The 57,671-nt window shown below is 71.5% G+C and carries 48 protein-coding genes and 1 pseudogene (2 of these 49 running past the window's edge); 21 read left to right on the plus strand and 28 right to left on the minus strand.

Features of this window, described 5'->3' with window-relative positions; genetic code table 11:
- A pseudogene (locus tag PV734_RS04450) lies at positions 1 to 1,214 on the plus strand (IS200/IS605 family accessory protein TnpB-related protein); it begins 418 nt to the left of the window's first position.
- Positions 1,215 to 1,295: 81 nt separating this feature from the next.
- On the opposite strand, the gene PV734_RS04455 reads toward PV734_RS04450, so the two are convergent.
- The 3 genes from PV734_RS04455 to hmgA form a co-directional block, all read right to left on the minus strand.
- Positions 1,296 to 2,471: a type ISP restriction/modification enzyme gene (locus PV734_RS04455; protein ID WP_319288810.1), complete on the minus strand. Its 1,176-nt coding sequence runs from the start codon at positions 2,469 to 2,471 to the stop codon at positions 1,296 to 1,298.
- Between the two features lie 98 nt (positions 2,472 to 2,569).
- On the minus strand, positions 2,570 to 3,319 hold the full coding sequence (locus tag PV734_RS04460; RefSeq protein ID WP_319094215.1) for a GntR family transcriptional regulator: 750 nt from the start codon (positions 3,317 to 3,319) through the stop codon (positions 2,570 to 2,572).
- 27 nt (positions 3,320 to 3,346) lie between these two features.
- Positions 3,347 to 4,699 (minus strand): homogentisate 1,2-dioxygenase, encoded by a 1,353-nt coding sequence (gene hmgA / locus PV734_RS04465; RefSeq protein ID WP_415924155.1) that lies wholly within the window; start codon positions 4,697 to 4,699, stop codon positions 3,347 to 3,349.
- 170 nt (positions 4,700 to 4,869) lie between these two features.
- On the opposite strand from hmgA, the gene PV734_RS04470 reads away from it, so the two are divergent.
- The 6 genes from PV734_RS04470 to PV734_RS04495 all read left to right on the plus strand — a co-directional run bounded on the left by PV734_RS04470 (position 4,870) and on the right by PV734_RS04495 (position 12,420).
- Entirely contained in the window at positions 4,870 to 5,487 is a 618-nt protein-coding gene (locus PV734_RS04470; RefSeq protein WP_319094254.1) for a TetR/AcrR family transcriptional regulator, read from the plus strand.
- 126 nt (positions 5,488 to 5,613) lie between these two features.
- A complete protein-coding gene (locus PV734_RS04475; protein WP_319288811.1) occupies positions 5,614 to 7,881 on the plus strand; it encodes a molybdopterin oxidoreductase family protein in 2,268 nt (755 codons plus the stop codon).
- 122 nt (positions 7,882 to 8,003) lie between these two features.
- Complete coding sequence (locus PV734_RS04480; RefSeq protein ID WP_319094212.1) at positions 8,004 to 9,461, plus strand: citrate:proton symporter; 1,458 nt, start codon at positions 8,004 to 8,006, stop codon at positions 9,459 to 9,461.
- Positions 9,462 to 9,529: 68 nt separating this feature from the next.
- Positions 9,530 to 10,783, plus strand: a complete 1,254-nt coding sequence (locus PV734_RS04485; RefSeq protein ID WP_319094211.1) for an MFS transporter — start codon at positions 9,530 to 9,532, stop codon at positions 10,781 to 10,783.
- A gap of 109 nt (positions 10,784 to 10,892) precedes the next feature.
- The gene (locus PV734_RS04490) at positions 10,893 to 11,537 is read left to right on the plus strand and encodes a hypothetical protein (protein ID WP_319288812.1); all 645 of its coding nucleotides are present in this window, start codon (positions 10,893 to 10,895) and stop codon (positions 11,535 to 11,537) included.
- Entirely contained in the window at positions 11,524 to 12,420 is an 897-nt protein-coding gene (locus PV734_RS04495) for a class F sortase (protein WP_319288813.1), read from the plus strand. Before PV734_RS04490 ends, PV734_RS04495 begins: the two co-directional genes overlap by 14 nt.
- Here PV734_RS04495 and PV734_RS04500 read toward each other — a convergent pair.
- From PV734_RS04500 to PV734_RS04510, 3 genes are all read right to left on the minus strand, one after another.
- Positions 12,412 to 13,398, minus strand: a complete 987-nt coding sequence (locus tag PV734_RS04500) for a DMT family transporter (RefSeq protein ID WP_319094208.1) — start codon at positions 13,396 to 13,398, stop codon at positions 12,412 to 12,414. The two genes, PV734_RS04495 and PV734_RS04500, sit on opposite strands and share 9 nt — an antisense overlap.
- Before the next feature lie 94 nt (positions 13,399 to 13,492).
- Positions 13,493 to 14,227, minus strand: coding sequence for a winged helix-turn-helix domain-containing protein (locus PV734_RS04505; protein WP_319094207.1), 735 nt, complete (start codon positions 14,225 to 14,227; stop codon positions 13,493 to 13,495).
- 58 nt (positions 14,228 to 14,285) lie between these two features.
- Positions 14,286 to 14,945 (minus strand): TetR/AcrR family transcriptional regulator, encoded by a 660-nt coding sequence (locus PV734_RS04510; protein WP_319094206.1) that lies wholly within the window; start codon positions 14,943 to 14,945, stop codon positions 14,286 to 14,288.
- Positions 14,946 to 15,009: 64 nt separating this feature from the next.
- Between PV734_RS04510 and PV734_RS04515 the strand changes: the two genes are divergently transcribed.
- The 3 genes from PV734_RS04515 to PV734_RS04525 all read left to right on the plus strand — a co-directional run bounded on the left by PV734_RS04515 (position 15,010) and on the right by PV734_RS04525 (position 17,263).
- Entirely contained in the window at positions 15,010 to 16,161 is a 1,152-nt protein-coding gene (locus PV734_RS04515) for an acyl-CoA dehydrogenase family protein (protein ID WP_319094205.1), read from the plus strand.
- An 85-nt stretch (positions 16,162 to 16,246) separates the two neighbouring features.
- On the plus strand, positions 16,247 to 16,534 hold the full coding sequence (locus tag PV734_RS04520; protein ID WP_189146418.1) for a YiaA/YiaB family inner membrane protein: 288 nt from the start codon (positions 16,247 to 16,249) through the stop codon (positions 16,532 to 16,534).
- Between the two features lie 105 nt (positions 16,535 to 16,639).
- Positions 16,640 to 17,263, plus strand: a complete 624-nt coding sequence (locus PV734_RS04525) for a TetR/AcrR family transcriptional regulator (RefSeq protein ID WP_319094204.1) — start codon at positions 16,640 to 16,642, stop codon at positions 17,261 to 17,263.
- Between the two features lie 15 nt (positions 17,264 to 17,278).
- Here the strand turns inward: PV734_RS04525 and PV734_RS04530 are convergent, their stop codons facing one another.
- Complete coding sequence (locus tag PV734_RS04530; protein WP_319094203.1) at positions 17,279 to 17,740, minus strand: MaoC family dehydratase; 462 nt, start codon at positions 17,738 to 17,740, stop codon at positions 17,279 to 17,281.
- 104 nt (positions 17,741 to 17,844) lie between these two features.
- Between PV734_RS04530 and soxR the strand changes: the two genes are divergently transcribed.
- Positions 17,845 to 18,360, plus strand: a complete 516-nt coding sequence (gene soxR / locus PV734_RS04535; RefSeq protein WP_319094202.1) for a redox-sensitive transcriptional activator SoxR — start codon at positions 17,845 to 17,847, stop codon at positions 18,358 to 18,360.
- Here soxR and PV734_RS04540 read toward each other — a convergent pair.
- The 3 genes from PV734_RS04540 to PV734_RS04550 form a co-directional block, all read right to left on the minus strand.
- Complete coding sequence (locus PV734_RS04540) at positions 18,314 to 19,381, minus strand: RNA ligase (ATP) (protein WP_319288814.1); 1,068 nt, start codon at positions 19,379 to 19,381, stop codon at positions 18,314 to 18,316. The two genes, soxR and PV734_RS04540, sit on opposite strands and share 47 nt — an antisense overlap.
- A 152-nt stretch (positions 19,382 to 19,533) precedes the next feature.
- Entirely contained in the window at positions 19,534 to 20,232 is a 699-nt protein-coding gene (locus tag PV734_RS04545; RefSeq protein WP_319288815.1) for a 3-keto-5-aminohexanoate cleavage protein, read from the minus strand.
- Between the two features lie 114 nt (positions 20,233 to 20,346).
- Positions 20,347 to 20,952, minus strand: coding sequence for a hypothetical protein (locus PV734_RS04550; RefSeq protein WP_006382008.1), 606 nt, complete (start codon positions 20,950 to 20,952; stop codon positions 20,347 to 20,349).
- A 415-nt stretch (positions 20,953 to 21,367) separates the two neighbouring features.
- Between PV734_RS04550 and PV734_RS04555 the strand changes: the two genes are divergently transcribed.
- Positions 21,368 to 24,175 (plus strand): penicillin acylase family protein, encoded by a 2,808-nt coding sequence (locus tag PV734_RS04555; protein WP_319094199.1) that lies wholly within the window; start codon positions 21,368 to 21,370, stop codon positions 24,173 to 24,175.
- A 64-nt stretch (positions 24,176 to 24,239) separates the two neighbouring features.
- Here PV734_RS04555 and PV734_RS04560 read toward each other — a convergent pair whose 3' ends face one another.
- Positions 24,240 to 25,598, minus strand: coding sequence for a serine-threonine protein kinase (locus PV734_RS04560; RefSeq protein ID WP_319288816.1), 1,359 nt, complete (start codon positions 25,596 to 25,598; stop codon positions 24,240 to 24,242).
- Positions 25,599 to 25,676: 78 nt separating this feature from the next.
- Positions 25,677 to 26,915, minus strand: a complete 1,239-nt coding sequence (locus PV734_RS04565; RefSeq protein WP_319094197.1) for a DUF1343 domain-containing protein — start codon at positions 26,913 to 26,915, stop codon at positions 25,677 to 25,679.
- A 220-nt stretch (positions 26,916 to 27,135) separates the two neighbouring features.
- Here PV734_RS04565 and PV734_RS04570 point away from each other — a divergent pair, with 220 nt between their 5' ends.
- Genes PV734_RS04570 through PV734_RS04580 form a run of 3 tightly spaced genes read left to right on the plus strand, consistent with a single transcriptional unit; the run spans position 27,136 to position 30,222 of the window.
- Positions 27,136 to 27,900 carry an SDR family oxidoreductase gene (locus tag PV734_RS04570; RefSeq protein ID WP_319094196.1) on the plus strand — a complete coding sequence of 255 codons (765 nt, stop codon included), beginning with the start codon at positions 27,136 to 27,138 and terminating at the stop codon, positions 27,898 to 27,900.
- A complete protein-coding gene (locus PV734_RS04575) occupies positions 27,897 to 29,588 on the plus strand; it encodes a class I adenylate-forming enzyme family protein (RefSeq protein ID WP_319094195.1) in 1,692 nt (563 codons plus the stop codon). Before PV734_RS04570 ends, PV734_RS04575 begins: the two co-directional genes overlap by 4 nt.
- Before the next feature lie 40 nt (positions 29,589 to 29,628).
- Positions 29,629 to 30,222: a TetR/AcrR family transcriptional regulator gene (locus tag PV734_RS04580; protein ID WP_164408821.1), complete on the plus strand. Its 594-nt coding sequence runs from the start codon at positions 29,629 to 29,631 to the stop codon at positions 30,220 to 30,222.
- Between the two features lie 174 nt (positions 30,223 to 30,396).
- Here PV734_RS04580 and PV734_RS04585 read toward each other — a convergent pair whose 3' ends face one another.
- The 3 genes from PV734_RS04585 to PV734_RS04595 form a co-directional block, all read right to left on the minus strand.
- Positions 30,397 to 31,611, minus strand: coding sequence for an acyl-CoA dehydrogenase family protein (locus tag PV734_RS04585; RefSeq protein ID WP_319094194.1), 1,215 nt, complete (start codon positions 31,609 to 31,611; stop codon positions 30,397 to 30,399).
- Positions 31,612 to 31,617: 6 nt separating this feature from the next.
- Complete coding sequence (locus PV734_RS04590; protein ID WP_415924156.1) at positions 31,618 to 32,652, minus strand: phosphotransferase family protein; 1,035 nt, start codon at positions 32,650 to 32,652, stop codon at positions 31,618 to 31,620.
- Positions 32,653 to 32,813: 161 nt separating this feature from the next.
- Entirely contained in the window at positions 32,814 to 33,116 is a 303-nt protein-coding gene (locus PV734_RS04595; RefSeq protein ID WP_319094192.1) for a hypothetical protein, read from the minus strand.
- Positions 33,117 to 33,276: 160 nt separating this feature from the next.
- Here PV734_RS04595 and PV734_RS04600 point away from each other — a divergent pair, with 160 nt between their 5' ends.
- Positions 33,277 to 34,227 (plus strand): NADP-dependent oxidoreductase, encoded by a 951-nt coding sequence (locus tag PV734_RS04600; RefSeq protein ID WP_319094191.1) that lies wholly within the window; start codon positions 33,277 to 33,279, stop codon positions 34,225 to 34,227.
- Positions 34,228 to 34,260: 33 nt separating this feature from the next.
- Here the strand turns inward: PV734_RS04600 and PV734_RS04605 are convergent, their stop codons facing one another.
- Genes PV734_RS04605 through PV734_RS04620 form a run of 4 tightly spaced genes read right to left on the minus strand, consistent with a single transcriptional unit; the run spans position 34,261 to position 36,518 of the window.
- Complete coding sequence (locus PV734_RS04605) at positions 34,261 to 34,599, minus strand: DUF202 domain-containing protein (RefSeq protein WP_319094190.1); 339 nt, start codon at positions 34,597 to 34,599, stop codon at positions 34,261 to 34,263.
- Positions 34,596 to 34,988: a YidH family protein gene (locus PV734_RS04610; protein WP_319094189.1), complete on the minus strand. Its 393-nt coding sequence runs from the start codon at positions 34,986 to 34,988 to the stop codon at positions 34,596 to 34,598. The genes PV734_RS04605 and PV734_RS04610 overlap by 4 nt, the downstream gene beginning before the upstream one ends.
- An 11-nt stretch (positions 34,989 to 34,999) precedes the next feature.
- Positions 35,000 to 35,641 (minus strand): NUDIX hydrolase, encoded by a 642-nt coding sequence (locus PV734_RS04615; protein WP_319288818.1) that lies wholly within the window; start codon positions 35,639 to 35,641, stop codon positions 35,000 to 35,002.
- Complete coding sequence (locus PV734_RS04620; protein WP_319288819.1) at positions 35,598 to 36,518, minus strand: DMT family transporter; 921 nt, start codon at positions 36,516 to 36,518, stop codon at positions 35,598 to 35,600. Before PV734_RS04620 ends, PV734_RS04615 begins: the two co-directional genes overlap by 44 nt.
- A 352-nt stretch (positions 36,519 to 36,870) precedes the next feature.
- Here PV734_RS04620 and PV734_RS04625 point away from each other — a divergent pair, with 352 nt between their 5' ends.
- The 4 genes from PV734_RS04625 to PV734_RS04640 all read left to right on the plus strand — a co-directional run bounded on the left by PV734_RS04625 (position 36,871) and on the right by PV734_RS04640 (position 41,026).
- Positions 36,871 to 37,821, plus strand: coding sequence for a hypothetical protein (locus PV734_RS04625; protein WP_319094186.1), 951 nt, complete (start codon positions 36,871 to 36,873; stop codon positions 37,819 to 37,821).
- A gap of 144 nt (positions 37,822 to 37,965) precedes the next feature.
- Positions 37,966 to 39,531, plus strand: coding sequence for an APC family permease (locus tag PV734_RS04630; RefSeq protein WP_319094185.1), 1,566 nt, complete (start codon positions 37,966 to 37,968; stop codon positions 39,529 to 39,531).
- A 111-nt stretch (positions 39,532 to 39,642) separates the two neighbouring features.
- Positions 39,643 to 40,416 carry a molybdopterin-dependent oxidoreductase gene (locus PV734_RS04635; RefSeq protein WP_319288820.1) on the plus strand — a complete coding sequence of 258 codons (774 nt, stop codon included), beginning with the start codon at positions 39,643 to 39,645 and terminating at the stop codon, positions 40,414 to 40,416.
- Positions 40,400 to 41,026: a cytochrome b/b6 domain-containing protein gene (locus PV734_RS04640; protein WP_319094183.1), complete on the plus strand. Its 627-nt coding sequence runs from the start codon at positions 40,400 to 40,402 to the stop codon at positions 41,024 to 41,026. Before PV734_RS04635 ends, PV734_RS04640 begins: the two co-directional genes overlap by 17 nt.
- A gap of 358 nt (positions 41,027 to 41,384) precedes the next feature.
- Here the strand turns inward: PV734_RS04640 and PV734_RS04645 are convergent, their stop codons facing one another.
- From PV734_RS04645 to PV734_RS04660, 4 genes are all read right to left on the minus strand, one after another.
- Positions 41,385 to 42,413 carry an L-idonate 5-dehydrogenase gene (locus tag PV734_RS04645; RefSeq protein ID WP_319094182.1) on the minus strand — a complete coding sequence of 343 codons (1,029 nt, stop codon included), beginning with the start codon at positions 42,411 to 42,413 and terminating at the stop codon, positions 41,385 to 41,387.
- Positions 42,414 to 42,450: 37 nt separating this feature from the next.
- Entirely contained in the window at positions 42,451 to 43,218 is a 768-nt protein-coding gene (locus PV734_RS04650; protein WP_319288821.1) for a glucose 1-dehydrogenase, read from the minus strand.
- A gap of 28 nt (positions 43,219 to 43,246) precedes the next feature.
- The gene (locus PV734_RS04655) at positions 43,247 to 44,644 is read right to left on the minus strand and encodes a gluconate:H+ symporter (RefSeq protein ID WP_319288822.1); all 1,398 of its coding nucleotides are present in this window, start codon (positions 44,642 to 44,644) and stop codon (positions 43,247 to 43,249) included.
- A 70-nt stretch (positions 44,645 to 44,714) separates the two neighbouring features.
- Positions 44,715 to 45,254 (minus strand): gluconokinase, encoded by a 540-nt coding sequence (locus PV734_RS04660; RefSeq protein ID WP_319288823.1) that lies wholly within the window; start codon positions 45,252 to 45,254, stop codon positions 44,715 to 44,717.
- 96 nt (positions 45,255 to 45,350) lie between these two features.
- Between PV734_RS04660 and PV734_RS04665 the strand changes: the two genes are divergently transcribed.
- Positions 45,351 to 46,052, plus strand: coding sequence for a FadR/GntR family transcriptional regulator (locus PV734_RS04665; RefSeq protein ID WP_319094179.1), 702 nt, complete (start codon positions 45,351 to 45,353; stop codon positions 46,050 to 46,052).
- On the opposite strand, the gene PV734_RS04670 is transcribed toward PV734_RS04665, so the two are convergent.
- The 5 genes from PV734_RS04670 to PV734_RS04690 all read right to left on the minus strand — a co-directional run.
- On the minus strand, positions 46,049 to 46,489 hold the full coding sequence (locus tag PV734_RS04670; protein WP_319288824.1) for a YchJ family protein: 441 nt from the start codon (positions 46,487 to 46,489) through the stop codon (positions 46,049 to 46,051). The genes PV734_RS04665 and PV734_RS04670 overlap by 4 nt on opposite strands.
- A gap of 123 nt (positions 46,490 to 46,612) precedes the next feature.
- Positions 46,613 to 48,007: a M1 family metallopeptidase gene (locus PV734_RS04675; RefSeq protein ID WP_319094177.1), complete on the minus strand. Its 1,395-nt coding sequence runs from the start codon at positions 48,005 to 48,007 to the stop codon at positions 46,613 to 46,615.
- A gap of 92 nt (positions 48,008 to 48,099) precedes the next feature.
- On the minus strand, positions 48,100 to 51,975 hold the full coding sequence (locus PV734_RS04680) for a Pls/PosA family non-ribosomal peptide synthetase (protein ID WP_319288825.1): 3,876 nt from the start codon (positions 51,973 to 51,975) through the stop codon (positions 48,100 to 48,102).
- Between the two features lie 274 nt (positions 51,976 to 52,249).
- Complete coding sequence (locus tag PV734_RS04685; RefSeq protein WP_319094175.1) at positions 52,250 to 53,506, minus strand: RICIN domain-containing protein; 1,257 nt, start codon at positions 53,504 to 53,506, stop codon at positions 52,250 to 52,252.
- 158 nt (positions 53,507 to 53,664) lie between these two features.
- Positions 53,665 to 57,671: the final stretch of a hypothetical protein gene (locus PV734_RS04690; protein WP_319288826.1), read on the minus strand. It continues 16,132 nt past the right edge of the window; 4,007 of the gene's 20,139 nt are visible here — the last part of the coding sequence; its start codon lies beyond the right edge, outside the window — the gene reads right to left on this strand; the stop codon is at positions 53,665 to 53,667.

The raw sequence follows: 57,671 nt of genomic DNA on the forward strand, positions 1-57,671 counted from the left end.
GGCATGCCAAGTCGCGGCGCCTGCGGGTGCTTGAGGACCGGCTGACGGTCGCGCGGGCGGATCGTGAGGCCGCTCTCGTGCACGTCGTGCGGGGCGGCAAGCGGCTGGCGCGTACCCGGCATCATCTGGAGGCGGCCAGGCTGACGGAGTCGGTGTGGCGGGGGCGGTGGGAGGCGGAGCGCTGGTTCTGCCAGGCGGACGGTGAGTCCGGCAAGCGCCACGGCAACGAGACCATCCGGATCAGTCCCGAGGGCGAGGTGAGCATCAGACTCCCCGCCCCGCTTGCGTATCTGGCGAACGCCCCGCACGGACGGTACGTCCTGGCCTGCACGGTGCGGTTCGCGCACCGGGGCGGTGAGTGGGCGGACCGCGTCGAAGCTCATCGGGCGGTCGCCTACCGCATCCACTACGACACCGCCCGGGACCGCTGGTATGTGACCGCGTCCTGGCAGATCCCACCCACCCCCACCCTCCCCATCGAGGCCGCGCTCGCCCACGGGGTGATCGGCGTCGACATGAACGCCGACCACCTCGCCGCCTGGCACCTCGACACCCACGGCAACCCCACCGGCAGCCCACGCCACTTCCCCTACGACCTCACCGGCACCGCCGAACACCGCGACGCCCAGGTCCGCCACGCCCTCACCCGCCTCCTGCACTGGGCCAGAACCTGCGGCGTGAAGGCGATCGCGGTGGAGAACCTCGACTTCACCACCGAGAAGACCCGGGAGAAACACGGCCGCAGGAAACGCTTCAGGCAGCTGATCTCCGGCATGCCCACCGGCAAACTCCGCGCCCGACTGTCCTCGATGGCCGACCAGACGGGCATCGCGGTCATCGCCGTCGACCCCGCCTACACCAGCCACTGGGGAGCCCAGCACTGGCAGAAACCTCTGACCAGTACGACCCGTACGACGACTCGCCATGATGCTGCCGCCGTGGCGATCGGAAGGCGCGCCCAGGACCACCCGATCCGGCGACGGACGGCACCGCCCCCACCACACCGGAGTGATGTGGTGGGGCATCGGACCGTCCAGGCCGATCGGCGTGTTCCTGGGCGTGAGGAACCCCGCCCCCGCATTCCCGGACCACGGACACGATCCGTGCCGCCCGGACACGGAGCGAACGCGGGCAACCAGAACGCCCAACACCGTCCGGGGCGTTCGGCCGAGCACGAGACCTGGCAACAGGACTCACTCCCGCTCAGTCCCTAGGAACGGTGAGGCGTTGATGCCGGGTGCGGGTCCGTCGCGGTTCTCGCGCAGTTCCCCGCGCCCCCTGAAGAAGCGGGTCGGTCACAGGAGGGTGAACTGACCTTCTGGGCCCTCTTCGTGGTGGTCGAGAACGGACGCCGGTCGGCGCGCCCGGTCAGGTACCGGGAGTACACCCGCCGTTCGAAGTTCGGTCGCCGTGATCGGGTCCGACACCTTCAGCTCCGCCTGTTGCGGGCGAATTTCCGCCAGCAGGGCCAGTACCGTGATCAGCTCCAGCAGTTCGGAGGTCCAGGGCTGCGGCCAGGTCGTCGGCCGGATCGCCTCCAGGGCCCCGGGCTCGGCGGGACCGGACACCCGCACCGCCAGCCAGTGCTCCAGCACCCGCACACCGCCGGCCTCGAAGTCCCAGGCCTCGGGCGGTACCGGGGAGATCCGGCCCTCGTCGACCTGGAGAGTCTCGTCGGCGCGGTCGTAGTGGACGGCGACCGGGCGGGAGGGCAACTGCGCCCGTACGTACGGCCGTCGGCCGCCCGGCAGCTTGGGGCGCTGCCCGTCCCGGCGCGTCAGCCAGAGCACCCGGCTGCCCAACTCGACGCCCCGGGACCAGAGTTCGGGGTCGGCGGTGAGCGGGACGGAGAGCCCCGGACGTGCGGTGACCAGCGCCCAGGCGAGGACGTCGACCGGGTCCGGGCGGTGACCGAGGCGGTCGGTGAGGTGGTCCAACAGGCCCGGGGCCAGGTTGGGTTCGGCGCCGCCGGGGCGTCGGTACAGCGGCCGGACGCGGCCCGGCCGGACCAGCGGCAGCAGGGACGAGGCGAGCAGCGGTGGACCGCCCGAGCCGGGAGGCGCGGTCGCCGTCTCGGTGACGAACACCTGCCGTTCGTCCGCCACCCGCCACAGCTCGGGACGCGCCGAGTCGATCAGCCGGTGGTCCGGGATCAGCCACTGCTCGTCGAAGGGCGCCCACAGCACCCGTACGGGCTCCGCGCAGGGACCGGTCGCGCGGGCGAGCTTCTCCGTGCCGCCGTCCCGGCCGGGCAGCTGGCCGACCGCCGAGAAGAGGGTGCGTGAGCGAGTCGGCTCGAACAGGGCCTCGCGGTCCGGTCCCTCGGCCTTCAGCAGGGCGTCCCAGCGTGCCTTCAGGGAGGCCGCGTCGGGGGCCGCGGGCCATCCCCGGCCCAGCCGCGGCGGTGCGACGGACCACGGCATGAGGTCCGCGAGCAGCGGAGCGTCGTCGTCGGGCGTCACGCTGGGCATCGTACGACGCGACCTCCTGAGCGTGCTCCCCACCAGGTCGGGCGAAGTCGGCGGTGGCACGGCAACGGGCCGGGGGGAAGCCCGGCCGCGATGAGCGCTCACGTCGCGTCCAGCGTCACCGTGAAGGAGAAGCGGTCGCCCCGGTAGTGGATGACGGCCACGTCCAGGACCCTGCCCGACCCGTCGTACGCGACACCCGTGTAGTGCAGGATCGGGCTGAGCAGCGGGACCCGGAGCAGCCGTGCCGTCTCGGGGTCCGCGAGGCGGGCCTGGACGGTGTCCGTGATGCGGCTGATGTCGGCTCCCACCACGTCCCGCAGCACCTTGGTCATCGGCCAGCGCGCCAGATCGCCCGGGTCCATACGCTCGGCGAGTTCCGGACGGACGTAGTTGCGGGCGTGGTTGGTCGGTTCCCCGGTCTCCTCCTCGCCGCGCAGCCGGTGGTACGTGGCCACCTCCACGAGATCCGGGAAGTACTCGGCGAGTTCGGCGGGGACGGGCGCGCTGCCGTGGTCGAGGAGTTCGGTCGTCATGCCGGACTGCTGCGCCACGATCGCGTCGACCGAGCCGAGCAGTTGTACGGGAGCGCCTCGTTGGGCATCGGGCTCGATGAACGTGCCGCGCCTGCGGTGGCGGCTGATCAGCCCCTCGTCCTCCAGCTCCTTCAGCGCCTGTCGCATGGTCAGCACGCTCACGCCGTAGTGTCCCGCCAACTGCTCCTCGGTGGGCAGCCGCAGCGGGTCACGCGCGGACCGGCCGAGGATCGAGGCACGCAGGGACTGCGAAACCTGGTACCAGAGCGGCAGTTTGCGGTTCAGGACGATCGAGTCAGGGGCGAAGGAGGTCACGGAGGTATCCGTACCGGTCGGGATCGCTCAGTGCAACGGGCGGAAGTGCCGCTGGAGGCCCGACCACACATCGTCGTATCCGGGTTGCAGATGCTCCGCCCGCGCCGCCTGTGCCGTCAGCGTCATCGGCCACCGCGTCTCGAACATGAACGCCAGCCCGTCGTCGACCTTCTGCGGACGCAGCTCGGCGGCGCTGGCCCGGTCGAAGGTCTCCCGGTCGGGTCCGTGCGCGGACATCATGTTGTGCAGCGAGCCGCCCCCGGGCAGAAAGCCCCCTTCCCCGGCCGCCTTCGCGTCGTACGCGCCCTCGATCAGCCCCATGTACTCGGTCATCACGTTCCGGTGGAAGTACGGCGGCCGGAAGGTGTCCTCGCCCACCAGCCAGCGCGGCGCGAAGACGACGAAGTCGATGCCCGCCAGGCCGGGAGTGTCCGACGGGGACGTCAGCACCGTGAAGATCGACGGGTCCGGGTGGTCGTAGGAGAGGCTGCCCAGGACGTTGAAGCGGCGCAGGTCGTACACGTACGGGACGTGGTTGCCGTGCCAGGCGACGACGTCGAGGGGGGAGTGGTCGTACACGGCCGTCCAGAGGTTGCCGCAGAACTTGTTGACGACCTCGACCGGGCCCTCGACGTCCTCGTAGGCGGCGGCCGGCGCCCGGAAGTCCCGTGCGTTCGCCAGCCCGTTGGCGCCGATCGGGCCGAGGTCGGGGAGCCGGAAGGGGGTGCCGTAGTTCTCGCACACGTAACCGCGGGCCGAGGCGCCGGTCAGCTCCACCCGGAAGCGCACCCCGCGCGGGACGAGCGCGACATGACCGGGCTCGACGGTCAGCGGCCCGAACTCGGTGCGCAGCAGCAGCCCGCCGGTCTCGGGGACGATCAGCAGCTCGCCGTCGGCGTCGCTGAACACCCGCCGCATCGACGAGTCGGCGTGGTAGAGGTGCACGGCCATACCGCTGCGCTGGGCGGCGTCGCCGTTGCCGCCCAGGGTCCACAGACCCGCCAGGAAGTCCGTGCCCGCCGCGGGCTCGGGCAGCGGGTTCCAGCGCAGCCGGTTCGGATCGGGCACGGATTCCGTGAAGGGAGCCGTACGGATCGAGCCATTGTCGGTGGGTGTGAACGGGGGATGCGCGGCCGAGGGGCGGATGCGGTAGAGCCAGGAACGGCGGTTGTTGGCGCGGGGCTCGGTGAACGCCGTACCGCTGAGCTGCTCCGCGTAGAGGCCGAGGGGGGCGTGTTGCGGCGAGTTGCGGCCCACGGGAAGGGCGCCCGGGACGGCCTCCGAGCTGTGCTCATTGCCGAAGCCGGAAATCGAGGCGAGCCCGGAGAGTCCGGCGAGACCGGCCGATCCTTCGGTGGCCTTCCGTGCGTCCCCGCTCACGTCGGCTGCCGTGTCCGCCGTGTCCGCCGTGTCCCCTGCGTCCCCGTTCATCCGTGCACCCTCGCTCCCTCGCGCGCCCATTCCTATGCTTCACCGTAGGATTGGATGTTCGCCGGCGCAAGAGGAGAAAACGAGGGGCACGGTTCACCGGATCGCCGGGGGGCGGCATGATGAGGCCCGTGCCCCCAGCGACCTCGCTACGTCGTGCGCCCGTACAGCGGCGCAGTGCCGAACGGCTGACCAGAATCCTCGACGCCTGCGCCGACCTCCTCGACGAGGTCGGCTACGACGCCCTGAGCACCCGGGCGGTGGCGATACGCGCCGGAGTCCCCATAGGTTCCGTGTACCGCTTCTTCGGCAACAAGCGCGCCATGGCGGACGCGCTGGCCCAGCGGAACCTGGAGGTCTTCATCGCGCGCGTCACCGAGCGCCTCCGGCAGGAGAGCGGCGGCGGGTGGCGCGAGGCCATGGACGCCGTGCTCGACGAGTACCTGACCATGAAACGGACGGCGCCGGGGTTCTCCCTCGTCGACTTCGGCAACCAGATCCCGGTCGGCAAACGCGACGCCGAACCCAACCACCGCGTGGCCGACACCCTCGCCACCCTTCTCTCCGGCGTTCTCGACCGTGAGCCGGACGACGACCTGCGCCGCGCCTTCCTGGTCGCCACGGAGACCGCCGACACCCTGGTCCACCTGGCCTTCCGGGTCACCCCCGAGGGTGACGAGCGGATCATCGCGGAGATGCGGGAACTGCTCCGGGCGTATCTGGCGCGGGTCCTGGACTGAGCTCCGGGCCTGTCCGGCGGGCGGGGCCGAGGTGAGTACGCGCAACCTCTCCCCTCCATCCGTACCGGTCGGTATGCTCGGCTCCGACCGTGCGTCACCGGCGCCGCCACCCAACCGGGAGGACCCGTGTCCAGCCCCACCGACTCCCGTACCGAATCCCGCACAGCCCTGCGCGTCTGCCCCCTGTGCGAGGCCACCTGCGGACTGACGCTCACCATCGAGAGCGGCCGGGTCGCCAGTGCCCGTGGCGACCGCGACGACGTGTTCAGCCAGGGGTTCATCTGCCCCAAGGGTGCCTCCTTCGGGGCCCTCGACAGCGACCCCGACCGGCTGCGCACCCCCCTCGTGCGCCGGGACGGCGAGTTGCGCGAGGCCAGCTGGGCAGAGGCCTTCGACGCTGTCGCCGCCGGCATCCGGGGCGTGGTCGAGCGGTACGGGGCGAACTCGGTCGGAGCCGTCTTCGGCAACCCGAACGTGCACACCGTGGCCGGGGGCCTCTACCCGCCGGTCCTGCTCGCCGGCCTCGGCACCCGCAGCGTCTTCACGGCCTCCACGGTCGACCAGATGCCCAAGCACGTCTCCAGCGGACTGCTGTACGGCGACGCCAACGCGATCCCCGTACCCGACCTCGACCGCACCGACCATCTGCTGCTCATCGGTGCCAACCCCCTTGAGTCCAACGGCAGTCTGTGCACGGCGCCCGACTTCCCCGGCAAGCTCAAAGCCCTGCGGGCGCGCGGCGGCACGCTCACCGTCATCGACCCGCGCCGCACCCGCACCGCCAAGCTCGCCGACCGGCACATCGCGATCCGCCCCGGCGCCGACGCCCTGCTGCTCGCCGCGATGACCCAGGTCCTCTTCGACGAACACCTCGTCGACCTGGGCGAGTTGGCGCCGTACGTCCAAGGGGTCGACGAAGTCGAGGCGGCGGTACGGGACTTCACCCCCGAGGCCGTCGCCGAGGCCTGCGACGTGGACGCCGGCACCATCCGCGCCCTCGCCCGTGAACTCGCCGCCGCGCCCACCGCCGCCGTATACGGCCGCCTCGGCACCTGCACCGTCCCGTACGGCACCCTCGCCAGCTGGCTGGTCGACGTCCTGGACATCCTCACCGGCAACCTCGACCGGCCCGGCGGTGCCCTCTTCCCGCAGGCGGCGACCGACAGGACACCCCGGCCGGCCGGACCCAGCCACGGGTTCACGCTGGGCCGCTGGCACTCGCGCGTGAGCCGACACCCGGAGGCGAAGGGCGAGTTGCCGCTCTCCGCGCTCGCCGAGGAGATCGACACCCCCACCGCCGCGGGCGAGCCGATCCGGGCCCTCATCGCCGTCGCCGCCAACCCCGTCCTCTCCGCACCCGACGGCGACCGGCTCGACAAGGCGCTGGACTCGCTCGACTTCATGGTCAGCGTCGACCCCTACCTGAACGAGACCTCGCGCCACGCGCACGTCGTCCTGCCCCCGCCGCCGCCCTCGCAGAGCCCGCACCACGACTTCGCCCTCAACACCCTGGCCGTCCACAACCAGGTCCGCTACAACCGCCCCGCCGTCCCCCTGGAGCCGGGCAGGATGGCCGAGACGGAGATCTTCGCGCGGCTCGTGCTGGCCGCGACCGGTATGCACGGCGCCGACCCCGCCGCCGTGGACGCCATGGTCATCGACCAGACCCTCGGCAAGGCCGTCAAGGAACCCCACTCCCCGGTGCACGGGCGCGATCCGCAGCAACTCGCCAAGGAGCTGGGCGGCGACACCGGCCCCGAGCGGCGCCTCGACCTGATGCTGCGCCTGGGCCCGTACGGCGACGGCTTCGGCGCACGACCGGACGGGCTGAGCCTGGCCAAGGTGCTCGACCACCCGCACGGCATCGACCTCGGGCCGCTCCAGCCGCGTCTGCCGCAGCCGCTGAAGACCCGCAGCGGCCGGATCGAACTGCTGCCGCGACCCATCGCCGAGGACCTGCCGCGCCTGCGGGAGGCCCTGGGCGAGCGCCCCGCCGGGATGGTGCTCATCGGCCGACGCCATCTCCGCTCCAACAACAGCTGGATGCACAACGTGCCCGCCCTCACCGGCGGCACCAACCGCTGCACCCTGCACATCCACCCCGAGGACGCCGCCCGCCTCGGCGTGCTCGACGGCGCCCCCGTGCGGATCAAGGGCGCCGGGGGAGAGGTGGTGGCCCCCGCGGAGATCACCGACGTCGTACGGCGGGGGGTCGTGAGCCTGCCCCACGGGTGGGGACACGACCGGCCGGGGACCCGCCTCGCGCACGCCGCCACCGACCCCGGTGTCAACGTCAACCAGCTCCTCGACGGCCGGCTTCTCGACCCGCTGTCGGGCAACGCCGTGCTGAATGGTGTACCCATCGATCTCGCGCCAGCAGGCACAACGCTGTGACCTGGAGTTTTGCGCTTATTGCTCGCACGTCAACGTCTTGTTAAGACTTGTGGGGCCGACCTAACGTCAACGCACTGCCGACTCCGGTGGGAGTTCAAGGGCGAACGTTAGGTAACCCACTCATGTTGACCATCCTGGGCTTCACGATGATCGCGACCTTCCTGGTCCTGATCATGATGAAGAAGATGTCGCCGATCGCGGCGCTCGTACTGATCCCGGCACTTTTCTGCGTCTTCGTCGGGAAGGGCGCCAAGCTCGGTGACTACGTCATCGACGGCGTCACCAGCCTCGCCCCCACCGCGGCGATGCTCATGTTCGCGATCGTCTACTTCGGTGTGATGATCGACGTCGGCCTCTTCGACCCGATCGTCCGGGGCATCCTGAAGTTCGCCAAGGCGGACCCGCTGCGCATAGTCGTCGGTACGGCGATCCTCGCGGCGATCGTGTCCCTCGACGGCGACGGCTCGACCACCTTCATGATCACGGTCTCGGCGATGTACCCCCTGTACAAGCGCCTCAAGATGAGCCTCGTCGTGATGACCGGCGTCGCCGCGATGGCCAACGGTGTGATGAACACCCTCCCCTGGGGTGGCCCGACAGCACGTGCCGCGACGGCCCTGAAGCTGGACGCCAGCGACATCTTCGTCCCGATGATCCCGGCGCTCGCCGTCGGCCTGGCCTTCGTCATCGCCCTCTCCTACGTCCTCGGCCGCCGCGAGCGCAAGCGGCTCGGCGTGCTCACCCTGGACACGGTCCTGGTGGAGGAGCCGGAGACGGAGACCGTCCTCGTCGGCGCCGGTTCGACCACGGGCCCGGCCACGGGTACGGCGTCCGGTGCGGGCAAGTCGGCCGCGCCGACCGGAGGTTCGGGTACCGAGGCCAGCAGCGCCGGCGGCAGCGGCAGTGACAGCGACAGCGACGATGACGACGACCGGATGCTGAAGGTCCTCGACCCGAACCGTGCCACCCTGCGACCCAAGCTCTACTGGTTCAACGCGCTCCTCACGGTCACGCTGCTCACCTCGATGATCATGGAGTGGCTGCCGATCCCGGTGCTGTTCCTGCTCGGCGCCGCGCTCGCCCTGACGGTCAACTTCCCCCACATGCCCGACCAGAAGGCCCGACTCGGCGCCCACGCCGAGAACGTCCTCAACGTCTCCGGCATGGTCTTCGCCGCCGCCGTCTTCACCGGCGTCCTCACGGGCACCGGCATGGTCGACCACATGGCCCGCTGGCTCGTCGACAACATCCCCGACGGCATGGGCCCGCACATGGCCTTCGTGACCGGCCTGCTGAGCATCCCGCTCACCTACTTCATGTCCAACGACGGCTTCTACTTCGGCGTCCTGCCGGTGCTCGCCGAGGCCGGCGCCGCCCACGGTGTCTCCCCGCTGGAGATCGCCCGCGCCTCCCTCATCGCCCAGCCCCTGCACATGTCCAGCCCGCTCGTCCCGGCCGTCTACGTCCTCGTGGGTATGGCGAAGGTCGAGTTCGGCGACCACACCAGGTTCGTGGTCAAGTGGGCCGTGCTGACATCCCTGACGATCCTCGGGGCAGGCATCCTGTTCGGGATCATCTGACCGGCATGCTCCGACCGGTGTTCTCTGATCGGCGTCGCAACCGCGCATCCGTCCGGAAGGACAACACCATGAGGCCCGGTGGGAACCGCGGCTGGCTGCTCCGCCTCGTCATCGCCTTCAGCTTCACGCAGGGGGCGGTGTCGATGGCTCGGCCCGCCGTCTCCTACCGGGCTCTCGCGCTGGGCGCGGACGAGCGGGCGATCGGCGTGATCGCCGCCGCGTACGCCCTGCTCCCGCTCTTCGCCGCCGTACCCCTGGGCCGCCGCACCGACCACGGCCGCTGCGCGCCCCTGCTGACCGTCGGCGCGATCCTGGTCTCCGGCGGCTGCGCTCTCGGAGCGACCGCCAACTCCCTCGGCATGATGGCCGCGTGGAGCGGGGTGATGGGCCTCGGCCACCTCTGCTTCGTCATCGGCGGTCAGTCGATCGTCGCCCGCCGGTCCGCCCCGCACGAACAGGACCGCAACTTCGGCCACTTCACCATCGGCGTCTCACTGGGCCAGTTCATCGGCCCGATGGCGGCGGGCGCGCTGATCGGCGGCCACGACATGGCGGCCACCAGCGCCCGCGCCCTGCTGGTCGCGTCGGGGGTCGCCGCGCTGTCGTTCACGTCGTTGTGGCGCGTCGAGGACCGTACGGCCGTCAAGTCCCGTACGGAGCAGGGCGATCGCGTCCCCGTGCACCGCATCCTGCGCACCCGGGGTGTGCCGGCGGGCATCTTCGTCAGCCTCGCGGTGCTGTCCGCGACCGACATCCTCACCGCCTACCTTCCGGTGGTCGGCGAGCACCGGGGCATCGCGCCCGCGGTGATCGGCGTACTCCTCGGACTGCGCGCGGCGGCCACGATCGCGTGCCGTCTGGTGCTGACCCCGCTGCTGCGGCTGCTCGGCCGCCGGGTGCTGCTCACCGTGACCTGTCTGCTCGCGGCGGTGCTCTGCGCGGGGATCGCGCTGCCGGTGCCGGTGTGGGGGCTGGCCCTGATGCTCGCGGTGCTCGGCTTCTGCCTGGGCGTCGGACAGCCGCTGTCGATGACGACGGTCGTGCAGGCGGCCCCGGCCGGCGCCCGTTCCACCGCCCTCGCGCTACGCCTGACCGGCAACCGGCTCGGCCAGGTCGCCGCGCCCGCCACGGCCGGTCTGGTCGCCGGAGTCACGGGCGTGGCGGCGCCGTTCGTGATGCTCGGCGCGTTGCTGTTGCTGGCGGCGGGGAGCGCGCTGCGGCCGGGGGCGGAGCCAGGGCCGGGGGCCGGTGTGGAACCGGCCGCCCCGGACCGGCACAGGAGATCAGGGGCGCCCTCGGGACGGCAGGGGCCGGACGGGTGATGTCTGACGGTGCGTAGGGCGGTGCACCCGCTCCTGAGGGCGCGGATGTGAAAGAGAGTCAGAAGAAGCGGGATTTGTATGAAAATCATCTGACTCGGAGGAACTGCGCATGACCACCTCACTCCGTCCACGCCGGACCGGCGTCCGCACCGCCGCGCTCGCGGCCCTCACCCTCGCGGGCACCACCCTCGTCGTGGCCCCCGCCGTCGCCGCTCCCGGCGACAACGGAGACGTCAAGATCCACAAGGTGGGTACGCCCTTCACCGACCAGAGGAACGAGCCGAAGGTCTGCGACTTCTACCTCGCGGCGTTCAACTTCGACGACCTCCCCGACAACCAGGACATCGAGTGGTCCATCGAGACCCAGCCCCTGGTGGCGAACGGCGCCACGCTCGCCGACACCCTCCAGCTGGAGAACGACGGCACCGGACACACCATGCCTCTCGCGCTCCCGGACGGTCAGTACAAGCTCACCTGGAAGATCGTCGGCGGCAACGGCGCGGGCAAGCACAAGGTGTTCCAGGTCGACTGCCCGATCGGCAGCCCGACCCAGACCCCGACCCCGCCCCCGACCGGCGGCCCGGGTGGGCTCGGCGGCCCGGGCGGTCCGCAGGGCGGGGTACCCGCGGGCGGCGGCGGTGTCGCCCGGGCGGAGGCATTCTCGCCGGTCGCCGGTGCGGCCGCCGTGGGCCTGATCGTGGTCGGCGGAGTGGTCTACCTCCGGACGCGCCGGCGCGCCGATGGAGCGGCGTAACGACATCCGTCGGCCCAGGCCCTGGCGCCGGACCCGCGCCTACCGCCTGACGCGCACGGTCGTCCTGACCGTCGCCCTGGCGGTGGGCGGCGTCTGGTGGGCCCGGGTCGACGACCCCGCCCCCGCACCCGTCACCGCCACCGACGGGGCACCGGCCGCACCGTCCACCGGGACCGGCCAGACCGGCGACAGTGCCAGGGCGGTACGGGAACCGACACCGACACCTACACCCACACCGCCGACGGTTACCGGACGGCCCGAACCCGCCGTCCCGGCCCGGACGGGCGGTCCCGTGCGCGGGCGGCCGGGGTCCGTCACTCGGACGCCGCCCGTGGCCCGCCCGGCAAGGCCTGCCGCGCCACGGGGGCCCGCTCTGCTCCCTCGCTCCCGTCCCACGAAGCTCACCGTCCCGTACCTCGATGTCGAGGCGCCGGTCGTGGACCTGCACCTCGACCGGCACGGGCAGCTCACCGCGCCCCCGGCCGACAACTCCAACCTGGCCGGCTGGTACGCCGACGGGCCGTCTCCCGGCGAGAACGGCACGGTGATCGTCGTAGGGCATCGCGACACCCGCGCCGGGGCCGCCGTGTTCATCGGCCTCGACGAAGTCACCCCGGGGCGGCTGATCGAACTCCGGCGCGCGGACGGGCGTACGGCGGTCTACACCGTCGACGCCGTGAAGACGTACGACAAGGCGCACTTCCCCAGCAAGGAGGTGTACGGCGCCCGCGCCCGCCCCGAGCTGCGGCTCATCACCTGCGGCGGCGGCTACGACCGACGGACGGGCTACAGCGGCAACATCGTCGTGTACGCCCATCTGACGGCGACGCGACCGGCGCCGTCCCCCTCCCCGGGCCGTGGGGACAGGGCGCGCTCACGCTGACTCGTCGGCCCTGTCGGGCCGTGGCCGCTCCGGGGCGACCTCCTCGGCGGCCACGGCCGACCCCGTCACCTGCGCCCGCCCACGCGCCCTGGACCGTGACACCGCGACCCCCGCGAGGCACAGTCCGCCGCCCGCCAGTGTGAGGAGTCCCGGCACCTCGCCCAGTGCCAGCCAGGACATCAGGACGACCAGGGCGGGCACGGCGTAGGTGGTCGCGCCCATCCGGCTGGCCGTCGTACGGGCCAGCGCGTACGCCCAGGTCGTGAAGGCGAGCGCGGTCGGGAAGACGCCCAGGTAGATCATGTTGAGGGTGGCCGAGAGCGGCGCGTCGGCGGCCTCGCCGACCAGCTGCCCGGCGAACGGCAAGCAGGTCAGGGCACCTACCAGACAGCCGAACGTGGTCGCCTGAAGGGCGCTCGCCCGGCCGAGAACCGGCTTCTGCGCCACGACGCCCGTGGCCCACGCGGCAGCCGCGAGCAGACACAGTGCCACCCCGAGCACCGAGGTACCGCCCCCGCCGGACATCGACAGCCCCACGGTCACCGCGCCCGCGAACGACACCGCCATGCCCGCGAGCAGCCGGGGCGGCATCGGATCGCCGAGCAGCCTGGTACCGAGCAGGGCTATGAGAATCGGGCCCACGTTCACGACGAGGGCGGCCGTCCCCGCGTCCACCTGCTGTTCGCCCCAGTTCAGGACCACCATGTACATCCCGAACCAGAGCACCCCCGAGATCGCGATCCCGCGCCACGCCGACCGGGGCGGCAGCCCCTCCCGCCGTACGAGACAGATCGCCCCCAGCGTCAGGAACCCGGCGAGCATCCGTCCGAGCGCCAGCGCCCCCGGCGAGTAGGCGGCCCCCGCGCTGCGGATCGAGACGAACGCGGAGGCCCACAGCACCACGGTCACACAGGCCGCGACCGTGGCGAGCACCTCCGCACGGGGGGCCGGGCGCGAGGTCGGGGAGGAGGTCATCATGCTCCAGAGGCTAGGCAGGACGAGCGGGAAGGGCTCGCGATTTTCCGACGCGAGGCCGGGTGCGGGCTGTACGGCGGCCGGTTCGTACGGCGGCTCAGCGCAGGGCCGTCGCCTCGATGCCGAGGAGCTGGGCGAGGCGTTGTTCCCCCTCGGGGGTCACCCGGACCGCCCGTTCCGAGCCGATGCGTTCGCACCAGCGGGCGTCCAGGGCGTGCCGGCACAGGGCGGCGCCCGCGATGCCCGCCAGGTGGGGGCGGCGCTCGGTCCAGTCGAGGCAGGCGCGGGTGAGGGGGCGGCGCCCGGAGCGGTCGAGGTCGATGCCGAGGGTGGCGAACCAGTGCAGCCCGGCGCCCGTGAGCGCGAACCCGGTGTCCTGGCTGAGCAGCCCCCGCCCGGTCAGTGCGTCGGTGAGGGCGATGCCGAGCCGTCCGGCGAGATGGTCGTAGCAGGTACGGCCGCGTGCCATCGCGGAGCCGGCACCGGACTCCCGCAGCGTGCGCGGCGGTTCGGCCGAGGGAGGCCCGACGTGGGCGGCGAGTTCCTCGACGAGCTGGGCCACGCGGGCGTCGGCCAGCCGCACATAGCGGTGCCGTCCCTGGCGTTCCTCGGTGAGCAGCCCACCGGCGACGAGCCGGCTCAGGTGCTCACTGGCGGTCGACGCGGCGACCCCGGCATCGCGCGCCAGTTCTCCGGCGGTCCACGCCCGCCCGTCCAGCAGCGCCAGCAGGAAACCGGCCCGCGTCTCGTCCGACATCAGCCCGGCCAACGCCGCGAGACCGGACGCGCGGCCAGGCCTCCTCGTACTCCTCGCATCCCTCGTGATGGTCATGGGCCCAGCATGAGGTACGGACACTTCGGCGCCCACCGAAGTGTGCGCGCCGAGCTGTCTACGCAGGTCGCTTCAGCTGCTCGTACTGCTGGGCCAGCCCGTCCAACAGCGCGGTCAGGCCGGTCTCGAAGGCCCGCTCGTCGATCTTCTCCTGCTGCTCGGAGAGGAGGTGGGCCTGTCCGAGGTGGGGATAGGCGGCCGGGTCGTAGGCGCTCTCGTCGTCCACGAAGCCACCGGCGAAGGAGCCGAGCGCGGAGCCCATGATGAAGTACCGCATCAGCGCGCCGATCGACGTGGCCTGGGCGGGCGGCCAGCCCGCGTCGACCATCCCGCCGTAGACGGCGTCGGCGACGCGCAGGCCGGCGGGGCGGCGGCCGGGTCCGCGAGCCATCACCGGAACGATGTTCGGGTGGTCGCGCAGGGCCGCCCGGTAGGAGACCGCCCAGTCGTGCAGCGCGGTACGCCAGTCCGGGCGCTCCCCGGCCCCGTCGCCCCGGTCGAACATCGACAGGTCGACCAGCGCACTCACCGAGTCCGCGACCGCCTCCAGGATCTGGTCCTTCGTGCGGAAGTGGTTGTAGAGGGACGGTCCGCTGACACCCAGCTCGGCGGCGAGCCGACGCGTCGACAGGGCGGCCAGGCCTTCCGCGTCCACCAGCGCCCGCGCCGTCTCGGCGATCAGGTCGGTGCTGAGGAGGGGCTTGCGCGGTCGTGCCATGGCCCACATAGTAGGGCTGTCGCCGTAAACTAGCAGTGCTAATTTTCATGAGGTGGGGCTCGTCGTGAACCTGGAACTGAGCGAGGAGCAGACCGCTGTCCAGCGGCTCGCCCGGGACTTCGTCGAGCGTGAGATCACCCCGAACGTCGTCGCCTGGGACCGTGCCGAGGACGTCGACCGGTCGATCGTCAAGAAGCTGGGCGACGTGGGCTTCCTGGGGCTGACCGTGGACGAGGAGTACGGCGGCTCGGGCGGCGACCATCTCGCGTACTGCCTGGTGACCGAGGAGCTCGGCCGCGGGGACTCCTCCGTGCGCGGGATCGTGTCCGTGTCCCTGGGGCTGGTGGCCAAGTCCGTCGCGCACTGGGGGAGCGAGGAGCAGAAGCGCCGCTGGCTGCCCGGCCTCACCTCCGGCGAGTACGTCGGCTGCTTCGGTCTGACCGAACCGGGCACCGGGTCCGATGCCGGCAACCTCAGCACGCGGGCGGTGCGCGACGGTGAGGACTACCTGGTCAACGGCACCAAGATGTTCATCACCAACGGCACCTGGGCCGACGTGGTGCTGCTCTTCGCCCGCTCCACCGACGCCCCCGGCCACAAGGGCGTCTCCGCCTTCCTCGTGCCGACCGACACCCCCGGACTGACCCGCCGCACCCTGCACGGCAAGCTCGGGCTGCGCGGTCAGGCCACCGCCGAGCTGGTCTTCGAGGACGTGCGCGTACCCGCCTCGGCGATGCTGGCACCCGAGGGCAAGGGCTTCTCCGTGGCCATGTCGGCCCTCGCCAAGGGGCGGATGTCCGTCGCCGCCGGATGCGTCGGGATAGCCCAGGCCGCCCTGGACGCCGCCGTCCGGTACGCGGGCGAGCGCGAGCAGTTCGGCGGGCCCATCGCACGGCACCAGTTGGTGCAGGAACTGCTCAGTGACATCGCCGTGGACGTCGACGCGGCGCGGCTGCTGACCTGGCGCGTCGCCGACCTGATCGACCGCGGCCTGCCCTTCGTCACCGAGTCGTCCAAGGCCAAGCTCTTCGCCTCCGAGGCCGCCGTCCGCGCCGCGAACAACGCCCTGCAGGTCTTCGGCGGCTACGGCTACATCGACGAGTACCCGGTGGGCAAACTCCTGCGCGACGCCCGCGTGATGACCCTCTACGAGGGCACGAGCCAGATCCAGAAACTGCTGATCGGCCGTGCGCTGACCGGTGTGTCGGCCTTCTGAGGCCCGTGGGCGGAGGGCAAGCTGAGTATCCGGCTGAGTATCTCGACGGATGTGGCACGGGCCACGTCGGCCGATTCTTGTCCTCATGAGTGAGACACCGGTCAAGCAGCAGAGCACGGCGGCCTTCTACGGCCAGGCCGTCGCGTCCTTCGGGATCGCCATGGGGGCGACGGCCATCGGCATCTTCCGGTTGCAGGCCGACGCCTGGGTGCGCGGCTTCCTCGGGATCGCCGTCCTCTACCTGGTGACCTCCGCCTTCACCCTGGCGAAGGTCATCCGTGACCGCCAGGAGGCCGGGCAGATCGTCAGCCGGGTCGACCAGGCCCGGCTGGAGAAGCTGCTCGCCGAGTACGACCCCTTCGAGAAGCACTGATCCGAGAAGCACTGATCCGCAAGGCCCCGAACAGGCACCCTAAGCGCTCGCTCACCCGCGGCGGTACAGTAGGGGGTCACTGTCGGTGGAAGGGGCGAACGGGCGATGAGTACGGCGGAGCAGACAGCCGGCGGCGAGGCGGCGCCGTGGGGTGAGGTGACCCCCGACGCGGCCCGGCGGCTGCTCGTCGCCGCGGTGGAGGCCTTCGCCGAGCGTGGCTACCACGCGACGACGACCCGTGACATCGCGGGCCGGGCCGGTATGAGCCCGGCCGCGCTCTACATCCATTACAAGACCAAGGAAGAGCTGCTCCACCGGATCAGCAGGATCGGCCACGAGCGGGCCGTCGACATCCTGCGTACGGCGGCTCGGACCGAGGGCACCGCGGCCGAACGGCTGGCGGAGGCCGTCAGCTCCTTCGTCCGCTGGCACGCCGGAGGGCGTACCACCGCGCGGGTCGTGCAGTACGAACTCGACTCCCTCGGCCCCGACGCCCGCGCCGAGATCCTCGCGCTGCGCCGCCAGTGCGACGCCGAGGTGCGCGGGATCCTTGAGGACGGGGTGGAGGCGGGCGAGTTCGACGTGGTCGACATGCAGGGCACGACGCTCGCCGTGCTGTCGCTGTGTGTCGACGTGGCCCGCTGGTTCAACGTCAACGGTTCGCGCACACCGGACGAGGTCGGCGGGCTCTACGCCGACCTCGTGCTGCGGATGGTGGGGGCCCGGTAGCCCGCGTTCACCGGCTCACAGGTAGTAACGCGACACCGACTCGGCGACGCACACCGGCTTGTCGCCGCCCTCGCGCTCCACGGTGAAGGCGACGGTCACCTGTACTCCGCCGGGCACGTCCTCGACCCCGGAGATCCGCGCGGTGGCGCGCAGGCGCGAGCCGACCGGGACGGGGGAGGGGAAACGGACCTTGTTCGTCCCGTAGTTGACGCCCATCTTCACGTTCTCGACCTTGATCAGCTGCGGCCCGAAGAGCGGCAGCAGCGACAGGGTGAGATAGCCGTGCGCGATGGTCGTCCCGAAGGGTCCGCCGGCCGCCTTCTCCGGGTCCACATGGATCCACTGGTGATCGCCGGTCGCGTCGGCGAACAGGTCGATCCGCTTCTGGTCGATCTCCAGCCAGTCGGTGTGGCCCAGTTGCTCACCCACCGCCGCCTTCAGGTCGTCCGCACCCGTGAAGATCCTCGGCTCTGCCATTCCCGGCCTCCTCGCCACTGTGTCTAAGCGACTGCTTAGCATGGTAGGCCGTGGGCTCCATGTCAACGGACTGTGGTCCTTGCCGGGTGGGTAGGGTTCGAGGGGTGCCCCAGATTCCCGAGAAGATCCACGAACTCACGGTCGGCCAGCTCGCCGCCCGCAGCGGCGCCGCTGTCTCCGCCCTGCACTTCTACGAGTCCAAGGGTCTCATCACCAGTCGCCGCACCTCGGGCAACCAGCGCCGCTACAGCCGTGACGCGCTGCGCCGTGTCGCCTTCGTCCGGGCCGCGCAGCGCGTCGGCATTCCGCTCGCCACGATCCGCGAGGCGCTCGCCGAACTCCCCGAGGAACGCACCCCCACCCGGGAGGACTGGTCCCGGCTCTCCGAGACCTGGCGCGCCGAACTCGACGAGCGCATCAAGCAGTTGAACCGGCTCCGGGACCATCTCACCGACTGCATCGGCTGCGGCTGTCTGTCCCTGGAAGGCTGCGTCCTCTCCAACCCGGACGACGCGTTCGGTCAACGCCAGGCAGGATCCCGCCTGATGGTGGAGAGGCGCGGCGCCGGTCCGGCTACTCGAACTCCGTCCCTCCCTTCCGTGTCAGATACGCGGGACTGACCGCCTTGGCGATCGCCCGCCCGCCGGTCACCGCGCTGTACCGCTCGTCGGCCGGCCGGATCACGACACCCTCCCGCAGGTGCAGCCCCCGCCCGGACACCGTCTCGCGTCCGCTCGCGATCTCCAGGATCCGGTCGATGTCGTACGGGCCCTCGAACAGCTTTGGTACGAGCGGCAGTCGGCCCTCCAGCAGCTCTGCCGCGTCCAGCCAGCGGACCTCCCCGTCGACCTCCGCCGACACGTCGAACACGGCGTACCCGAGCGTCTCGCGCCGCCCGTCCGCTCCGTACGTCAGATCCTGTACGCCCGCTCCGTAGACCTCGCCGAAGATTCCGACCCGGCGTGCCCCGAGCCGCTCGGCGAGTTCGGCGGCGGCCCCGGCCACGTCGTGGGCGGTCACCGCACGCCAGTACAGATTGCGCGGGTCCTCCTTCAGGGCGAGCGACTTGGCGCCGAATCCCTTCGAGGAGACCTGGACGCGCCCCTCGTCCGCGAGATACGTCAGCAGACAGGCCGAGCCGTGCAGTTTCTCGGTGAGGACGACCGGCTCGCCCGGTGTGAAGATGCCGGGGTATCGCTGGATGTTCTCGATGTCGACCCAGCTCAGCAGGTCGGGCGCGGACTCGACGTCGCCGTTCATGGTGGGCGGGATCGGCGGCACCCATTTGACGATGCCCAGCCGCTCCGCGAAGTCGGCGCCCTCGGCGGCGGCCCGCGCCAGGTCCACGCCGGTGAGCGCGCGGGGCCGGCACACGATGCCTTGCGAGAGCTCGCCGCGCAGTCGTACCGCCTTGACCCGGTCCGAGCCGGTCCCCGCCAGTCGCCCGGTCAGCCCCAGCTCGTCCACCAGTTCACCCGGGAGCACGGACTGCTCGGGGATGTACACGGCCGCCTCGCCGGTGCGGTACGCGCCCTTGGCGACCACCGCGCGATACAGGCCCACCTGGGCGAGTTCGAGGGCGTCGGCGTTCGGGTGGGGGTGGATGGTCAGGACTTCGGCGGTGACGCGCAGCGTCGACATGGGTGGCTCCTCAGTGGGGTCTCATCTTCGCCAACTCTCCTTGTGGGAAAGGGGTGGAGCCATGGATTTTGTTGGTGCTATGGGCTCCGCCGGGGGTGCGTTCGTGACTGGCCGCGGGTTCGTTGTGGCTTGTCGCGCGGTTCCCCGCGCCCCTACAGGGCCCTCACCAGCTCGGCGTTGGACTTGGCCCGTTCGCCGTTCGGCAGGTGGAGGGTGTCTTCGAGGCCGATGCGGGTCGCCAGTCCCAGGCGGGCCGCGAGGCGGAGTACCGGCCAGGTGCCGGCGTCCTCGCCGTGCAGGAGGACCGGGCGGCCGTGCGGGGAGGCGGCGAGGTCGGCGAGGAGAGTGTGAGCCGTCGCCTCCGCCGTGGTCGGGTCGGTGTCCGTCACCTCTGCCAGGACGCGCAGGACCTTCGGGGCGAGGGGTGAGGCCGCGAAGCGTGCCGCCCCGTCCGTCCCGGACCAGACGCCGGCCTCGACGCCCACCCCGAGACCGATGAGAAGGGCCGCCAGTTCCTCCGCGCCCGGCTCGTGCCAGTTGACGGAGGCGTGGTCGGGCAGCACCGTCCAGCCTCTTACCCGCTCCAGCCGCAGCGCCGGATCCGGCTCGGCCCAGGCGCCCGTGGTCACGCCGACGGGCACGGTGACCCGCGACCGTATCGCCGTCAGTGTCGCCGCGACCGCGCGCGGCGACAGGGTGTCCTGCCCGCAGGGAGACTTGGGATGGACGTGGACATCGGTCGCCCCGGCCAGGACCGCCTCGGCCGCGGAGTCCGCCATCGCTCCCGGCGACAGCGGAATCAGCGCGCCGTGCGCGGCGCCCCGCGAGCCGTTGAGACACACCTGGGTCATGCCCCGATGGTGCCGTCCGCCACTGACAGCGGGCCTCGGCCGGACGGTTCGCCGGTCGGTTCGTCGACCGGTTCGATCGGGGGGTGCGGCATCCCCGGCGCACCCCCGTCGTGCTCAGGCCGACGCGAGCAGCAGTCGTCCGCGCCTGGATTCCGCCAGGGCCTCGGGGGTCAGTACGGGCCGCGGCACCACGATGCCGCACTCCGTGCAGACGGGACCCGACGACGGCTCATGGGCCAGGTCGTACTTCCAGGTGAGGCGCTCCCCGTCGCACACCGGGCACACCGAGCCCGGTTCGCGTTCCAGGGCGGCGATCAGCCGTCGCAGCACCTCGGCCAACGGTTCGTGGGGGTGCACCCCCGGGTCGTCGCACCAGGCCACCCCGAACCCACCCCAGGTCAGCCGATGCCAGTCGTCCACGCTCCCGGGCCTGCGCAGCCCGTCGAACTTCTCCTTCTTGCGGCGCTTCGCGAACTCCACCTCGTACGCCTGCCAGACCGAACGCGCTTCCTCCAGCTCGTCCAGTGCGGCCACGAGCCGCGCTGGATCGGGAGACCGGTCCTCCGGTCCGAACCCGGCCCGGGAGCACAGGTGGTCCCAGGTCGCCCTGTGCCCGTAAGGGGCGAACCGCTCAAGGCACTTACGGAGCGAGTACCGCCGCAGTGCCAGATCGCACCGCGGGTCCCGCACCTGTCTCGCCAGACTCCGGAAACCGGCCATCGCCTTGCACCTCCGTCACATCTGCACCTGTACTTCGGTCACTTCGGCGTCGTCGAACGGACGTCGCCGAATAGACGTATCGACAAGCGATTCGGCTCCATCTGTTTTCCGATGACGGCCATAAGCCGTTCGCCGGGCCCCCTCGGGACCGACGTCAACGGCTCTAAGCCGTCCGCCGGACCACCCTTCACGGTTACCTCCCGCACCTGTCGGCTGTCTGTGCAACACCTGTTGAGCACGGCGCCGGACCGGATTCGCTTCCAGCGCCGCGAACTGCCCCCGCACTCCCCAACGCAATTCCTGTACCACGTTGTTCAAAAGTGACGCATGTTCATCTTCTATCGCGGGGATACCGGCGGTAACCTCTGGCCCACTCCGTTCGGAGTGGCCCACCCCCCGGTCCGGAGGAGCTGCCATGTCACGGCGCACCCCAGGCAACACCGTCGATAGAACCTTCGACAGACTGAGAACTCCCGGCGGACTCTTCGGGTTCCTGAAGACCGCAGCCGTATGCACACTCATTGCCGGTCTTTTGTCGCCGCTTTCTCCGCTCTCCCCGGCGACCGAGGCCCAGGCCGCCGCCGCGAACGACTACTGCGGTGGACAGTGTTCGGACATCCTGCCGCCCGGCCAGAACGGCAACGCCACCCTCGCCCAGATCCTCCTGAACCAGGCCTTCGGTTCGCAGCCCGACCACGCGGAAGACCAGCTCGGGCCCTATGCCAACCTGGCCACGGGATACACCGGTCTCACCAACACCACGATCAACAACTTCTTCAACGACTCCTCGTTCGGGGTCGCCGCCGACCAGGTCGCCTCCACCCTGGCGCCGGCCGGCCGCACCGACGTGACGATCGTCCGCGACAAGAAGACGGGTGTGCCGCACATCACAGGCACCACCCGCTACGGCACCGAGTTCGGCGCCGGGTACGCCGCCGCCCAGGACCGCCTCTGGCTGATGGACGTCTTCCGGCACGTCGGACGCGGCCAGCTCACGCCCTTCGCGGGCGGTGACCCCTCCAACCAGGGCCTTGAGCAGGAGTTCTGGCGCCACGCCCCGTACACCGAGGCCGACCTCCAGGCCCAGATAGACAACGCGGTCGCCACCAACGGCGCCCGCGGCCAGCAGGCCCTGGCCGACGTCAACGCCTATGTCGCGGGCATCAACTCCTACATCGACGCCTCCGACAGCGCCCGCACCTTCCCCGGCGAGTACGTCCTCACCGGCTGGAAGGACTCCGTCACCAACGCGGGCACCATCCAGCACTTCAAGGCCACCGACCTGGTCGCGCTGGCCTCCGTGATCGGCGCGCTCTTCGGCTCCGGCGGCGGCGGTGAGGTCAACAACGCGATCTCGCTGATGGCCGCGCAGTCCCAGTACGGCGTCGTCCAGGGCACCAAGGTCTGGGAGGCGTTCCGCGAGCGCAACGACCCCGAGGCCGCCCTCACCGTCCACAACGGCGAGAGCTTCCCCTACGCGACCGCGCCCGCCGACCCGCAGGGCGAGGCCCTGCCGGACGCCGGTACGGTCACCGAGGAACCGCTCGTGTACGACCGTACGGGCAGCGCCGCCACCACGACCGCGACCACCGCCTCCACCACGGCGACGGCCACCGCCCTCACCTCCGCCAAGCGCGGCATGTCCAACGCCCTGGTGGTGAGCGGCGCCAAGACCGCGAGCGGCCACCCGATCGCCGTCTTCGGGCCGCAGACGGGCTACTTCGCCCCGCAGCTGCTGATGCTCCAGGAGATCCAGGGCCCGGGCCTCAGCGCGCGCGGCGCGTCCTTCGCGGGCCTGAGCATGTACGTCGAACTCGGCCGCGGCCAGGACTACGCGTGGAGCGCGACGACCTCCGGGCAGGACATCATCGACTCGTACGCGGTCGAGCTCTGCCAGGACGACGTCCACTACCTCTACCACGGCACCTGCACGGCCATGGAGAAGCTCGAGCAGACCAACGCCTGGAAGCCGACCACGGCCGACGGCACGGCGGCCGGCTCCTACCGGATGCAGGTCTACCGCACCAAGTACGGTCCGGTGAGCCATCGGGCGACGGTCGGCGGGAAGAAGGTCGCCTACACCAACCTGCGCTCCTCCTACATGCACGAGGCCGACTCGATCATCGGCTTCCAGATGCTGAACGACCCGGACTACGTGAAGAGCCCGGCGACCTTCCAGACCGCCGTCCAGCACATCAACTACACCTTCAACTGGTTCTACGCCGACTCCACGCACACCGCGTACTACAACAGCGGCGACAACCCGGTGCGCGCGAACGGCGTCGACGCCGAGTTCCCGGTCTGGGCACAGTCCGCGTACGAGTGGCAGGGCTGGAACCCGACGACCAACACGGCCACCTACACGCCGCCCTCCGCCCACCCCAACTCGATCGACCAGGACTACTACATCTCCTGGAACAACAAACAGGCCAAGGACTACACCACCGCCTCCTGGGGCGACGGGTCCGTCCACCGCGGCAACCTCCTGGAGGACCGGGTCAAGAAACTCGTCGCGGCGGGCGGCGTGACCCGGGCGCAGCTGGTGAAGGCGATGGCCGACGCCGCGCTCACCGATCTACGGGCCGAGGACGTGCTGCCCAAGCTGCTGCGGGTCCTCAACAGCTCGACGGTCACCGACACCACGGCCGCGGCAGCCGTCAGCAAGCTGTCGGCATGGGTGACGGCGGGCGGCAAGCGCACGGAGACGTCGGCGGGTTCGAAGACGTACGCCAACGCCGACGCGATCCGCATCCTGGACGCCTGGTGGCCGCTGCTGGTGCAGGCCGAGTTCCAGCCGGCCCTCGGCACCGACCTCTACACCGCCATCACCACCAACCTCCCCGTCGACGAGGCCCCCTCGGCCGCACACGGCCCGACCGGTGCGCACGCGGGAAGCTCCTTCCAGTACGGCTGGTGGAGCTACGTCGACAAGGACATCCGGGCGGTTCTCGGTGACTCGGTGCAGGGCGGGCTGACGCAGAAGTACTGCGGCGGCGGCACCCTCAGCGGCTGCCGGGACATCCTGATCAGCACCCTGAAGACCGCGGCGGGCAAGACGGCTGCCCAGGTCTACCCCGCCGACAAGCTCTGCACCACCGCCGGCAACCAGTGGTGCGCCGACTCGATCCTCCAGCGCACCCTGGGAGGCATCAAGCACTACAACATCAGCTGGCAGAACCGTCCGACCTACCAGCAGGTCGTCGAGTTCACGTCACACCGGTGACAACAGGCGACATCGGGTGACAACCGGCAATAGTTGAGGTGCCCTTGGTGGTGCCGGCGGCGGGTCAGTGGACACGGCCCGCCGCCAGCACCACCTGCGCCAACTCCGAGTGGCAGATGTCGCTGTGGGCCCCCGAGGGAGCCCCGCCGTTCCTGACCACCGCCGCCGCGTCGACGTTCACGCATCCGCTCACCGGCAGCTTCCCCGCCCCCAGCGCCTCGGCGATCGTCAACCCGACCGTCCCTGGCACGGCCTGGACACCGTCGTGGCCCATCGCACCCCACTCGGGACCCAGCGCGTCCGCGACGGTGAAGCCCGCGACGGACCGGTCGGCCGCCAGCACGCCCCGGCTCTCGCCCGCCATGCGCGAGGCCAGCGGATAGAACGTGCTGAGCGCCCCGTCGTACCGGGAGTAGCAGCACACCAGGGGGCCGTCGATTCGGTTCTGCCGACCCTTCAACGCGCCGCCGCCGCGGGTGTCGTGCGGGAGTTGGGCCGCGAACGCGTAGTGCGAGAAGGCCCCTTGGAGCAGCGTCACCGACTTCACCGTGCGCACCCCCTCGGGCAGCCCGCTCAGCGCGAACGACACGAGCCGCGCTCCGAAACTGTGCCCGACGAGATGCACCCGCACCCCGGGCGCCGCCTCGGCGAGCCGCCCGAGCGCCGGCCCGAGGCCCCGCTCTCCGACCGTTCCGGCCCGCCGCTTCATCGCGTAGTACGTGGCCTGCCGCAGCAGTTCCTTCGCGCCGTTCCAGGGATTGGGCAGGGCGAACTCGGCGACGGCGTCCGGGGATTCGGGCCTGGACAGCGCCCGGGCGAACTCCTCGCAGACCTCCGCCGTGCTCCCCGCGAACATCTCGGGGGTGCCCTCCGGCTCGCCGCCCGAGAGGAGGAGGTCCCCCGCGAACCCCGTCTGCGGGGCCTCCGGCTCCACCTCGACCAGCAGCCGCACCAGCCCCCCGAACTCCTCCAGGGCCTCGTCGTGTCCCGGTTGCCGGTCCAGCAGCCCGGCGATCTGCTCGACGAGCGTGGCCCGCCCGGGGAACGTTTCGAGGAGCGCGTGCCGGGTGTCCTTGTCGAGCCCGGGCCGACCGGTCGCCTCGGGCAGGGCGGTGGCGGTCAAGGACCGCTGGAAGTCGGGGATCGGCTCGTCCGTGAAGCGTATCGACGGCCACACCACCCCCGCGTAGCCGATTCTGGCGGTCGCGGGGGCGAGTGCGGGGACGGCCTCGAAGAACCTGCTGTAGAGCCGGGTCGCCATGGACCGGTCGTTGTTCCAGCCGTGTGCGAAGACGATGAGGTCACGCACCTTACGAGCCTTCACCTCCGCGAGCAGCCGCTCCCGTTCGCGCCCGTCCGCGTCGCCGTCCGCGTCGAACGTCAGCTCCCAGTAGGGAGAAACACTCATCTCCGGATCCGCCATGGCATTCCCCGTCCCCCGTGGTGTCGTGATGTGGGGCGTATCGTCCCGCTAACAGGGGGAGTTGGCCATACGTCACGCTCACTTGTAGATGAGGTACTTCCTGCGCATGCGCCGGAACGTCGCCAGTTCCTCCTGCCAGCCCGCCACGACCTCGTCGGGACCGGCTCCCGCGTCGATCATCGTGCGCACCAGAGTGGATCCGGTGAGCTTGTCGATCCAGTTGTCCGAGCGCCAACCGAAGCCGCTCCAGACCTTCTTGGCGGTCACCAGCAACGCGACCCCGGTACGCACCGGGTCGTAGGCCGTCCGGTCGTGCACATGGATCTGTACGCCCCCGACGGTCTTTCCCTGGAACTTGGAGAAGGTCGGCGCGAAGTACGCCTCCCTGAAGTGCACCCCGGGCAGCCCGAGTCGCTCCGCCGCCGCGGCCCACCGCCGGTCGATCCCCTCGGCGCCGAGCAGCTCGAACGGCCGGGTCGTACCGCGCCCCTCCGACAGGTTCGTCCCCTCGAAGAGACACGTCCCCGAGTACACCAGCGCGGTGTCGGGCGTCGGCATGTTCGGGCTCGGCGGCACCCAGGGCAGCCCGGACGCGTCGTAGAAATCCGACCGCTTCCACCCCGACATCAGTACGGCGTCCAGCTCCACCGGCGCCGCCAGGAACTCCTTGTTGAACAGCCGTGCCAGCTCCACCACCGTCATCCCGTGGGCCTGGGAGATCGGCTGCCGTCCGACGAACGTCGCGAACTCCCGGTGCAGCACGGGCCCGAGGGCCGCCCGTCCGGTCACCGGGTTCGGCCGGTCCAGCACGAGGAACGATCTGCCCGCCAGCCGGGCCGCCTCCATGCAGTCGTACAGCGTCCAGATGTACGTGTAGAAGCGGGCGCCCACGTCCTGGATGTCGAAGACGACGGTGTCGACGCCGGAGGCGGTGAAGATGTCGGCGAGCGGCCGGCCGCTCTTGAGATACGTGTCGTAGACGGGGAGTCCGGTCGCCGGGTCGTCGTAGCGGCCCTCGGAACCACCGGCCTGCGCGGTGCCCCTGAAGCCGTGCTCGGGGCCGAAGACGGCGGTCAGGTTCACCCGGTCGTCCGCGTGCATGACGTCGACGATGTGGCGTACGTCCCTGGTGACGCCGGTGGGATTGGTGACGAGGCCGACCTTCTTGCCTTTGAGGGGGGCGTAGTTCCTGGCGGTGAGGTTCTCGAAGCCGGTGCGGAGTCTTTCTGGGCGGTGTTTGGTGGTCGTTGCCGCGCATGCAGGCAGGGCTGCGGCTGCTGCGGTTGTTGTCAGGAGGCCGCGTCTGGACAGGGGCATGGGGGTTCCCTCCGGGGGCTGGGCGGCTGGTATCGGCACCGTAGGCGCTTCCGCGTGTAGTTCGTAGGGTGCGGTTCGTTGTGGCTTGTCGCGCCCCGCGGCGGAGCCGCAGATCGATACGGCCCCGCGCCCCTGGGTGAGCTGCAGTCGCCCTTTCCTGCTACATACCGACCGGTTAGTCTGGTCGGGCATTGGAGCCGTTTCGTGTCGAAGGAGACCGATGGTGGGTGTCGTGCAGGGTGCCGGAGTGGTGGTCACCGGAGCGGGGGGCGGGATCGGGGCCGCCATGGCCCGGCGGTTCGCCGCCGGAGGGGCCCGGGTCGTGGTGAACGATCTGGATGCCGCGCGGGCCCAAGCCGTTGCCGCCGAGATCGGCGGGATCGCGGTCGCCGGGGACGCCTCCGCCATCGTCGGTGAGGCCCGGGACGCCCTCGGTGGGACCGTCGACGTCTACTGCGCCAACGCCGGGCTGCCCTCGGGCGGGTCCGAGGCGGCCGAGGAGAGCGTCTGGGCGCTCGCCTGGGACGTGAACGTGATGGCGCACGTCCGGGCGGCCAACGAGCTGCTGCCGGAGTGGCTGGAGCGCGGCAGCGGCCGTTTCGTGTCCACCGTGTCCGCCGCCGGGCTGCTCACCATGATCGGCGCGGCCCCCTACAGCGTGACCAAGCACGGCGCGTACGCCTTCGCGGAGTGGCTGTCGCTGACGTACCGCCACCGCGGGCTCAAGGTGCACGCCATCTGCCCGCAGGGTGTGCGGACGGACATGCTGGCCGGGACCGGCAGCGCGGGCGACCTGGTGCTCGCGCCGACCGCGATCGAGCCCGAGGCGGTCGCGGAGGCACTGTTCAAGGGGATCGAGGAGGACCGGTTCCTGATCCTGCCGCACCCCGAGGTCGCCGACTACTACCGGGCGCGGGCCGCCGACCCCGAACACTGGCTGACCAGCATGAACCACATCCAGCAGAAGTGGGAGGCCACCCGATGACCGACGCGGACACCGGCTCCGGCTCCCGGTACGGGGCGCGGCCCTGGCTGGGCCTCCTCGACGACGTCCAGCGCGGGCCGATCAGCCCCGACGACTCACTCGTCCACGCACTCCGCCGGACGGCCGCCGAGGTCCCGGACCGTACCTTCCTCGCCTACTTCGACGGTCGGCTCAGCCACCGTGAGGTGGACGAGCTGAGCGACTCCGTCGCCGGGTACCTCGTCACCCGGGGGCTGGAGCGCGGCGACCGGGTCGCCGTCCTGCTGCAGAACTCGCCGCTGTTCGTGCTCGCCCTGCTGGGAGCCTGGAAGGCGGGCGCGACCGTCGTCCCCGTCAACCCGATGTACAAGTCGGGGGAGGTCGCCCACGTCCTGCGGGACGGTGACGTGGCCGCGCTGATCTGTTCCGACCGGGCCTGGGAGTCGTACCTGCGGGAGACGGCCGCGGACTCTCCGGTGCGGATCGTGCTCACGGGCTGCGAGCTGGACTTCCAGACGCGCGGCGACGCGCGCGTGCTCGCCTTCGAGCGGCTGCCGCAGGCCCCGGACGCCGAAGACCTGACGGCGGTCGCCCGCTACGGCCACCAGGCGCCCGACGCCCACGATCGTGATCCGCGCCCCGCCGACATCGCGCTGATCAGCTACACCTCCGGCACCAGTGGCTCCCCCAAGGGGGCCACCAACACCCACGCCAACATCATGTACAACGCGGAACGGCAGCGGACCGGGCTTCCACTGCCCGAGGCGCCCGTCTACTTCGCGATGGCGCCCCTCTTCCACATCACCGGCATGGTCTGTCAGCTCGGCGCGAGTCTGAACAGCGCGGGCACCCTCGTCCTCGCCTACCGCTTCGAGCCCGGTGTCGTCCTGGACGCCTTCGCCGAGCACCGCCCGCACTACACGGTCGGCCCGTCGACGGCCTTCATGGCCCTGGCCGCGCACCCGGCTGTCACTCCCGACCACTTCTCGTCCTTCCGGCACATCTCCTCCGGCGGCGCCCCGTTGCCGCCCGCCCTCGTGGAGAAGTTCCGGGCCGGCTTCGGCCCCTACATCCGCAACGGCTACGGCCTCACCGAGTGCACCGCCCCCTGCGCCTCCGTACCGCCCGCGCTGGAAGCTCCCGTCGACCCGGTCTCCGGGACGCTCGCCGTGGGCGTGCCGGGCCCCGACACCGTCGTACGGATCGTCGACGACCAGGGCGCGGAGGTTCCCTTCGGGGAGCAGGGCGAGATCCTCGTACGGGGGCCGCAGGTCGTCCCCGGCTACTGGCGGCTCCCCGTGGCCACCGCGGAGACCTTCCCCGGCGGGGAACTGCGGACCGGCGACATCGGGTTCATGGACGCCGAGGGCTGGCTGTACGTCGTCGACCGGAAGAAGGACATGATCAACGCGTCCGGCTTCAAGGTGTGGCCGAGGGAGGTCGAGGACGTGCTGTACACCCATCCGGCGGTACGTGAGGCGGCCGTCGTCGGGGTGCCCGACGGGTACCGGGGCGAGACCGTGAAGGCTTACATCAGCCTGCGGCCGGGCGCGGAGGGGGACCCGGACGCGCTCGCCGCGTACTGCAAGGAGAGACTGGCCGCCTACAAGTACCCGCGGCAGGTGGAGATCCTGCCCGACCTGCCGAAGACGGCGACCGGGAAGATCCTCCGCCGGGAACTGCGTACCCGGTCCGGGGACTCTCAGTAGGCGACTTTCGGTGAAACGTATGGGAAGGCTGGTGGCGGTAGTGCCCAGGACGACGGACGGCGACGGTACGCCCGTCCCGCAGCGGCTGCTGGCCGCCGCCACCCGGCTCTTCGCGGAACAGGGGTACGACCGCACGTCCGTGCAGGAGATCGTCGAGGCGGCCGGTGTCACCAAGGGGGCGCTGTACCACTACTTCGGTTCCAAGGACGACCTGCTGCACGAGGTGTACGCGCGCGTGCTCCGCGTCCAGCAGGAGCGGCTGGACGCGTTCGCGAACGCGGACGCGCCGGTGGAGGAGCGGTTGCGGCGGGCGGCGGCGGACGTGGTGGTCACGACCATCGAGAACCTCGACGACGCGATGATCTTCTTCCGCTCGATGCATCATCTGAGCCCGGAGAAGAACAAGCAGGTGCGGGCGGAACGGCGCCGGTACCACGAGCGCTTCCGGGCGCTGATCGAGGAGGGCCAGGAGACGGGTGTCTTCTCCCGGGCGACCTCGGCGGACCTGGTGGTGGACTACCACTTCGGTTCCATCCACCACCTGTCGACGTGGTACCGCCCGGAGGGCCCGCTGACCCCGACGGAGGTCGCGGAGCAACTGGCGGACCTGCTGCTGCGCGCGCTGCGGCCGTAGGAGCGGTTTCCTCGCCCCCGCCGCCCCCGAACCCCCGCTCCTCAACCGCCGGAGGGGCTGATTTTCAGCCCGTCCGGCGTTTGAGGACGAGGCCGTTCAGGCCGAAGCGGGGGTCTGGGGGCGGCAGCCCCCAGGAACGGGATGGGACGGGTAGGGGCGGCGGGGGCGAAACAACTACAGGTACTTCTTCAGCTCACGCCGAGCCAGCGACCGCTGGTGCACCTCGTCCGGACCGTCCGCCAGCTTCAGCGTCCTCGCACTCGCCCACAGCTCCGCCAGCGGGAAGTCCTGGCTCACCCCACCCGCGCCGTGCAGCTGAATCGCCTTGTCGATGATGTCGACCACCGCACGCGGCGTAGCGATCTTGATCGCCTGGATCTCCGCGTGCGCCCCCTTGTTGCCCACCGTGTCCATCATCCACGCCGTCTTCAGCACCAGCAGCCGCAGCTGCTCCACCGTGACCCGCGCGTCGGCGATCCAGTTGTGGACCACACCCTGCTGGGCCAGCGCCTTGCCGAACGCCGTGCGGGAGACGGCCCGGCGGCACATCAGCTCGACGGCCCGCTCCGCCATCCCGATCAGCCGCATGCAGTGGTGGATACGGCCGGGGCCCAGCCGCGCCTGCGCGATGGCGAAGCCGCTGCCCTCCTCGCCGATCAGGTTCGCGGCCGGCACCCGCGCCTCGTCGAAGACCACCTCGGCGTGGCCGCCGTGGGAGTGGTCCTCGTAGCCGAACACCTGCATCGCCCGCTTGACCGTGACACCCGGCGTGTCCCGGGGGACCAGGATCATCGACTGCTGGCGGCGGATGTCGGTGCCGTCCGGGTCGGTCTTGCCCATGACGATGAAGATCCGGCAGTCGGGGTTCATCGCCCCGGAGATGTACCACTTACGGCCCGTGATGACGTATTCGTCGCCGTCCCGCCGGATCCGCGTCTCGATGTTCGTCGCGTCGGACGAGGCCACCTCGGGCTCGGTCATCGCGAACGCCGAGCGGATCTCGCCCGCGAGAAGCGGCTCCAGCCACTGCTTCTTCTGCTGCTCGTCGCCGAACTGCGCCAGTACCTCCATGTTGCCGGTGTCCGGCGCCGCGCAGTTCAGCGCGGTCGGCGCCAAGTGCGGGGAACGGCCGGTGATTTCGGCGAGGGGGGCGTACTGGAGGTTGGTGAGGCCGGCGCCGTGCCGGGCGTCGGGCAGGAAGAGGTTCCACAGGCCCTGGCCACGGGCCCGCGCCTTCAACTCCTCGACCACGGCCGGGGTGTCCCACGGCGAGGCCAGCGCGGCCCGCTGTTCCTCGGCCACGGCCTCCGCCGGATAGACGTACTCGTCCATGAAGGCGAGGAGCTTGGCGCGCAGTTCCTCGGTGCGCGCGTCGAACGCGAAGTCCATGACGGATCAGCCTTCCTGGAGACCTGTGTGGAGTGTGGTCAGGCCGTGCTCGATGAACACGGGGACCAGGTCCCCGATCCGGTCGAAGCCCGCGCCGACCGTCTGGCCCAGCGTGTAGCGGTAGTGGATGCCCTCCAGGATCACGGCCAGCTTGAACCAGGCGAACGCCGTGTACCAGGCGACCGCCGAGACGTCGCGCCCCGAGCGCGCCGCGTACCGTTCGATCAGCTCGGTGGGGGAGGGATGTCCGGCGGCCTCGGCGGTCGTGGACACGGGGGAGTCGGGCGCCCCCAGCGGCATGCTGTACATCACCAGCAGGCCCAGGTCGGTGAGCGGGTCGCCGAGCGTCGACATCTCCCAGTCGAGGATCGCCGTGATCCTGTCGTCCGTGTCGATGAGGACGTTGTCCAGCCGGTAGTCGCCGTGCACGATCGCCGGGGCGGACGACTGGGGCAGGGCTCGGCCGAGCGCCGCCTGCAGTTCGTCGATGCCGGCCAGGTCGCGGTTGCGGGAGGCGTCCAACTGCTTTCCCCAGCGCCGCAGTTGCCGGTCGAGGAAGCCCTCGGGCCGGCCGAAGTCCGCGAGGCCCACCTCGGCGGGGTCCACCGCGTGCAGCTCGACGAGGGTGTCCACCAGCGAGAGCACCACGTCCCGGGTCCGCGCGGGGCCGATCGGGGCAAGCTGCTGGGCCGTACGGTACGGCGTGCCCGGCACGAACTCCATGACGTAGAACGGGGATCCGAGCACCGCTTCGTCCTCGCACAGCAGCACGGGCCGCGGGACCGGTACGGAGGTGGTGTGCAGGGCGCTGATCACCCGGTGTTCGCGCCGCATGTCGTGCGCGGTGGCCAGGACATGGCCCAGCGGAGGACGTCGTACGACCCACCGGGTGGTGCCGTCCGTGACCGCGTAGGTGAGGTTCGACCGGCCGCCCTCGATCAGTCGGCCGGTCAGGGGGCCGTGCACGAGTCCGGGGCGTTCGCCGTCGAGCAGGCCGCGCAGCCGGTCGAGATCGAGACCTGGCAGGTCGTCCGGGGGCATCATCGCTCCTACGCGTACGGAAACAGGACCTGCCTCATGATGCCGACCGGTCGGTATGTCGTCCAGTGGGTGAGCGAAAAGTGACCGGCGTCTCGCTTCCAGTGTGCGGAAGGAGACGCCGGCAGGGTAGGGCGGGGTGCGGTTCCGGTGGCCGGAAACGGTCAGTGGTCGTCCCAGTGGCCGTCGTGCGCGGCATGGCGGTGGCCGTCGTGCAGATAGTCGACATGGCCGCCGTGCAGCACGGTGGGGTGCCCGCAGCCGTCCCCGTGCACATGGTCGTGGGTCTCGTGCGCCACGTGGCCGACGGGCTCGCACTCGTCCCAGTGGTCGCTGTGCGCGCGGTGCAGATGACCGTCGTGCGCATAGTCGACGTGGTCGCCGTGCGGCACCTCTGTGTGACCGCAGTCCGGGCCGTGGGCGTGCTCGTGGGACGGGTGTTCACGGTGAAGGGTGGGGGTGCTCATGATGCTCGCCTTCGGGCAATCGAGGGTACGGAAGTGGTGGAAGTGCGGGTGGTGACGTCGGACAGGCTCCCACGCGATACGTACATATCCGGCCATTCGACTTGCGTGGCGTCCGCGCACCCCGGAGGGTCGGGCATGAGGAAACCGGAGGACCAGACATATGAAAGCCATCACCTACAGCCGGTACGGCGGTCCCGACGTCCTGGAGTTCGACCAGGACGCCCCGGAACCCAAGGTCGGGCCCGACTCCGTGCTGATCAAGGTGCGGGCGGCGTCGGTCAACCCGGTGGACTGGAAGTGCCGCGAGGGCTATCTCGACGGCCTCCTGGACACCGTCTTCCCCGTGACACCGGGCTGGGACGTCTCGGGGGTCGTGGTCCGTCCGGGCCCCTCCGTCACCGAGTTCGCCGTGGGTGACGAGGTCATCGGCTACGTACGCGAGGACTTCCTCTCGCGCGGCACCTTCGCCGAGTACGTCGCCGCCCCGGTCCGCACCCTCGCCCGCAAGCCCCGCAACCTCTCCTTCGAGGAGGCGGCCGGGCTGCCGCTGGTCGGACTCACCGCCTACCAGGTGCTCGCCAAGTCGCTCCGCGTCCGCACGGGCGAGACCGTCCTGGTGCACGCGGCGGCGGGCGGGGTCGGCTCCGTCGCCGTCCAGCTGGCCCGCCGGCACCTGGGCGCGGCGCACGTCATCGGCACCGCCAGCGTGCACAACCACGACTTCGTGCGCGAACTGGGCGGTGTCCCGGTGACCTACGGCGAGGGCATGGCCGACCGGGTGCGGAAACTGGCCCCGGGCGGCGTCGACGCCGTGTTCGACACCGTCGGTGGCGACACGTTGCGGGACTCCGTCGAGCTGCTGGCTCCCGGGGGCCGCCTGGTGTCGATCGCGGACCCGGACGTCGTCGGTTTCGGCGGCCGGTACTACTTCGTACGCCCCGACGCCGCTGACCTCGCGCACCTCTCCGAGCTGGCCGAGCAGCATGTCGTCTCGCTGCACGTGTCCGACACGTTCCCCCTGGAACGCGCGGCGGAGGCGCACCGGCTGAACGCGGAGGGCCGTACCAGGGGCAAGATCGTGGTGACGGTGGACTGGGCCGAGGAGGCCTGACGGCCTGACGGTCCGAGTCGGCGGGGTCCGGCGTCAGAGGACGAGCGCCGCCCCGCACGCCGCCAGGGCGACCGTGCACAGGGCGGCGGCGGTGGCGTGCCGGGCGGCGAGTCGCGGCGGACCCTGGTCCGCCGTCGTCGCGAGCGTCCGGATCCGCCGGTGGGCGACGGTCAGGAACCACAGCCACAGCACGCAGCACACCGCGCATACGGTGATCCCGGCCGCCGACGGTTCGCCGTGCAGCGCGCTCTTCCCGGCGAGCACGGCGGCGACGGTGCTCGACAGCGTCGTACGCCGCCACGCCAGCCGGGTCCGCTCCGGTTGCAGCCCGGGATCCCGCACCTCGGTTCCGCGTCCGCCCGGCTCGCTCACCCGTTCCCCCGGGCCAGTACGACGACCACCATGGCGACCGCGACCACGGCGACCGCGAGGCTCAGCAGCACCGGGAAACGGGACACCGGCAGATCCTCGCCCCGCCGCATCGCCCGCTCGCACCGCACCCAGTGGTTGACGGCCCGCAGCGAGCACAACACCCCGGCGGCCAGCAGCGCCAGCGCCAGCCCCACCCGCCACCCCCACCGCAGGTCGGGCAGGAACTGGTCCACGGCGAACCCGCCGCCGATCAGCGCGAGCGCGGTACGCAGCCAGGCCAGGAAGGTGCGTTCGTTGGCCAGGGAGAAGCGGTAGTCGGGGGTGCGGCCCTCGTCGCCGATCTCCTGGGGGGTGAACCAGAGGCGGACGTTCCGTGCGAAATCGATCACGTGCCGGAATTCTACGGGTTGCCGGCCGAGCGGTACGCACGGAGGCGCCGGTACGCCTCCAGGCCGTCCGGCACCCACTCCCACTCGCCCAGCCGCCGCTCCACCTCGTCCTCGGGCAGGAACGCGTGCCAGGCGACCTCCTCCACCTGGGGGTGGACCGGCAGCTCGCAGCGGACCTCGTACACCGCCGACCACCAGCTCTGGCCCGCGCCGTTGTCGTACAGGAACCGGAAGACGGGCTCGGGACGGGGCAGTCCCGCGACGCCGAGTTCCTCCTCGGCCTCCCTCAGCGCCGCCGTGTCGTACGACTCGCCCGCGCCCACGACTCCGCCGACGAACATGTCGTACAGGGAGGGGAAGACCATCTTGGTGGCCGTGCGGCGGTGGACGAAGATGTGGCCCCGGGCGTCCCTGACCTGGATGAAGACGCACCGGTGGCGCAGCCCGCGCGCGTACGCCTCGCCCCGCGGGGACCGGCCGACGACCACGTCGTTCTCGTCGACGATGTCGAGGATCTCGTGAGCGGGGTCACCAGGATCAGCGGGGGCGGCGGGGGCAGAGGAAACGGCGGGAACAGCCGCATCGGTGGATTCGGAGGGGCCGGTGGGTTCAGCGGGAGTGCTCTCGGGGGAGTGAGTGCTCATGTCCGCCATCCAAGCCCATCGCCCTCGGTGCGCAGCCGCTCGGCATCGCCGGGTGGAGGCCCAGGAGGACGATGCCCATGACCACGGCCGCGAGGCCCGCCGCCTCCCATGCCAGCGCGCCGGTGTCGGTGCGCAGCCGGTCGCCGAGGAAGCCGACGCCGCAGATGATGCCGGCCAGTGGCTGGGCCGCCGTGAGGGCGGGGAGGGACATGCGCAGGGGAGCGGTCTCGAAGGCGCTCTGGACCAGGATCAGGCCGGTGAGCCCGAGAAGCAGTACGCCGTACGGCTGCCAGCCGGTGAGGAGGTGGGCCGGGCCGCCCTCCGAGAAGCGCTGGCCGCTGACCCGCGTCAGGGCGTCCTGCACGCCGTAGAGGAGGCCGGCCGCCAGGGCCAGGAGAACGGGGCCCGCGCTGAGCCGGGATCGCTTCGCGTACGTCGTGAGGAGCAGGGCGACGCCGAGCATGGCGCCGATGATCAGCCAGTGACGCCAGGGGTCCGTGACGGCCGAGCCGCCGCGCGGTTCGCCCGCGACGATGAACGCCGTCACCCCGCCGGCGAGCAGCAGCAGGCCCGTCCAGCCCTGGCGGCCCAGCGGCTGCCTGGTCTGCTTGCGGGAGAGGGCGAGCGCGAAGAGCAGGTTCGTCGCGAGGAGGGGCTCCACCAGGGACACCTCGCCCTGGCTCAGTGCGACGGCGCCCAGCACCATGCCCGCCACCATCAGGCCGATGCCGCCGAGCCAGCGCGGCACCCGCATCAGGTCGAGCAGCAGGCGCGGGGAGAGGAAGTCGCTCAGCGGAGCCTGTCGCGCCACGTTCTGCTGGAGGACGAAGCCGAGGCCCAGACAGCAGGCGGCGCTCACGGCGAGAGTCAGAACCAGAACGGACACGCGACGTACCTCGATGACGGGGCGGGGTATGGGGTGTGGTAAAGGCCGACTGTAGCCGTCCTCGACCGGTCCTGCCCCGGGGATGTGACGGAATCGTGGAGCCGGCGGTCGGTCCGCGTCCGCATGGTGACTCTTTCGCGACTTAACGTCATCGCTGCGGTATTGATGGGGCCTGCCGTGTTCTGTCAGGCCGCCAGGTCAACTGTCCTATACAGATGCGTAATTGACACGTGTCGTATGCAGATCCGGCCTTGACGTGAAGCATTCGTGGAGGGTTTGCTGTCCGTGATCAACCGATGGCAGTCGAATGATCGCCGTCCGCAGACCGCGTCGTGTGAGGAAGTTCCCCGCGGTGTCTCCACCTCCACCACCCCTGGGCCGGGGCCGTAAACGTGCCGCCCAGGCCTTCGACGCCGCGCTCGACGACACCGAACTCGTCGCCGCGCGCACCGCTCTGGCCCAGGGGCGCTGGCAGGCCGTCCGCGCGCTGCTCACCACCACCGGCGACGACTGGGACCGCCGGGGGCACCGGGTCACCGTCCTCGCCCTGGAATCCGGCACCGCCGCCTGGGCCCGTGACTGGCTGCTGGCCGAACCCGACTCCGCCGACGCCTCCGTCCTGCTCGCCGTGGCCACCGTCCAGCGGGCCCTGGTGGGCAAGGACAAGCCGGTCCGGGCCCGCGACGCCTGCCATGCCGCCGCCGCGCTCGCTCCCGCCGACCCCACGCCCTGGCTCGGGCTGCTCCTGCTGGAGCGGAGGATGGGCTTGGAGGAGACCGTCGTCCAGCTCTTCGACGAGGTACGGCACCGCTACCCGGACCACCATCACGCCCACCATCTGATGGTCGCGCGCCTCGCCGAGCGGCGTACCGTCGACGGCCAGGATCCGCTGCACGAGGTGTACGACTTCGCCAACTGGGCTGTCGAACAGGCCCCCGCGGACTCGCCGTTGGCGATCCTGCCGGTCGTCGCGCACGCCGAGCGCTACCGCGTGCTCGCCGCCGCCGGCCTGGAGTCCGCCGACCCGGCGTCCTCCGGGCACTGGGTCGGACGGCGGGCCCGCCAGGTGATGAAGGCCGCGTTCGACTGGTGGCTGGAGTGGGAGCGCGACGACCATCCGCGCCGCCTGGTCGACCTCAACTTCCTTGCCCACGCCAAGTTCTGCGAGGGCCGGGGCGCGGAGGCCGCGGCCCTGTTCCACCGGATCGGCCCGCACCAGACGCCCGTCCCGTGGTCCTACCCGGACCGCGACCCGCACACCGCCTTCCGTGCCGCCCGCGACAGCGCGCTCGGCACGGTGTAACGCCCCACACGCTTCACGCACGACCGAACAGGCACGACCGAACAGGCACGACCGAACAGGCATGGCTGAACAGGCATGACTGATCACGCGTCACCGATCACGCACCAGTGAAAATTTCCGTACGCCCGAAAGGACAACCCCGCGATGACGACGGGCAGTTCGAGCACCAGCAGACCCAGTGCCGAAGACAGCGGCATCAGTACCTTCAAGGGGCAGGAGCGCGCCCTGCGCGCGGACCGCCTCGGCACCGGGGGGCTGCTCCTCTCCGTGCTCGCCGCGACCGCTCCTCTCATGGTGGTTGCAGGTGTCATGCCCACCACATTCGCGGTGATGGGCATCGTCGGCCAGCCCCTGCTCTTCGTCCTCCTCGGCGTCGTCCTCGTCCTCTTCAGCGTCGGGTACGCCGAGATGAGCCGCCACGTCCACAACGCGGGCGCCTTCTACGCGTACATCTCGCGCGGCCTCGGCGGCACCGCCGGGGCGAGCGCCGCGATGCTCGCACTGGTCGCCTACAACGCCCTCCAGGTCGGCATCTACGGCATCTTCGGGTTCGAGGTCTCCAGCCTGTTCTCCACCTACCTGGACACCGAAGTCGCCTGGTGGATACCGGCGTTGCTGGCCGCGCTGGCCGTCGGCGCGCTCGGCCTGCTGAAGATCGACGTCAACGCGCGGGTGCTCGGCGTGCTGATCGTCATCGAGGTGGTCCTCGTCGTCATCTTCGACATCGCCGCCGTCGCCGACCCGTCGAAGGAGGGGCTGTCGCTGCACGCCTTCAACCCCGACACCCTCACCGGCGCGGGCGTCGGTACCGCCCTGTGCTTCTGCATCGCCGCCTTCACCGGTTTCGAACAGGCCCCCGTGTACGCCGAGGAGACGAGCCGGCCGCACGTCCTGGTACCGCGCGTGATGTTCCTCGCCGTCAGCTTCGTCGCCGTGTTCTTCGCGATCAGCTCATGGGCGTTCACCGTCGCCGCGGGCCCCTCCGCGATCGTCGGCACCGCGCAGAAGGAGAGCGCCGGACTGCTGTTCTCCCTCACCGAGTCCCGGCTCGGCGGTACCTTCACGGACGTCCTGCACGTCCTGTTCGTGACCGGCATGTTCGCCGCGCTGCTCAGCTTCCACAACGTGGTCGCCCGGTACGCCTTCGCCATGGGCCGCGAGGGACTGCTGCCCGCGACCTTCGGCCGTACCACCGGCGCGAGCGGCGCGCCCGGCACCGGTTCGCTCCTGCAGACCGGCGTGGCCGTGCTGGTCGTGGCCGCCTTCGCGGTGTCCGACGACGGACCGGTGGGTGACCCGACCACTCCCGTGCTGAAGCTGTTCACCTGGCTGGGCAACATCGGCGCCCTGGGTGTGATCGTGCTGATGGCGGCGGCCTCCGTCTCGGTCATCGCCTTCTTCGCCCGTCGCGGCGCCGTGGGCGCCCAGGCCTGGCGGCTGGTGACGTCCGCGCTGGCCGGCATCGCGCTGCTCGTCATCGCCGGCTACACGATCAGGGACTTCGACGTCCTGGTCGGCACTGGCCCCGACTCCTACCTCAACTGGCTCCTCCCCGGGATCATCGGCGCCGCCGTGGTCGTCGGCCTGGTCCAGGGTGTGGTGCTGCGCGCCCGCAAGCCCGAGACGCACGCCCGGATCGGGCTCGGCAACGAGGCGTTCCAGCTGGAGAAGGTGGCCGAGTCGGCGGAGTCCGCGGAGGCGGCCTCCTGAGCACCCTTTCCGGGGCCGCCACCTGAGAACCGGGTGAGAAGCGGTTACGGAAGTCTGACGAGCACCCGCGATCCCTGGCTCGACAGGGGTCGCGGGTGTTCGAATGGATACGTGAACTCCGAACGACCCCGACCCCAACCGTCCGAGCGACCCGGGGCAGCCGAAGAACGCGACGGGCAGGACCGGGGTACGCCCATCGGCCGCCGGGTCCTGCTCGGCACCCTCGGCCTCGGCGCCCTGGGCGTGGTCGCCGCGCCCGTCCTCCAGCGCGGCATGGAGTCCTTCCTCGCCGGCGCGGCGGAGAACGACCCCACCGGACTGACCGGCCTGCTCCCGAACGGCGGCGGTTTCCGCTACTACTCGGTGACGTCCTCCGTACCCCACAAGGACGCGGGCGACTACCAGCTGAAGATCGACGGTCTCGTCGACAGACCGGCCACCTACACCCTGGCGGACCTGCGGGCGATGCCCCAGACCAGGATGGTCAAGGACGTCCAGTGCGTCACGGGCTGGCGGGTCCCCGGCACACCCTTCGAAGGGGTCCGGCTGTCCCGGCTCCTGGACGCGGCGGGAGTGCGCTCCTCGGCCGGAGCGGTGCGCTTCACCTGCTTCGACGGCGCCTACAGCGAGAGCCTCACCCTCGACCAGGCGCGCCGCGCGGACGTCATCGTGGCGCTGCGCATGCAGGACAAGAACCTGAGCCACAGCCACGGCGGCCCGGTCCGCCTCTACGTCGCCCCCATGTACTTCTACAAGTCCGCCAAGTGGCTCTCCGGCATCACCGTCACCGAGGACGTGCGGGCCGGCTACTGGGAGAACCGCGGCTACGACATCGACGCCTGGGTCGGTAAATCGAACGGACGCGACGATGAGCCTACGAGCTGACGCCCCGGCGCCCTCCGCCACGGAGGTACGCCGCTTCGGCCGCTCCCAGAAGTGGGTGCACCGCGCGACGGCCGCGCTGATGGGCGTGTGCGTGGTTACAGCGGCCTGCCTCTACCTCCCCCAACTCGCCGAACTGGTCGGCCGCCGCGAACTGGTGGTCCGCGTCCACGAGTGGGCGGGCCTCGCCCTGCCCGTGCCTCTCCTGGCGGGCCTGGCCTCCCGCGCCTTCCGAGCGGACCTCGGTTTCCTCAACCGCTTCGGCCCGCACGACCGCGTCTGGCTGCGCGCGGCCCTACGGCGTGACAAGCGCCGCGTCTCGCGCCCGGCGGGCAAGTTCAACGCGGGCCAGAAGGTCTACGCGTCCTGGATCGCGGGCGCCACCCTGGTCATGCTCGGCACGGGTCTGCTGATGTGGTTCACCCACCTCACCCCGCTGATGTGGCGCACCGGCGCGACCTTCGTCCACGACTGGCTGGCGCTCACCATCGGTATCGTCCTGGCCGGCCACATCGGCATGGCCCTGGGCGACCCCGAGGCCCGCCGGGGCCTCAGAACGGGCTCGGTGAGCAAGGAGTGGGCGGAGAGCGAGCATCCGCTGTGGCGCCCCTGAACCGACGATCCGGTGCCGGGCGCCCTGAAGGGGCGCGGGGAACGGCGCGACGAGCCACGACGGCCCTGCGGCTAGGGCACTCCCGGGCCTGTCGGGTCCTTGATGGGGGCGCGGGGAACGGCGCGACGAGCCGCGACGGCCCCGCGGCTAAGGCACTTCCGGGGCTTGTCGGGTCCTTGATGGGGGCGCGGGGAACGGCGCGACGAGCCGCGACGGCCCCGCGGCTAGGGCACTCCCGGGCCTGTCGGGTCCTTGATGGGGGCGCGGGGAACGGCGCGACGAGCCACAGCGGACCCGCGGCCAAGGCACCCCAGGGACAACACCCCGCACCCCACACACCCACCGCCCCACCCAAAACTCACCCCCCACCAAAATCAAGAAGCACCTTGCACGACCGCCCCCGATCCGCCGCCAGCGTGAACGCCGCCTCCGCCTCCTCGACCGGGACCACCGCGCTGACCAACCCGTCGAGGGCCGGCTCAGCCGCCAGCAGGGCCAACGCGTCGTCGAACTCCGCGTCGAAGCGGAACGCACCCCGCAGCTCGATCTCCCGGGTGACGACGAGGTTGCCCGCGAAGGGGCTGGGCCCCGGCGGCAGCAGGCCGAGCTGTACGACGACGCCGCCCCGGCGCACCAGACGCAGGCAGGTGTCCAGCCCGGCGGCGACCCCCGACGCCTCGACGGCCACGTCCACCTCGGCCGGCCACCCGGGATCGCCGGGATCGTCCGCCCGTACGACGGAGTCGGCGCCCGCGACGGCCGCGTAGCGCAGGGCCTGGGGGAGCAGGTCCGTGACCGTCACCCGGGCCGCGCCTGCCGCCTTCGCCGCCGCGACGACCAGGCACCCGATGGGCCCGGCGCCGGTGACGAGAACGTGCCTGCCGGACAGGTCCCCGGCCCGGCCCACGGCGTGCAGGGCGACGGAGAAGGGCTCGGCCAGGGCGGCCAGGTGCAGTGGCAGGCCCGCCGGTACGGGCCTCAACTGCTCTGCGGGGACGACCAGTCGGGCCGCGAAGCCGCCCTGGACGTGGGGTGTGCGGGCGGCGCTGCCGAGGTAACGCGTGTCCCGGCAGACGTTGCGCCGACCGGACGCGCACTCCGGACACACCCCGCACGGGGTCGCCGGATGCACGGCAACCGGCGTACCCACGGCGGGGCCTGACGTACCGTCACCGTAGGAGACGACCGTCCCGACGACCTCGTGGCCCAGCACCATCGGCTCCTTGAGACGGAAGTCGCCGACCCCGCCGTGCCGCCAGTAGTGCAGGTCCGAGCCGCACACTCCGCCGTACCTGACCGCCACCAGCGCCTCGCCGGGGCCGGGGGACGGCACCGGCAACTCGTCGACCCGCAGGTCGCCCTCGCCGTGGATCACGCAACCGAGCATCGGGAGAACACCTTTCCTGTCCGATTTCGTGTCCGCGTCACAGGACGCTGGTCATGCCGCCGTCGACGTACAGCACCTGGCCGCCGACGAAGTCCGCCGCCGGGGAGGCGAGGAACAGCACCCCGCCCACCAGGTCCTCCGTACGCCCCCACCGCCCGGCCGGCGTGCGTTTGCGCACCCAGGCGCTGAACTCCGGGTCGTCGACCAGAGGTTGGGTGAGTTCCGTCTCGATGTAGCCGGGGCCGAGGGCGTTGACCTGGACTCCGTGCGGGCCCCAGTCCGCGCACATGCCCTTGGTGAGCATCTTCAGCGCGCCCTTGGTGGCCGTGTAGGGCGCGATGCCCGGGCGGGCCACCTCGCTCTGTACCGAGCAGATGTTGATGATCTTGCCGTGGCCGCGTTCCGTCATCCGGCGGGCCGCCTCCCGGCCCACCAGGAACGCGCTGGTGAGGTTGGTGTCGAGGATGCGGTGCCAGTCGGAGTCGCTGAACTCCAGGAGCGGGGCCCGCAGTTGCATGCCGGCGTTGTTGACCAGGATGTCGAGCGGGCCGACCCGCTCCTCGATGTCCGCGATACCGGCGGCGACCGAGGGGCCGTCGGTGACGTCGAACGAGGCGGTGTGGATGTCCCCGGATTCGGTGGCCAGTTCGGCGGCGGCCTTCGCCAACCGGTCCCCGTCGCGCCCGTTGAGGACGACCGTGCAGCCCGCCTCGGCCAGTCCCCGGGCCAGGGCGAGGCCGATGCCCCGACTGGACCCGGTGACCAGGGCCGTCCGGCCGCTGATGTCGAACAGAGGGTGACTCATGCCTGTACGTCCAGTCATTCCCGTACCCCTAGATCACGAGTGACAGCAGCAGTACCAGGCCGCCCGCGACCACGGAGATGATCGTCTCCATGACCGACCAGGTCTTGAGTGTCTGGCCGACGTTCAGGCCGAAGTACTCCTTGACCAGCCAGAATCCGGCGTCGTTGACATGGCTGAAGAAGAGGGAACCGGCACCGATGGCCAGGACGAGAAGGGCCGCGTGGGCCGTCGACATGTCGGCCGCGAGCGGGGCCACGAGGCCGGCCGCGGAGACCGTCGCCACCGTCGCCGAGCCCGTCGCCAGCCGGATCGCCACCGCGATCAGCCAGGCGAGCAGCAGGGCCGGGATCGACCAGTCCTCGGAGATGTCCAGGACCATCTTGCCGACCCCGGAGTCGATCAGCGTCTGCTTGAAGCCGCCGCCGGCGCCGACGATCAGCAGGATGCCCGCGATGGGCGCGAGGCCCGTCTCGACGATCCGCGAGATGCGTTCCTTCGAGAACTCGGCCGGGCGGCCCAGCGTGAAGACGCCCACGAGAACGGCGGCGAGCAGGGCGATCAGCGGGGAGCCGACGACGTCGAAGACACGCTGCACCATGTGCGTGGGGTCGTCGATGATGATGTCGACCAGCGCCTTGGACAGCATCAGGACGACGGGGAGCAGGATCGTCGCGAGGGTGGCACCGAAACCGGGACGCTTCTCCAGGTCCTCCGAGGGGCGCTGGGGGATCATCCGGTCGGGGGCGGGCACATCCACCCAGCGGGCCGCGACCTTCGAGAACAACGGACCGGCGATGATCACCGTCGGGATGGCGACCAGGACACCGAGCGCCAGTGTCACACCGAGGTTGGCGCCGACCGCGTCGATCGCGATCAGCGGACCGGGGTGCGGAGGGACCAGGCCGTGCATCACGGACAGGCCCGCGAGCGCCGGGATGCCGATGCGCATCAGGGAGTAGTTGCCGCGCTTGGCGACCATCAGGACGACCGGGATCAGCAGGACGACGCCGACCTCGAAGAACAGGGGCAGGCCGATCACGGAGGCGATCAGGACCATCGCCCACGGCATGGTCCGGCCCGAGGCCCGCGCCAGGATCGTGTCGACGATCTGGTCCGCGCCGCCGGAGTCGGCGAGCAGCTTGCCGAGGATCGCGCCCAGGGCGATCAGGACACCCACACCGGCCACCGTCGAGCCGAGCCCGGTGGTGAAGCTGGCGATGGCCTTGTCGAGCGGCGCGCCCGAGAAGGCGCCCAGCGCGAGCGAGCCGATGGTCAGGGCGAGGAAGGCGTGCAGCTTGAACTTGGTGATCAGCAGGACGATGAGCGCGATGCCCGCCAGCACGGCGATGCCCAGCTGGGCATGGCCGGCCGAGGTGATCGGCTCGACGGTGTCCGCTGCCAGCATCTCGACGCTGAGTCTGGTCACGGTGGTTCCCTTGTCTTCTGGAGTACTTCAGGGGTCTGGAGGGGGACTTTCCAGGGCTGGTAGCTACGGGCTACGGGCTGCGGAGTGTCTCGGGGCCGTCGAGGTCGCCGAGTGCCGCCACAGCGCGGGCGGTGATCTGCTCCGGGGTGCCGGAGACGTCCACCGCGACGCCCGCCTCGTCCGCTTCGAGCGGCTGGAGCGTGGCGAACTGGGAGTCGAGCAGTGCCGTCGGCATGAAGTGGCCCTGCCGGTGCGCCATCCGTTCCTCGATGAGGGCCCGGTCGCCGGTGAGGTGCACGAAGACCACATCGGGTGCGGCGGCACGCAGCCGGTCGCGGTACGACCGCTTCAGTGCCGAACTGCTCACCACCCCGCCGAGCCCGGCCCTGCCGTGCGCCCACTCGCCGATGGAGTCCAGCCACGGCCAACGGTCGTCGTCGGTCAGCGGGGTCCCGGCCGTCATCTTGTGGATGTTGGCCGGAGGGTGGAAGTCGTCGCCCTCGGCGTACGGAACGCCGAGGGCGGCCGCGAGCAGGGGACCGATCGTGGTCTTCCCGGTGCCCGCGACGCCCATGACCACGACGACGTGGGGGGTTCGCATCTGCTGCATGGACGCTATGAAACGCATTAGGTCCGACAAATTCAAGACCTGGGGACGATTAAGTCTGACTTTTTAGGAGTGTGACGCGCCCCGTACGCTGAGTGCATGAGCACACCGGGCCGAGGGCTGCACGGCCATGTACTGGAAACCCTCGGGCCGGCGATCACCGCGGGCGAGTACCCCCCGGGCAGCGTTCTGCGCACGGACGAACTGGCCCAGCGCTTCGACGTGTCCCGCTCGGTGATGCGGGAGGCGGTCCGGGTCCTGGAGTCGATGCACCTGGTCGAGTCCCGCCGCCGGGTCGGCGTCACGGTCCGTCCCAAGGCCGAGTGGAACGTGTACGACCCTCAGGTCATCCGCTGGCGGCTGGCGGGCGCCGACCGCCCGCAGCAACTGCGCTCCCTCACCGTGCTGCGCTCCGCCGTCGAACCGGTCGCCGCGGGACTGGCCGCCAAGTTCGCCACCGCCGAGCAGTGCGCCCGGCTCACGGAGTGCGCGCTGGGCATGGTCGCCAACTCGCGCGGCCATCAGCTGGAGGGCTATCTGGTCCACGACGTGGCCTTCCACCGGGTGATCCTGGAGGCCTCCGGCAACGAGATGTTCGCCCGTCTGGGCGACGTCGTCGCGGAGGTCCTGGCCGGCCGCACCCATCACGAGGTCATGTTCGAGGACCCCGACCCGGCCGCGGTCACCCTGCACGTACAGGTCGCCGAGGCGGTCCGCGAGGGCGACGGGGAACGCGCGGAGCGACTCACCAGGGAGATCGCGGTCGGAGCCCTTCAGGAACTGGACATCCTCGCCCCCTAGGAGTCCTGAGGGTCCTGTCGGCTCCGGTCGTCCTCGTCGATGTCCCCGTCGACGTACACCCATGCCCCGTCGACCCGCTCGAACCGGCTCCGCTCCCGCAGCGCACCGCCCCGGTAGGAGGCCCGGAACGTCACGGTCCCGGTGGTGTGGAACGCCGTACCGCCGCCCGTTTCGATGATCTCCAGGCCCGTCCACCGCATCCCGGGGTCGAACGAGATCCCCGCCGGGCGGGTACGCGGGTGCCAGGTGCGCAGGAGGTAGGCCTCGTCGCGCTTCACGAAGGCGCTGTAACGGGAGCGCATCAGCGCCTCGGCGGTCGGTGCGGCCGCCTCACCCCTGAGGAATCGGCCACAGCACCTTTCGTACGCCTCCGCAGCACCGCACGGACACGTGGAACTCTGAACAGGGCTGGAGGAGCGTCGTGACATGCCCGCCATTCTGCGCTACCGCCAGGCTGACGCGCCCGATAGGGGCGCGGGGCTGTGACATTGGCGGCTCCGCCGCGGGGCGCGACAAGCCACAGCGCACCCGCACCGAACCACGGTCTGCCGCGCGCAGCGCTACGCGCTGGAAGACGGCGGATAAGACGGCCGCGCAGGCACCCGCGGCCCTCCCGTCACCGGCGACGCCCCCGACGAGGGCAACGCGGGCAACGCCCCCTCATAGAGCCACGCGGCGAACAACTCGTCCAACGGCTCCGCGGCGAACCGACCCGCATACGCCGTGAACGTCCCCGTACTCACCGACCCACCCCGGTGCAACCCGGCCCACCCCCGCAGCATGCGGAAGAACGCCTCGTCCCCCAGAGCGCACCGCACCGCGTGCACGGCAAGCCCACCCCGCTGATACAGCCGGTCGTCGAACATCAGCTTCCGCCCGGGATCGGCGAGCCGCAGATCCTGCGGCCGTCCGGACAGCAACCGATGCGCCACCGCGGCGTGTTGCTGCGCGCTGCGTCCCCCGGACCGCTCCGACCACAACCACTCCGCGTACTTGGCGAACCCCTCGTTCAGCCAGATGTGGCGCCAGTCCGCGATGGACACACTGTTGCCGAACCACTGGTGGGCCAGCTCGTGCGCGACGAGCCGTTCCGAACTCCGGGCCCCGTCCACATGGTTGGCGCCGAACAGCGACAACCCCTGTGCCTCCACGGGCACATCGAGTTCCTCCTCGGTCACCACGACCGCGTACTCACCGAACGGATACGGCCCGAACAGCTCCTGGAACAGCTCCATCATGGCGGGCTGGCGAGCGAAGTCCCGGGAGAACTCGGGCAGCAACTCGGCCGGAATGTGCCCGTGCTGGGGCACACCTCCCAGTCCCGGATCACCGAGCAGCACCGTCTGGTACTTCCCGATCGACAGCCCCACCAGATAGCTCGACGTCGGCGCCGACTGCTCGTACACCCACGTGGTGGTGGACGCCTTGGTGGTCCGCGTCAGCAGTCGCCCGCCCGCCACCACCGAGTACGCGGACGGGGTGGTGATCGAGATCTGGTAGGACGCCTTGTCGGCGGGCCGGTCGTTGCACGGGTACCAGGAGGGCGCCCCGATCGGCTGGCTCGCCACCAGCGCCCCGTCCTCCAGCTCCTCCCAGCCGATCTCGCCCCAGGGGCTGTTGACCGGCTTGGGATTGCCCGCCCAGTGCACCTCGACGGTGAACGCGGCCCCGGTCCGCAGCGGCTTCGCGGGGCGGACACGCAGTCGGCCGCCACGGTGCGTGTAGTGGGCGGCCTTTCCGTCCACCCGGACCCGGCCGATCTTGAATTCGCCCAGGTTCAGCTGGAATTCGGCAAGAGAGCTCCGTCCCGCTATGGCGTTGATACGGGCCGTGCCCGCGAGCCGGTTCGGCCCGGGGCGGTAGTCCAGCGCGAGTTCGTACCGGTGCACCCGGTAACGGGCGTCACCGTTTGCCGGAAAGTACGGGTCGGAACCCACTGTCTGCTGAACGCTCACTGCTGAGTCTGCTCCCTGCGATGTGCTCGTACGAGGTGCCGGAGATGAACCCACTCCCGCTCCGGTACCCGAACGAGCCGTGCCCACCGCTTTCAGGAACGCCATGACTCGATCGGGTTGCCCAGCCAGCGGGTGTCGTCGGGAACGGACTCCGCCGCCATGACCAGCGACGCGGGACCCAGAGTGGACCGGGCCCCGACCGTGGAGCCGGGCAGGACGATCCCGCCAGGACCCAACGTCGCGCCCTCACGGAGGACCACAGTATCCGTCCGCAAGATCCGGTCGTGGAAGAGGTGTGTCTGGAGCACGCATCCCCGGTTCACGGTGGCCGCGTCCCCCAGGGTCACCAGGTCGGTCTCGGGCAGCCAGTAGCTCTCCACCCAGACCCCCTTCCCGATGCGCGCGCCGAGCCCCCGCAGCCACGCCGACATCACCGGCGTACCCGGTACGGAACCCACGAGCCACGGCACGGCGACGACCTCGACGAAGGTGTCCGCCAGCTCGTTGCGCCACACGAAACCGCTCCACAGCGGATGCTCACCGGCGCGGTGGCGCCCCACGAGCACCCACTTGGCGACGATGGACAGGAGACAGGCGAGGGCCCCCACAGCGAGGAGCACCAGCCCGCCCGCCAGCCAGAACCATCCGCCGAGCACACTGAACACGGCCACCGTCAGCACCGCGAGACCCGCCGAGCAGAACACCGGCACGATCCGGAACAGCTCCACCAGCGCCCGCGCCCACAGCAGATGCGCGGGCGGGTCGTACGTACGGCTCTGGTCGCCGCCGCTCGCCGACCGGGGCAGCTTCATGGGCGGCAGACCCAGGTACGAGCTGCCCTTCTTGGCCTTCTTCGGGGTGGCCGAGAGGACCCCGACCAGGCCTCCGTCGGGCACCGAGCGGCCAGGCGCGGTCATCCCGGAGTTGCCCAGGAAAGCCCGCCGCCCGATCTCGGCCCGCCCGATCCGCAGCCAGCCACCGCCGAGCTCGTACGGCGCGGTCAGCGTGTCGTCGGCCAGGAAGGCGCCCTCGCCGACGGTCGTCAGGCTCGGCAGCGCCAGCACGGTCGACACCTCGGCGCCGCGTCCGATCCGCATCCCGAGCAGCCGCAGCCACACCGGTGTGATCAGCCCGGCGTACAGCGGGAACAGCGTCTCGCGGGAGCGGTCCATGAGCTGCGTGACCGTCCAGGCCTGCCAGCCGATGCGGCTGTGCGTGGGATGCGTACCCTCGCGCAGGCCCAGACTGAGCAGCCGTACGGCGATCAGCAGCACCAGCGCGTACGCGAGACCGAACGACAGCGTGGCCGGTACCAGCGCGAGCGCGATGCCCCGCAGGGCGGCCCCGAGCCCGGCGGCCGGGTCGACGAACAGGCCCGCGACCAGCAGCGCGACAGCGCCCGCCAGCACCGGCAGCATGGTCAGGGCGAACCCGGTGATGCCGTACATGGCCCGCCAGGCGCGCCCGCGCTGCGGACGCTCCTTGGGCCAGTTCCGCTTGGCCTTGCCGAGCTTGACGGCCGGCGCACCGGCCCAGCGCTGCCCGGTCGGCACCGTCCCGACGACCGCCGAACCCGGCGCCACCTCGGCCCGCTTGCCGACCCGGGCCCCCGGGAAGAGCAGGCTGCGCGTCCCGACGGCAGCGCCGGCACCGACCTTGACCTGCCCGATCTCCAGCCGGTCCCCGTCCAGCCAGTGCCCCGAAAGGTCCACCTCGGACTCGACGGCGGCCCCACGCCCCAGCTTGAGCATGCCGGTGACGGGGGGCAGCGAGTGCAGATCGACGTCAGCGCCGACCTTGCCGCCCAGCGACCGCGCGTACCGTTCCAGCCACGCACCGGTCAGCGAGGTCGCCCCGCTGAACTCGGCGAGCCGCTCGGCGGTCCACAGCCGCAGATGGACGCTGCCACCGCGCGGATACCGCCCCGGCTTCACACCGCGCAGCAGCAGCCGCGCCCCACCGGCCGCCAGGGCGAGCCGCCCGGGCGGTGAGAACAGCACGGCGGCGCCGACGGCCACCGCCCACCACGAGGTGGCCGGCGCCCACGGATAGGCGCCGAACCAGTGCAGTACGTTCCCGGCGGCGGCCAGCGCGACCGCCCACCGCAGCCCCATCAGCGTGAACAGCGGGACCAGCAGCAGCAGTTGCACGGCCTTGGCGCGCAGGGGAACCGGCGCGATGATCCGCCCGCCGGTGTCGTCCTGCGCGGACTCCTCCAGGTGCCGGGCGAGCTTGCGCAGCACGGGCTGCTGGTAGATGTCGAGGACGGCCGCGCTCGCGTAGCGCGTCCGCAGCCGTGTCGTGAGCTGGGCAGCGCCGAGACTGCTGCCGCCGATGGCGAAGAAGTCGTCGTCCGCGCTGCCCACGGGGATGCCGAGGACCTCGCTCCACTGCTCGGCGAGCCAGGCCTCGGTGCCGTACAGCACGGCGGCGGGACCGGTCTCGAACCCCTCCAGGGGCCAGGGCAGGGCGTTGCGGTCGACCTTGCCCGACGTGCGCGTGGGCAGGTCGGCGACCGGCGCGAGCAGCGGCACCAGAGCGGCGGGCAGCTCGGCGCGCAGCCGCTCCACGGCGGCGGCCTGGTCCCAGCCCTCCTGCGTCACGACATAGCCGACGAGCAGCTGGTTGCCGCTGCGGGCGGTCCGTACGGCGGCTGCGGCGCCGGCGACCCCGGGCAGCCCCTGGAGCGCCGAGTCGACCTCGCCCAGCTCGATACGGCGTCCGCCGAGCTTGATCTGCTCGTCGGCCCGCCCGAGGAAGATCAGCCCCTCCGGCTCGGCCTTGACGAGGTCACCGCTGCGATAGGCGCGCTCCCAGCCGAGGGATTCGAGCGGGGCGTACTTCTCGGCGTCCTTCTCGGGATCGAGATACCGGGCCAGCCCGACACCACCGATCACCAGCTGCCCACTGCCGCCCATGGCGACGGGCTCCCCGGCCTCGTCGACGACGGCGAGCTCCCAGCCGTTGAGGGGCAGCCCGATCCGGATGGGCTCCTCGCCGGTCATCAGGGAGGCGCAGGCGACGACGGTGGCCTCGGTGGGCCCGTAGGTGTTCCACACCTCGCGCCCCTCCGTGACCAGCCGCTGCACCAGCTCGGGCGGGCAGGCCTCCCCGCCGAAGATCAGCAGCCGTACGTCGTTGAGGGTCTCGGGCTCCCACAGCGCGGCCAGCGTGGGCACGGTGGAGACCACGGAGATCTCCTGCTCGACCAGCCAGGGCCCGAGGTCGGCCCCGCTGCGGACCTGGGAGCGCGGTACGGGCACCAGACAGGCTCCGTAGCGCCAGGCCAGCCACATCTCCTCGCAGGAGGCGTCGAAGGCCACCGAGAGGCCCGCCATGACCCGGTCGCCGGGTCCCACCGGGTCGTCGGTGAGGAACAGCGCGGCCTCGGCGTCCACGAAGGCGGCGGCGCTGCGATGGCTGACGGCGACGCCCTTGGGCTTGCCGGTGGAGCCGGAGGTGAAGATGATCCAGGCGTCGTGCTCGACCCCGGGGCGGTGCGCGGGCCGCTCACTGCGGGCCCCCGGCACGGTGATCTCGTGACCGGCGCCGACGACGGCCCGGACATCGGCCTCACCGAACACCAGCTCGGCCCGCTCGTCCGGGTCCTCGGCGTCCACGGGAACGTAGGCGGCACCGGCGGCCAGCACGGCCAGGATGGCGACGTACAGCTCGTTGGTGCCGGACGGCACCCGGACCCCGACACGGTCCCCGAGGCCGACTCCGGCGGCGCTCAGGCGGCGCCGTACGGCCTCGACCTCGACGGCCAGCGCCCGGTAGGTGAGGGCGGTGGTGCCGTCGTCGAGGGCGGGCTCGTTCGGGTACGAACGTACGCTGGCGTCGAACACGTCGACGAGCGTGCGCGGCGAGGCGGCGGGCCCCGCGGAGAAACGTGCCGTGTCGCCGAACCGCTCGTGGATCTCGTCCTCGAGCAGACCGAGAGCACTGCTCTCGTGTAGGGCTGCCATCAGGTCCTCGCGTCTCGTTCCCGGAGACCTCCGGGGCGCTGGCGAGGGCCCGCAGGTCTGCCTGGGGTTGTCCGGCTCCAGCTCCGTTCCGTAACAAGCCGGAAATTTTAGTACGAGACTAGGCTCGCGCCAGTACGCCTGCCAGGTGAGAGCGCTGTACGAGGGGTGCGAGGGCGATCAGGGGCGTAGGGGCAGATGCCCTGACCTGGTGATCTTCGTCGGTCACCCGGCCGGACGAGATATCGCCCACACACAGCGAAAAACAGCGAATCGGTCAGCGTGCGGTCCATTTCTGGTTGGGCTGGCCGTTGCACGTCCACAGTTGGAGCCGGGTGCCGTTGCCCGTCTTCTGGTCCTTGACGTCGACGCACTTGTTGGCTTGCGGATTCACCAGGTCGTTGGGTCCGGCGAGGATGAACTTCTGGGCCGGGTTGCCGCTGCACTTGGCCAGTTGGATGACCGCGCCGTCCGCGGTGGAGCCCCAGGCGACGTCCATGCACAGGCCCATGGCGCGCACGGTGCCGTCCGACTTGAACACCCACTTCTGCTGGGCCTTGCCGTTGCACGTCCAGATCTCCAGCGGGGCACCGTCCTTGCCCTTGTCGCCGACGACGTCGATGCACTTGTTGGACGCGTGGCTGAAGATGATCGCGCCGGGGACGACCGGAGTGGCGCTCGGTTTGCTGCTCGTGCCGGAGCTGCCGCTGTTGCTCGAACCGCCGCTTCCCGCCGAGCCCTTCGTGCCCGATCCCGAACCGCTGGTCTTCGAACCGCCGGAGTTCTGCGACGTGTTGGAGCCCGAGCCCGATCCCTGGCTCTTGCCGCCGGGGTTCGCGGCAGCGCCGGCGCCGGCTCCGGGGGCCGCGCCGCCCCCGGAGCCCTTGCCGCCGGTGCCGGCGGGAGCCTGCGCGGGCGCCTTCGACGGCGACTTGGAGGGCGTCGCTTTGCCCGCGTTCGGCTTCGGGTCGGCCGACTCGAAGGCGCCGGGAGCCGCACCGTCCAGCGAGTCGCTCAGTACGGTGTCCGCCGTGCCGCCCCCGGCGGCGGTACGGGACGGGGCGTCGTCGTTGCCGCGGGCGCTGATCAGGAACGGCACCGACACCAGGAGCGCGCCCGCGATGGCCGCGGCGGCCAGGATGGCCCGCGACGGGCGGCCGGGGTGACCGTCCTGCGCGGCGGTGGTGGCGCCGCCGTCGGAGTCGTCGCCCAGGGTGACCACGTCGGGCACGGTGCCGGCAGCGGCGGCACCGTCACCGGCCGGGCTCCCGCCCTCCGACCGGGCCCCCGCCTCCGCCTCCGCCTCGGGGTCGGGCCGGCGCACCTCGCCCTCCGGCTGTGACTCCGGGTCCGGTTCGGCCTCCGGCTCCGACCGCGGGGAGGACGCGGCTGCGGGTGCGGGTTCGGCCACCGGTGGGGCAACGGCCGTGGGGGCGGGCGCGGTTGCTGTCGGGTCCGGCGTCGGAGCGGCGGCACCGGAGTCCGGCTCGGCGGCTGCGGACTGCCCTTGGGGGGCGTTCTGTGCGGCGGTCATGACGTCCTCCTGGCGGAGCGGCGGTGGGGGGCGGGGCCCACCGGGGGCTGGGTCGGCGGGCGGTACTCGGTCACCGGTTGCCGGGTCACCGAGTACCGGAGCGTTGCGTACAGGGGTGCTGGGTACGGGAGTTGCGGCGGAGCTGCACGGGCCACACCTCAGCTCTCCGGCAGGTGGTGAGCGGGCGTGGAGTACCCGGCGCCGTCGAACGTGATCAGGATCGGCTCACCGGGGACGGAGCCGTACCGGTGTTCGACGGGACCCGGGCCGACGATCACGATATCCCGGCCCAGAGCCTGGGCCGCCAACGCGGCCACTGTGGCGACGTAATCTCCCGACTCCGGCCGGTTCAGGGCGAGTTGGAGCAGTTGTCCGGGGTCCAGCGAGACGGCGGCCACGGTCAGCCGACCGCCGAGCATGACGGCCTCGGCCGCCATACCCGACGTCACTTCGACGCCCAGGGAGCTGATCTCCGCCATCGACAGGGTGTCGACACCGGCCGGCAGCCGGACTCCCGGCGGAAGTCCGAGGGGACCCGGCTCCATCAGCCGCCCGCGCGCCCAGTCGTGCAGGGCCCCGGCGCTGTCGACGCCGGTCAACGGCTGCGCCCGGCCGGTGCCCGAGGACACGTCCACGGGCAGGGCCGCCAGCAGCGCGGCGCCGAACGAACCGTCCACCGGTACCCGGCCCGCGCCGTCGTCGGTCGGCGCCGGGCCCTCGGTGTCCGACGCGTCGCGGGTCGCCGTGACCGGTGGTTCCGGCCGGGTGGGACGGGCGCTCCGGTCGTCCGTGGATGTGCCCCCGGGTGTGGCGAGTGCCGGCCGGTTCGGCGCCTCGTCGGCCGGGGGAAGTCCCCGGGCCGGGGTGGCGTGGGCGGTGAGGTCCGGCCACCGGGGCGGGGCGGAGGCCAGGGAACCCGTCGGTACGTCGACGGGTGGCGCCGTGCGGTCGGCGGCCACCAGGGTCGCGAGGCCGGGGAGAGCCTCCTCCCCGGCCGTCAGGATGCGGGCCTGGGTTCGCTGTTCGGCCTCGGCGGCCTTGATCCGGTTCGCGAGCTCCTCCGCGTGCCGGAGTGCCTCGTGGTGTGCCTTCTCGGCGGCACGGAGACGCTCGGTCGCCTCGGTGAGGGCGGCGTGGGGCCGGCGGGCGGCCCGCTCGGCCTGTTGCTCGGCGGCATGCAGCTCGGGCAGGACCCGTTGGGCCTTTGCGTCCGCATCGCGCGCGGTCCGCTCCTCGGCGTGGATCTCGTCCAGGGCCGTTTGCCGCTTGTCCCTGGTTGCCCGCAGCTCGGCGAGCTCCCGGTGGGCCTCGCGGGCCCGGACCTTGTCGGGACGCTCGTCGCCGTCGTCGGCGGGCTGGTGGCGGTCGATGTCGGAGACGATCGAGTCGGCCTCACGTACCCGCTGTTCCGCGCCGCGGATCTCTTCGTCGAGTTCCCTGACGCGCGCCGACTGCTTGGCGGCGAGGTCACGCTGGTGCTCGGCCTCCCGCCGCCATCGGTCACCGTCCCGCTGCGCCTCCTCCCGCGCCTCCCGGGCCTCGGTGACGGCCCGTTCGGCCGCCTCGGCGGTCGCACGCGCGGCGGCCAGGGCCTCGTCCGCGAGGCCCGCCTCCTGCCGGACCCCCGTCAGCACCTCCTGGTGTACGGAGTTGGCGCTTCGGAGGGCGAACTCATCATCGCGCGCCTTCTGTTCGGCCGCCGCCGCGTCGGACAGCGTGGTGGCCCGGACCGCGAACCGTCCCCAGGCGGCTGTACCGGTCCCGTCGGGTCCCGAAAGGGCGCCGTCGGGACCGAAGTTCCAGAAGGTGAGGGTGCTGTCGTCGGCGCGCAGGACGAGTTCGACGGGCTTGCCGACCTCCGCGGCGGCACGTGACACGGCGAACAGGGCACGGCCGAGCCGCTGTTGCCCGGTGGCGGTGGTCATGTCGTCCAGGGCGAGCCACAGCTGCGCCGCCGGGTCCGCCGAGTCGATCTGGGCGGCCAGGAGACCGGGCAGGGTACGCAGCGGATGCCGCGTCCAGTCCCGCAGTTCGGGTGCCGCGACCGCCGCCTCACCCCCCTGTGTGTCCGGGTTCGCCGGCCTGGCGGCCTCGGCCTCGGCGTCCGCCGCCGCCCGTACCATCGCGGGCAGGTCGTACACCTGTGGCTGGGTACGCGGGGGAGTGATCCCGTGTCCCAGGGCGTCCCGTTCCCCGATACGCACGGTGGCGGCGCCGGAGACGTGCCGGACGCCCTCCGGGCCCTTGACGGTGAGATGCGCGTCGACCAGCGCCTCGTACGTCCGGGTGCCGTGCGTACCGTCGGTGGGGGCGCTTGTGCTACCCGTCTTGAGCCATTCGCGGACCCCGCCGGTGGTGCCCCCGCTGCTGCCCAGGGCCTGCGGCTGCCGGGTGAGTACGGGTGCGTTGAAGCCGCCGAGGACCCGGTCGGGGTCGTCGGTGCTGTAGACGCCCTGGAAACCGACTCCGCCGGTGGTGCCGCCGCTGCGGGACGAGCCGCCGGTGGTGGACGCGATACGGAGGCGGTCGAGGGTGACGTCCGCGCTCACCGTGACCCGGCGCGGGTTGTGCAGCGTGACGGACAGGCTGGGCGGGGTGCCGGGAGCCGACTCGAAGGGGAGGGTGCCGGGCATGGTGTCGGTGAGACCCGCGGCGGTGCGCGGGTGGTCCAGGCTGATGTCTCCGGCCTGGATGAGCTCGCCGATCCGGACCGCGGTGCTCTCGGCGGACGTCGACGTGGGGGGCGACCGCCAGCCGCGGTCCTGACCGGGGGCGACGGCGTCCAGCGCGGTGGTCAGCTCCGACCAGGCGTTGAACTCGAACACCGGCGCGGGACCCATCGGCACGAACCGGGCGCCCCGCGGTACCGGGGCCGCGGTGTCGACCGTCGGCGTCAGCGGCGTCACCACCTCGGCCGGGGCCGCCTCGCCGCCGGTGAAGCGCAGGGTGACGGAGGCCGGCACGGTCGCCGTGCGGTCCGGGCGGGCGCTCAGTGCGCGGCTGATCCAGCTCTTGGCCTCGGCGGCCGTGTCCGTGTCGTACCAGGCGAGGACGCCGCCCTGGAGGGCGCCGCCGACCAGGTTGGGCGGCCAGTCCGCGACGAGTTCGGAACGTACGGAGGCCGTGAACTCGTAGTCGAGGTCGAAGTCGGCGGCGCTGTCCGTGCGCAGCCAGAACCGGTCCTCGGCTGTGGACGAGGCCTTCGTGCCCTGGCTCTGTGTGCTGCCGACGCTCAGCCCGGGGCCGCTCCGGTCGGTGCGGGTGTCCTGCCCGGGACGTGGGTATCGCGTGGTGGGGTTGAAGGTGAGGCCGTGCTGCGTGGTACTGGTCGTGCTGGTGCTGACACCGGCCGGGGTCTGCCCGTGGAACTGCTCGAGTCCCGTACCCGGTCCGGCGTTTCGGCCCCGCACTCCGCGCAGTTCGGTTTCGTCGCCGCGCGGCCGGGCGGTCAGGGTGACCTCGACCAGACGGGCGCCGCCGAGCGCGAGGTGGCGGAAGTGGAAGCGCTGGGCACCGCGTGGACCGCGTCCGGGGAGGGCGCGCAGACCGGCGGTGGAGGTGTAGTCGGCGATCCGGGAGGCCACGCCGGGCAGATAGGAGGAGTGACCGGGCTGGGTGACACCCGGTGCCTCGGCCTCGACCAGCGCGGTCAGTTCGGCCCGCAGCCGGTCCCGGCGTTCGACGAGGGTGGGCGGTGCGGTGGGGGCGGGTGGCGCTTCCACGGCGGCTTCGGCGGCCCCGGCGGCCTCGGCGGACGGGCCCGCGACGGGCGCACCGGTGGTCGGACCGTCGGAATCGGCGTCGGCCCCGTCCGGCGCGGCCGCGGGCACCGGCTCCAACACGTCGAACTGCGTGACGGACAGCACGGCGGCCATTCCCGGCTCCCCGGTGCGGGTGAAACGCTGCGGCAGAGGCAGCTCGGCCGGGGCGGGCGGCAGGGGAGTGAGCCCGTCGACGTCGGTGAACCACCCCTCGTGGCGGCTGAGTTGGCCGTCCGTCATCAGGAACTGCACGGCCTCCGGCAGGTCGACGGCGACGGTGATGTCGGACTCGCTGCCGTATCCGAGGGTGTTGCCGACCACGTTGCGCGTGCCGCGCCGGACGGTGATCAGGATCGTCGCGTCGGCGCCGACCCGGTGTTCCATACCGCTCTCGGTGGCCGTCC

It is taken from the genome of Streptomyces sp. AK08-02, assembly GCF_033795085.1.
Taxonomy (GTDB): Bacteria; Actinomycetota; Actinomycetes; order Streptomycetales; family Streptomycetaceae; genus Streptomyces; species Streptomyces echiniscabiei.

Coding starts and splice junctions, on each gene's coding strand:
- PV734_RS04455 (WP_319288810.1), bottom strand. CDS start 2,471: ATGCCCAGCGTGACGCCCGACGACGACGCTCCGCTGCTCGCGGACCTC.
- PV734_RS04470 (WP_319094254.1), top strand. CDS start 4,870: ATGAGGCCCGTGCCCCCAGCGACCTCGCTACGTCGTGCGCCCGTACAG.
- PV734_RS04480 (WP_319094212.1), top strand. CDS start 8,004: ATGTTGACCATCCTGGGCTTCACGATGATCGCGACCTTCCTGGTCCTG.
- PV734_RS04485 (WP_319094211.1), top strand. CDS start 9,530: ATGAGGCCCGGTGGGAACCGCGGCTGGCTGCTCCGCCTCGTCATCGCC.
- PV734_RS04490 (WP_319288812.1), top strand. CDS start 10,893: ATGACCACCTCACTCCGTCCACGCCGGACCGGCGTCCGCACCGCCGCG.
- PV734_RS04495 (WP_319288813.1), top strand. CDS start 11,524: ATGGAGCGGCGTAACGACATCCGTCGGCCCAGGCCCTGGCGCCGGACC.
- PV734_RS04500 (WP_319094208.1), bottom strand. CDS start 13,398: ATGATGACCTCCTCCCCGACCTCGCGCCCGGCCCCCCGTGCGGAGGTG.
- PV734_RS04505 (WP_319094207.1), bottom strand. CDS start 14,227: ATGACCATCACGAGGGATGCGAGGAGTACGAGGAGGCCTGGCCGCGCG.
- PV734_RS04510 (WP_319094206.1), bottom strand. CDS start 14,945: ATGGCACGACCGCGCAAGCCCCTCCTCAGCACCGACCTGATCGCCGAG.
- PV734_RS04520 (WP_189146418.1), top strand. CDS start 16,247: ATGAGTGAGACACCGGTCAAGCAGCAGAGCACGGCGGCCTTCTACGGC.
- PV734_RS04525 (WP_319094204.1), top strand. CDS start 16,640: ATGAGTACGGCGGAGCAGACAGCCGGCGGCGAGGCGGCGCCGTGGGGT.
- PV734_RS04530 (WP_319094203.1), bottom strand. CDS start 17,740: ATGGCAGAGCCGAGGATCTTCACGGGTGCGGACGACCTGAAGGCGGCG.
- PV734_RS04540 (WP_319288814.1), bottom strand. CDS start 19,381: ATGTCGACGCTGCGCGTCACCGCCGAAGTCCTGACCATCCACCCCCAC.
- PV734_RS04545 (WP_319288815.1), bottom strand. CDS start 20,232: ATGACCCAGGTGTGTCTCAACGGCTCGCGGGGCGCCGCGCACGGCGCG.
- PV734_RS04550 (WP_006382008.1), bottom strand. CDS start 20,952: ATGGCCGGTTTCCGGAGTCTGGCGAGACAGGTGCGGGACCCGCGGTGC.
- PV734_RS04555 (WP_319094199.1), top strand. CDS start 21,368: ATGTCACGGCGCACCCCAGGCAACACCGTCGATAGAACCTTCGACAGA.
- PV734_RS04560 (WP_319288816.1), bottom strand. CDS start 25,598: ATGGCGGATCCGGAGATGAGTGTTTCTCCCTACTGGGAGCTGACGTTC.
- PV734_RS04565 (WP_319094197.1), bottom strand. CDS start 26,915: ATGCCCCTGTCCAGACGCGGCCTCCTGACAACAACCGCAGCAGCCGCA.
- PV734_RS04570 (WP_319094196.1), top strand. CDS start 27,136: ATGGTGGGTGTCGTGCAGGGTGCCGGAGTGGTGGTCACCGGAGCGGGG.
- PV734_RS04575 (WP_319094195.1), top strand. CDS start 27,897: ATGACCGACGCGGACACCGGCTCCGGCTCCCGGTACGGGGCGCGGCCC.
- PV734_RS04585 (WP_319094194.1), bottom strand. CDS start 31,611: ATGGACTTCGCGTTCGACGCGCGCACCGAGGAACTGCGCGCCAAGCTC.
- PV734_RS04590 (WP_415924156.1), bottom strand. CDS start 32,652: ATGCCCCCGGACGACCTGCCAGGTCTCGATCTCGACCGGCTGCGCGGC.
- PV734_RS04595 (WP_319094192.1), bottom strand. CDS start 33,116: ATGAGCACCCCCACCCTTCACCGTGAACACCCGTCCCACGAGCACGCC.
- PV734_RS04600 (WP_319094191.1), top strand. CDS start 33,277: ATGAAAGCCATCACCTACAGCCGGTACGGCGGTCCCGACGTCCTGGAG.
- PV734_RS04615 (WP_319288818.1), bottom strand. CDS start 35,641: ATGGCGGACATGAGCACTCACTCCCCCGAGAGCACTCCCGCTGAACCC.
- PV734_RS04630 (WP_319094185.1), top strand. CDS start 37,966: ATGACGACGGGCAGTTCGAGCACCAGCAGACCCAGTGCCGAAGACAGC.
- PV734_RS04640 (WP_319094183.1), top strand. CDS start 40,400: ATGAGCCTACGAGCTGACGCCCCGGCGCCCTCCGCCACGGAGGTACGC.
- PV734_RS04645 (WP_319094182.1), bottom strand. CDS start 42,413: ATGCTCGGTTGCGTGATCCACGGCGAGGGCGACCTGCGGGTCGACGAG.
- PV734_RS04650 (WP_319288821.1), bottom strand. CDS start 43,218: ATGAGTCACCCTCTGTTCGACATCAGCGGCCGGACGGCCCTGGTCACC.
- PV734_RS04660 (WP_319288823.1), bottom strand. CDS start 45,254: ATGCAGCAGATGCGAACCCCCCACGTCGTCGTGGTCATGGGCGTCGCG.
- PV734_RS04665 (WP_319094179.1), top strand. CDS start 45,351: ATGAGCACACCGGGCCGAGGGCTGCACGGCCATGTACTGGAAACCCTC.
- PV734_RS04670 (WP_319288824.1), bottom strand. CDS start 46,489: ATGGCGGGCATGTCACGACGCTCCTCCAGCCCTGTTCAGAGTTCCACG.
- PV734_RS04680 (WP_319288825.1), bottom strand. CDS start 51,975: ATGGCAGCCCTACACGAGAGCAGTGCTCTCGGTCTGCTCGAGGACGAG.
- PV734_RS04685 (WP_319094175.1), bottom strand. CDS start 53,506: ATGACCGCCGCACAGAACGCCCCCCAAGGGCAGTCCGCAGCCGCCGAG.